This is a genomic window from Microbacterium ginsengiterrae (genome assembly GCF_014205075.1).
In the GTDB taxonomy this organism is placed as follows: domain Bacteria; phylum Actinomycetota; class Actinomycetes; order Actinomycetales; family Microbacteriaceae; genus Microbacterium; species Microbacterium ginsengiterrae.
This window is the reverse complement of the sequence record NZ_JACHMU010000001.1, coordinates 223,881-279,785: the sequence shown is the minus strand read 5'-3', so window position 1 is coordinate 279,785 and position 55,905 is coordinate 223,881. Positions and strand designations below refer to the sequence as shown.

Annotated in this window: 57 protein-coding genes and 1 tRNA gene (2 of these 58 running past the window's edge); 45 read left to right on the top strand and 13 right to left on the bottom strand. The window is 68.9% G+C overall.

What is annotated here, in order from left to right; translation table 11 throughout:
• From HD600_RS01440 to HD600_RS01425, 4 genes are all read left to right on the top strand, one after another.
• Positions 1–516: the 3' portion of a sensor histidine kinase gene (locus tag HD600_RS01440; RefSeq protein ID WP_184281059.1), read on the top strand. 717 nt of this gene lie to the left of the window's left edge; only the last 516 of its 1,233 coding nucleotides appear in the window; its start codon lies beyond the left edge, outside the window; its stop codon occupies positions 514–516.
• Positions 513–1,532 carry a hypothetical protein gene (locus HD600_RS01435; protein ID WP_184281057.1) on the top strand — a complete coding sequence of 340 codons (1,020 nt, stop codon included), beginning with the start codon at positions 513–515 and terminating at the stop codon, positions 1,530–1,532. The genes HD600_RS01440 and HD600_RS01435 overlap by 4 nt, the downstream gene beginning before the upstream one ends.
• A 243-nt stretch (positions 1,533–1,775) precedes the next feature.
• A complete protein-coding gene (locus HD600_RS01430; RefSeq protein WP_241731932.1) occupies positions 1,776–3,011 on the top strand; it encodes an ROK family transcriptional regulator in 1,236 nt (411 codons plus the stop codon).
• A 75-nt stretch (positions 3,012–3,086) separates the two neighbouring features.
• Positions 3,087–6,098, top strand: a complete 3,012-nt coding sequence (locus HD600_RS01425) for an alpha-mannosidase (RefSeq protein ID WP_184281055.1) — start codon at positions 3,087–3,089, stop codon at positions 6,096–6,098.
• A gap of 21 nt (positions 6,099–6,119) precedes the next feature.
• Here the strand turns inward: HD600_RS01425 and HD600_RS15120 are convergent, their stop codons facing one another.
• The 4 genes from HD600_RS15120 to HD600_RS01405 form a co-directional block, all read right to left on the bottom strand.
• On the bottom strand, positions 6,120–6,338 hold the full coding sequence (locus HD600_RS15120) for an acyl-CoA carboxylase epsilon subunit (protein ID WP_184281053.1): 219 nt from the start codon (positions 6,336–6,338) through the stop codon (positions 6,120–6,122).
• Positions 6,335–7,930 carry an acyl-CoA carboxylase subunit beta gene (locus tag HD600_RS01415; RefSeq protein ID WP_144797275.1) on the bottom strand — a complete coding sequence of 532 codons (1,596 nt, stop codon included), beginning with the start codon at positions 7,928–7,930 and terminating at the stop codon, positions 6,335–6,337. The genes HD600_RS15120 and HD600_RS01415 overlap by 4 nt, the downstream gene beginning before the upstream one ends.
• 109 nt (positions 7,931–8,039) lie before the next feature.
• Positions 8,040–9,014 carry a hypothetical protein gene (locus HD600_RS01410; RefSeq protein ID WP_241731933.1) on the bottom strand — a complete coding sequence of 325 codons (975 nt, stop codon included), beginning with the start codon at positions 9,012–9,014 and terminating at the stop codon, positions 8,040–8,042.
• A gap of 89 nt (positions 9,015–9,103) precedes the next feature.
• Complete coding sequence (locus tag HD600_RS01405; protein WP_144797273.1) at positions 9,104–9,796, bottom strand: phosphocholine cytidylyltransferase family protein; 693 nt, start codon at positions 9,794–9,796, stop codon at positions 9,104–9,106.
• Between the two features lie 230 nt (positions 9,797–10,026).
• Between HD600_RS01405 and HD600_RS15115 the strand changes: the two genes are divergently transcribed.
• From HD600_RS15115 to HD600_RS01390, 3 genes are read left to right on the top strand one after another with little or no spacing between them, the layout of a single operon-like run.
• Positions 10,027–11,721, top strand: coding sequence for an ATP-binding cassette domain-containing protein (locus HD600_RS15115; protein ID WP_338402266.1), 1,695 nt, complete (start codon positions 10,027–10,029; stop codon positions 11,719–11,721).
• Positions 11,722–11,732: 11 nt separating this feature from the next.
• On the top strand, positions 11,733–13,262 hold the full coding sequence (locus HD600_RS01395) for a hypothetical protein (RefSeq protein ID WP_206706044.1): 1,530 nt from the start codon (positions 11,733–11,735) through the stop codon (positions 13,260–13,262).
• Positions 13,263–13,302: 40 nt separating this feature from the next.
• A complete protein-coding gene (locus HD600_RS01390) occupies positions 13,303–13,569 on the top strand; it encodes a DUF3039 domain-containing protein (protein WP_144797269.1) in 267 nt (88 codons plus the stop codon).
• A gap of 21 nt (positions 13,570–13,590) precedes the next feature.
• Here HD600_RS01390 and HD600_RS01385 read toward each other — a convergent pair whose 3' ends face one another.
• The gene (locus HD600_RS01385; RefSeq protein WP_184281050.1) at positions 13,591–14,916 is read right to left on the bottom strand and encodes a nicotinate phosphoribosyltransferase; all 1,326 of its coding nucleotides are present in this window, start codon (positions 14,914–14,916) and stop codon (positions 13,591–13,593) included.
• A gap of 83 nt (positions 14,917–14,999) precedes the next feature.
• On the opposite strand from HD600_RS01385, the gene murI reads away from it, so the two are divergent.
• The 5 genes from murI to HD600_RS01360 all read left to right on the top strand — a co-directional run bounded on the left by murI (position 15,000) and on the right by HD600_RS01360 (position 18,652).
• Positions 15,000–15,869, top strand: coding sequence for a glutamate racemase (gene murI / locus HD600_RS01380; protein WP_184281047.1), 870 nt, complete (start codon positions 15,000–15,002; stop codon positions 15,867–15,869).
• Positions 15,862–16,593: a ribonuclease PH gene (gene rph, locus HD600_RS01375; protein ID WP_144797263.1), complete on the top strand. Its 732-nt coding sequence runs from the start codon at positions 15,862–15,864 to the stop codon at positions 16,591–16,593. Before murI ends, rph begins: the two co-directional genes overlap by 8 nt.
• A complete protein-coding gene (rdgB, locus tag HD600_RS01370) occupies positions 16,551–17,183 on the top strand; it encodes an RdgB/HAM1 family non-canonical purine NTP pyrophosphatase (protein WP_144797261.1) in 633 nt (210 codons plus the stop codon). The genes rph and rdgB overlap by 43 nt, the downstream gene beginning before the upstream one ends.
• Before the next feature lie 60 nt (positions 17,184–17,243).
• Positions 17,244–17,642, top strand: a complete 399-nt coding sequence (locus HD600_RS01365) for an arsenate reductase ArsC (protein ID WP_184281044.1) — start codon at positions 17,244–17,246, stop codon at positions 17,640–17,642.
• A 98-nt stretch (positions 17,643–17,740) separates the two neighbouring features.
• A complete protein-coding gene (locus HD600_RS01360; protein ID WP_184281042.1) occupies positions 17,741–18,652 on the top strand; it encodes a cation diffusion facilitator family transporter in 912 nt (303 codons plus the stop codon).
• Between the two features lie 12 nt (positions 18,653–18,664).
• On the opposite strand, the gene HD600_RS01355 is transcribed toward HD600_RS01360, so the two are convergent.
• Positions 18,665–21,055 (bottom strand): ATP-dependent DNA ligase, encoded by a 2,391-nt coding sequence (locus HD600_RS01355; protein ID WP_184281040.1) that lies wholly within the window; start codon positions 21,053–21,055, stop codon positions 18,665–18,667.
• Positions 21,056–21,116: 61 nt separating this feature from the next.
• On the opposite strand from HD600_RS01355, the gene ku reads away from it, so the two are divergent.
• On the top strand, positions 21,117–22,061 hold the full coding sequence (gene ku, locus HD600_RS01350; protein ID WP_184281038.1) for a non-homologous end joining protein Ku: 945 nt from the start codon (positions 21,117–21,119) through the stop codon (positions 22,059–22,061).
• Positions 22,062–22,064: 3 nt separating this feature from the next.
• Here ku and HD600_RS01345 read toward each other — a convergent pair whose 3' ends face one another.
• Together HD600_RS01345 and HD600_RS01340 are read right to left on the bottom strand one after the other, a co-directional pair.
• Complete coding sequence (locus HD600_RS01345) at positions 22,065–22,823, bottom strand: DedA family protein (RefSeq protein ID WP_144797252.1); 759 nt, start codon at positions 22,821–22,823, stop codon at positions 22,065–22,067.
• 48 nt (positions 22,824–22,871) lie between these two features.
• Positions 22,872–22,953 (bottom strand) — tRNA-Leu (locus HD600_RS01340).
• A 132-nt stretch (positions 22,954–23,085) separates the two neighbouring features.
• Here HD600_RS01340 and HD600_RS01335 point away from each other — a divergent pair.
• From HD600_RS01335 to HD600_RS01305, 7 genes are read left to right on the top strand one after another with little or no spacing between them, the layout of a single operon-like run.
• Entirely contained in the window at positions 23,086–24,228 is a 1,143-nt protein-coding gene (locus HD600_RS01335) for an ATPase, T2SS/T4P/T4SS family (RefSeq protein WP_184281036.1), read from the top strand.
• Positions 24,225–25,082, top strand: coding sequence for a type II secretion system F family protein (locus tag HD600_RS01330; protein ID WP_184281034.1), 858 nt, complete (start codon positions 24,225–24,227; stop codon positions 25,080–25,082). Before HD600_RS01335 ends, HD600_RS01330 begins: the two co-directional genes overlap by 4 nt.
• A complete protein-coding gene (locus tag HD600_RS01325) occupies positions 25,079–26,017 on the top strand; it encodes a type II secretion system F family protein (RefSeq protein ID WP_144797246.1) in 939 nt (312 codons plus the stop codon). Before HD600_RS01330 ends, HD600_RS01325 begins: the two co-directional genes overlap by 4 nt.
• 44 nt (positions 26,018–26,061) lie before the next feature.
• Complete coding sequence (locus HD600_RS01320) at positions 26,062–26,259, top strand: hypothetical protein (RefSeq protein WP_396652286.1); 198 nt, start codon at positions 26,062–26,064, stop codon at positions 26,257–26,259.
• 1 nt (position 26,260) lies between these two features.
• Positions 26,261–26,644, top strand: a complete 384-nt coding sequence (locus HD600_RS01315; protein ID WP_144797244.1) for a TadE/TadG family type IV pilus assembly protein — start codon at positions 26,261–26,263, stop codon at positions 26,642–26,644.
• On the top strand, positions 26,613–27,068 hold the full coding sequence (locus HD600_RS01310; protein WP_184281032.1) for a TadE family protein: 456 nt from the start codon (positions 26,613–26,615) through the stop codon (positions 27,066–27,068). Before HD600_RS01315 ends, HD600_RS01310 begins: the two co-directional genes overlap by 32 nt.
• Positions 27,065–27,484: a pilus assembly protein TadG-related protein gene (locus HD600_RS01305; RefSeq protein WP_184281030.1), complete on the top strand. Its 420-nt coding sequence runs from the start codon at positions 27,065–27,067 to the stop codon at positions 27,482–27,484. The genes HD600_RS01310 and HD600_RS01305 overlap by 4 nt, the downstream gene beginning before the upstream one ends.
• Here the strand turns inward: HD600_RS01305 and HD600_RS01300 are convergent.
• Positions 27,481–28,758, bottom strand: coding sequence for an MFS transporter (locus HD600_RS01300; RefSeq protein WP_184281028.1), 1,278 nt, complete (start codon positions 28,756–28,758; stop codon positions 27,481–27,483). The genes HD600_RS01305 and HD600_RS01300 overlap by 4 nt on opposite strands.
• Positions 28,759–28,815: 57 nt before the next feature.
• On the opposite strand from HD600_RS01300, the gene prfB reads away from it, so the two are divergent.
• Positions 28,816–29,925, top strand: a complete 1,110-nt coding sequence (prfB, locus tag HD600_RS01295) for a peptide chain release factor 2 (RefSeq protein WP_144797236.1) — start codon at positions 28,816–28,818, stop codon at positions 29,923–29,925.
• Positions 29,926–29,989: 64 nt separating this feature from the next.
• Here the strand turns inward: prfB and HD600_RS01290 are convergent, their stop codons facing one another.
• Positions 29,990–30,814, bottom strand: a complete 825-nt coding sequence (locus HD600_RS01290) for a DUF2510 domain-containing protein (protein ID WP_144797234.1) — start codon at positions 30,812–30,814, stop codon at positions 29,990–29,992.
• 144 nt (positions 30,815–30,958) lie between these two features.
• On the opposite strand from HD600_RS01290, the gene ftsE reads away from it, so the two are divergent.
• From ftsE to smpB, 3 genes are all read left to right on the top strand, one after another.
• A complete protein-coding gene (gene ftsE / locus HD600_RS01285) occupies positions 30,959–31,942 on the top strand; it encodes a cell division ATP-binding protein FtsE (RefSeq protein ID WP_184281026.1) in 984 nt (327 codons plus the stop codon).
• The gene (gene ftsX / locus HD600_RS01280; RefSeq protein WP_184281024.1) at positions 31,939–32,853 is read left to right on the top strand and encodes a permease-like cell division protein FtsX; all 915 of its coding nucleotides are present in this window, start codon (positions 31,939–31,941) and stop codon (positions 32,851–32,853) included. The genes ftsE and ftsX overlap by 4 nt, the downstream gene beginning before the upstream one ends.
• A 74-nt stretch (positions 32,854–32,927) precedes the next feature.
• Positions 32,928–33,404, top strand: a complete 477-nt coding sequence (smpB, locus tag HD600_RS01275) for an SsrA-binding protein SmpB (protein WP_144797229.1) — start codon at positions 32,928–32,930, stop codon at positions 33,402–33,404.
• 64 nt (positions 33,405–33,468) lie between these two features.
• Here the strand turns inward: smpB and HD600_RS01270 are convergent, their stop codons facing one another.
• Both HD600_RS01270 and lexA read right to left on the bottom strand, forming a co-directional pair.
• A complete protein-coding gene (locus HD600_RS01270; RefSeq protein ID WP_184281022.1) occupies positions 33,469–35,376 on the bottom strand; it encodes a S9 family peptidase in 1,908 nt (635 codons plus the stop codon).
• A 66-nt stretch (positions 35,377–35,442) separates the two neighbouring features.
• The gene (gene lexA, locus HD600_RS01265) at positions 35,443–36,129 is read right to left on the bottom strand and encodes a transcriptional repressor LexA (protein WP_184281019.1); all 687 of its coding nucleotides are present in this window, start codon (positions 36,127–36,129) and stop codon (positions 35,443–35,445) included.
• 263 nt (positions 36,130–36,392) lie between these two features.
• On the opposite strand from lexA, the gene HD600_RS01260 reads away from it, so the two are divergent.
• The 6 genes from HD600_RS01260 (at position 36,393) to HD600_RS01235 (ending at position 40,719) form a co-directional block, all read left to right on the top strand.
• On the top strand, positions 36,393–36,755 hold the full coding sequence (locus tag HD600_RS01260) for a LysM peptidoglycan-binding domain-containing protein (RefSeq protein WP_184281017.1): 363 nt from the start codon (positions 36,393–36,395) through the stop codon (positions 36,753–36,755).
• Between the two features lie 30 nt (positions 36,756–36,785).
• Positions 36,786–37,880, top strand: a complete 1,095-nt coding sequence (locus tag HD600_RS01255; RefSeq protein WP_184281014.1) for a histidinol-phosphate transaminase — start codon at positions 36,786–36,788, stop codon at positions 37,878–37,880.
• A complete protein-coding gene (hisB, locus tag HD600_RS01250) occupies positions 37,877–38,482 on the top strand; it encodes an imidazoleglycerol-phosphate dehydratase HisB (RefSeq protein WP_206706046.1) in 606 nt (201 codons plus the stop codon). The genes HD600_RS01255 and hisB overlap by 4 nt, the downstream gene beginning before the upstream one ends.
• The gene (gene hisH / locus HD600_RS01245) at positions 38,479–39,108 is read left to right on the top strand and encodes an imidazole glycerol phosphate synthase subunit HisH (protein WP_144797217.1); all 630 of its coding nucleotides are present in this window, start codon (positions 38,479–38,481) and stop codon (positions 39,106–39,108) included. The genes hisB and hisH overlap by 4 nt, the downstream gene beginning before the upstream one ends.
• A gap of 86 nt (positions 39,109–39,194) precedes the next feature.
• A complete protein-coding gene (gene priA, locus HD600_RS01240) occupies positions 39,195–39,941 on the top strand; it encodes a bifunctional 1-(5-phosphoribosyl)-5-((5-phosphoribosylamino)methylideneamino)imidazole-4-carboxamide isomerase/phosphoribosylanthranilate isomerase PriA (RefSeq protein ID WP_144797215.1) in 747 nt (248 codons plus the stop codon).
• The gene (locus HD600_RS01235) at positions 39,925–40,719 is read left to right on the top strand and encodes an SseB family protein (protein WP_184281012.1); all 795 of its coding nucleotides are present in this window, start codon (positions 39,925–39,927) and stop codon (positions 40,717–40,719) included. Before priA ends, HD600_RS01235 begins: the two co-directional genes overlap by 17 nt.
• A 21-nt stretch (positions 40,720–40,740) precedes the next feature.
• On the opposite strand, the gene HD600_RS01230 is transcribed toward HD600_RS01235, so the two are convergent.
• Positions 40,741–41,133, bottom strand: coding sequence for a DUF1844 domain-containing protein (locus tag HD600_RS01230; RefSeq protein WP_422120175.1), 393 nt, complete (start codon positions 41,131–41,133; stop codon positions 40,741–40,743).
• A gap of 211 nt (positions 41,134–41,344) precedes the next feature.
• Here HD600_RS01230 and infC point away from each other — a divergent pair, with 211 nt between their 5' ends.
• The 15 genes from infC to HD600_RS01155 form a co-directional block, all read left to right on the top strand.
• The gene (gene infC, locus HD600_RS01225) at positions 41,345–42,004 is read left to right on the top strand and encodes a translation initiation factor IF-3 (protein ID WP_338402267.1); all 660 of its coding nucleotides are present in this window, start codon (positions 41,345–41,347) and stop codon (positions 42,002–42,004) included.
• A 71-nt stretch (positions 42,005–42,075) separates the two neighbouring features.
• Positions 42,076–42,273 carry a 50S ribosomal protein L35 gene (rpmI, locus tag HD600_RS01220; protein WP_144797208.1) on the top strand — a complete coding sequence of 66 codons (198 nt, stop codon included), beginning with the start codon at positions 42,076–42,078 and terminating at the stop codon, positions 42,271–42,273.
• Positions 42,274–42,305: 32 nt separating this feature from the next.
• Positions 42,306–42,692, top strand: coding sequence for a 50S ribosomal protein L20 (gene rplT / locus HD600_RS01215; RefSeq protein WP_144797206.1), 387 nt, complete (start codon positions 42,306–42,308; stop codon positions 42,690–42,692).
• Between the two features lie 79 nt (positions 42,693–42,771).
• Positions 42,772–43,584, top strand: coding sequence for a TrmH family RNA methyltransferase (locus HD600_RS01210; RefSeq protein WP_144797204.1), 813 nt, complete (start codon positions 42,772–42,774; stop codon positions 43,582–43,584).
• 78 nt (positions 43,585–43,662) lie between these two features.
• Positions 43,663–44,412: an amino acid ABC transporter ATP-binding protein gene (locus HD600_RS01205; protein WP_184281010.1), complete on the top strand. Its 750-nt coding sequence runs from the start codon at positions 43,663–43,665 to the stop codon at positions 44,410–44,412.
• A gap of 36 nt (positions 44,413–44,448) precedes the next feature.
• Positions 44,449–45,348 (top strand): glutamate ABC transporter substrate-binding protein, encoded by a 900-nt coding sequence (locus tag HD600_RS01200; RefSeq protein ID WP_144797200.1) that lies wholly within the window; start codon positions 44,449–44,451, stop codon positions 45,346–45,348.
• Between the two features lie 61 nt (positions 45,349–45,409).
• The gene (locus HD600_RS01195; RefSeq protein ID WP_184281008.1) at positions 45,410–46,057 is read left to right on the top strand and encodes an ABC transporter permease subunit; all 648 of its coding nucleotides are present in this window, start codon (positions 45,410–45,412) and stop codon (positions 46,055–46,057) included.
• Positions 46,054–46,986 carry an amino acid ABC transporter permease gene (locus HD600_RS01190; RefSeq protein ID WP_184281006.1) on the top strand — a complete coding sequence of 311 codons (933 nt, stop codon included), beginning with the start codon at positions 46,054–46,056 and terminating at the stop codon, positions 46,984–46,986. The genes HD600_RS01195 and HD600_RS01190 overlap by 4 nt, the downstream gene beginning before the upstream one ends.
• Positions 46,987–47,029: 43 nt before the next feature.
• The gene (pheS, locus tag HD600_RS01185) at positions 47,030–48,070 is read left to right on the top strand and encodes a phenylalanine--tRNA ligase subunit alpha (RefSeq protein WP_184281004.1); all 1,041 of its coding nucleotides are present in this window, start codon (positions 47,030–47,032) and stop codon (positions 48,068–48,070) included.
• On the top strand, positions 48,070–50,565 hold the full coding sequence (gene pheT, locus HD600_RS01180) for a phenylalanine--tRNA ligase subunit beta (protein WP_184281002.1): 2,496 nt from the start codon (positions 48,070–48,072) through the stop codon (positions 50,563–50,565). Before pheS ends, pheT begins: the two co-directional genes overlap by 1 nt.
• A gap of 219 nt (positions 50,566–50,784) precedes the next feature.
• Positions 50,785–51,753: a Rossmann-fold NAD(P)-binding domain-containing protein gene (locus HD600_RS01175; RefSeq protein ID WP_184281000.1), complete on the top strand. Its 969-nt coding sequence runs from the start codon at positions 50,785–50,787 to the stop codon at positions 51,751–51,753.
• Between the two features lie 233 nt (positions 51,754–51,986).
• Complete coding sequence (gene argC / locus HD600_RS01170) at positions 51,987–53,030, top strand: N-acetyl-gamma-glutamyl-phosphate reductase (RefSeq protein ID WP_184280998.1); 1,044 nt, start codon at positions 51,987–51,989, stop codon at positions 53,028–53,030.
• A complete protein-coding gene (argJ, locus tag HD600_RS01165; RefSeq protein ID WP_184280996.1) occupies positions 53,027–54,184 on the top strand; it encodes a bifunctional glutamate N-acetyltransferase/amino-acid acetyltransferase ArgJ in 1,158 nt (385 codons plus the stop codon). Before argC ends, argJ begins: the two co-directional genes overlap by 4 nt.
• Positions 54,181–55,098: an acetylglutamate kinase gene (gene argB, locus HD600_RS01160; protein ID WP_144797184.1), complete on the top strand. Its 918-nt coding sequence runs from the start codon at positions 54,181–54,183 to the stop codon at positions 55,096–55,098. Before argJ ends, argB begins: the two co-directional genes overlap by 4 nt.
• A protein-coding gene (locus tag HD600_RS01155; RefSeq protein ID WP_184280994.1) for an acetylornithine transaminase crosses the window boundary here: on the top strand, positions 55,095–55,905 show its 5' portion. Its footprint extends 440 nt past the window's final position; the window shows 811 of its 1,251 coding nt (coding positions 1–811); it begins with the start codon at positions 55,095–55,097; the stop codon falls past the right edge of the window. Before argB ends, HD600_RS01155 begins: the two co-directional genes overlap by 4 nt.

Here is a 55,905-nt window from a genome sequence, read left to right as displayed (position 1 = left end):
GCGCTCATCGCAGCGGAACGTGCGGACTCGGACCGTGCGCGGGATCTCGCGGTCGCGATGGCCAGGGAGGCTCTGACCCGCCTGGCCAACACGGAGGCCGTCGTCGCGCAGGAGGGCAGCGACGATCCCGTCGGCACGGCGCAGATCGTCGCCGAACTGCGCCGTGCCCTGTCCGAGCTCGGTGCGGACGCGATCGTCGAGGAGCGCGGCACGGCTGGGCTCATCCCCGGGCGCGTCGCCCGCGCTGTGGTGCTCGCCGCACGGCAGGCGATCGGCAATGCCCTCACGCATGCCTCCGGCCGCGGGCTGCATGTCGTGGCGGAGGGCGACGGCGACGCGGGTGTCTCGGTGACGGTCATCGACGCAGGGCCCGGGTTCGATCTCGAGACGATCGGCGAGGACCGCCTCGGGATCAGGGCGTCCATCGTCGCCCGGATGGCAGCGGTCGCCGGCAGCGCCACGATCGATTCCGGCGCGGCGGGAACGCGGGTCCTGCTCAGTTGGGAGCGCGCGTGAACCGTTCGGTGCGGAGTGTGGCGACGGCGCTCGCCGTCGGATTCGCGGTGTACTTCGCCGCGAGAGCGGTGTGGTGGATCGTCCAGCCGACGGCGCCGCTGCTCATGGTCGGAGCGATCGTGCTGTATCTCAGCGTCGTGATCGCCACGGTGCTCATCGGTGTGCACGAGAGCGTGCGGATGCCAGGGTGGTGGGGTGTGGTCGCCGTGGTGACGGCTGCCATCGTGCCCGTCATGGTCAGCGCGTCGTTGCAGCCGGCGCACCTCACGGCACCGTTCGCCACCTGGTACATCGGGGGAGTCGGGATGCTCGCGGCGGTGTGCATCGTGCGGCGGCGCCCGGTGGCCGGCTGGCTCGTGCTCGCCGTGCTCGCTGTGGAGTCCGCGCTGTATCTCGGTCCGTTCGTGGCGCTCGAACTCGGGCTGGTCGGGTCGGCGATGTGGACGGTCGTCGCTCAGCTGCTCGTCCTGTTCTGGGACCGTGCAGTCCACGACACCGCACATCTCGCCGACATCCAGCGTGCCGTCTCGGCGTGGCATGCCACTCAACTGGTCCGTCAGCGCGAGCGTCGCGTGCGCGTGAAGTACGCGCTCAGCGTCGCCGGCCCGGTGCTCACGAGGACCGTCGCATCGCACGGTCACCTCTCGGACGACGATCGCCTCGAGGCGCGGCTGGCCGAGGGGCGGCTGCGCGACGAGCTCAGAGGGGCGAGTCTTCTCAACGACGCCGTGCGTCAGGCCATCCACGACGCGCGACTGCGCGGCGCCTCCGTCACGGTCTTCGACGAGGGCGGGCTGGACGAGCTCGATGAGGACAGGCGCGACGAGATCCGCGACGAGTTGGCGGAGGTGCTCAGCCGGACGGAGTCGGAACGCGTCATCATCCGCGCCGCGAGGGACGAGCACACGGCAGTCACGGTCGTCGGCCGCTCCGGTACGGGGGACTCCTCCGACGAGGACGCCGTCGGCCTGTGGCGGGAGATCCCGCGCGATCGGCGCTCCGACCGCGTCGGCTGAAGAGCGGAACGCGAGGAGCGCAGAGTGAGAGAAGGGCGAGGGGCGGCGAAGCCGCCCGCCCCTCGCCGGTGCGGTGAAGTTACCCGAAAACCCACCGCAGGAGATCGATCACCGTCTGCCTACCCTGGGGCAGAGAGACCGATCGAAACGCGAAGCGTTGGTATCAGTCTGACGTGTGCGCAACACGTTGTCTGTAGGTATTTCGGGGGACACGGATTCGGATGAATGCGTCATGATGGAGCGATGGATCTGCGGCGTCGCGGGACGAATCTGCCGAAGATGGGCGACTTCAACCAGTCCGTCATCCTCGAGGCGATTCGCCGCTCTCCCGGAGGGCTGAGCCGGACCGAACTGGTGGGCGCCACGGGGCTGTCCGCTCAGACGGTCACGAACATCACCCGTCGCCTGCTGGACGAGAGGCTCATCGAGGAGGCCGGGCGCACGATCCAGGGTCCGGGCAAGCCGCGCACCACCCTGCGGCTGAACGCGGGAAGTCGCCTGTCGATCGGTGTCCACCTGGATCCGGCGATGATGACACTGGTGCTGCTGGACCTCACCGGCGCCGTGCTCGAGCGCACCCGACTGCGGATGCACTCCGATGACGCGCGCTGGATCATCGCCGCGATGGCTGATTCGGTCGAGGCGTTGATCCGGAGGTCGCACGTCGATCGCGACGCGATCACCGGCATCGGCGTCGCCACGCCTGGGCCGATCGACGCCGCGCACGGGACGGTCATCGATCCGCCCAAGCTGCACTCCTGGCACCGTGTACCGCTGCGTCATGCTCTCGAGGACGCGGCAGGGCTGCACGTGCGACTCGAGAAGGACACGACGGCAGCGGCGGTCGCGGAGCTGTGGACGGGAGAGCACCCGCCGGACGGATCCTTCCTGTTCGTGTACCTGGGGATCGGGATCGGAGCCGCGCTCGTGCTCGACGGAGCCGTCGTCCGCGGGGCGTCGCGCAACGCTGGGGAGATCGGGCACATCATGGTCGACCCCGACGGGCCGGAATGCCTGTGCGGACGACGGGGCTGCGTGGAAGTGGTCTGCACACCCCAGGCGATCGTCGAGCGCGCCGAGCGGGCGGGCGTGCTCTCCGACGACCGGGTCGGCAGCGACGCGGAATCCGTCGACGCACGCTTCACGGAACTGTGCGAGCAGGCCGCAGGGGGTGACAGCGGTGCGCGCGCCGTGCTCGAGACCGCCGTGCACCACCTCAGCGTCCTCATCTCCGATCTGACGAACATGCTGGATGTGGACCGCGTCGTCCTCGGCGGACCGTTCTGGTCGCGGTTGTCCGAGATGTGCCTCGCCCTCCTTCCCGACCTGCTGCGCCGATCCAGTGCGACGCGCGCGGTGCGCGCGCTCCCCGTCGCAGGAGCGGTGGTCGGCGACGACGTCGGCGCCGTCGGCGCGGGCTGCGTCGTCCTCGACGAGGTCCTCACGCCTCGGGCGGCCGCGCTCCTCCTCGATTCGTGACGGCGCTCCGCACCTTGACAGGCATAAATCCAATCGATTGACTATCCGGACCCAGACATTGGAGTCCGCTGCCGCATGCACGACACGACCGCGCTGATCGAAGCCCGCATCCGACGGTTCGTCGAGGAGCGGCTGCGCCCTCGCGTGCACACCGGCCTCACGCCGCTCTCGCTGGAGCGCTGGGATGTGCCGGGGGAGCCGGTGCCGTTCGCGGAGGCCGTCGCCCAGACCTACGAGCCGTTCCGTGTCGGGGCGCGATGGGGGCGGCCGTGGGGCACGACGTGGGTGCGGATGCGGGGGACGGCGCCGCAGGCGCCGGGCGCCGAGCTTCTCATCGATCTCGGCTTCCATGCCGCAGAGCCGGGATTCCAGGCTGAGGGGACGGTGTACCGCTCCGACGGCACCATCATCAAGGCCGTCGAGCCGCGGAACGCCCATGTGCCGCTGGAGTGCGCGCCGGGAGACGAGTTCGAGCTGTACCTCGAGGCGGCGGCCAATCCGGATGTCGCCGACGGCTTCCGTCTCTTCCGCCCCACACCGCTCGGGTCTCTGCACACCGCGGGGGACGAGCCTCTGTACGTGTTCCGCCAGGCGGACATCGCGATCAGGGACGACGAGGTGTGGGAACTGCTGCAGGACGCGACGGTCCTGTCGCAACTGGCCGCAGAGCTCCCGGAGTCGTCGTCGCGCCGCGCCGAGATCCTCCGCGCACTCGAACGCATGGTCGACACCGCCGATCCCGACGACATCTCCGGCAGCGCCGCGGATGCGCGGGCTGTGCTCGTCGACGTCCTCTCGCGTCCGGCATCCGCATCAGCGCATCGTGTCCACGCCGTCGGTCACGCCCACATCGACTCGGCGTGGCTGTGGCCGGTGCGCGAGACGCAGCGGAAGGTCGCCCGCACCTTCTCGAACGTGCTGTCGCTCCAGCAGGAGAAGGACTTCGTCTTCACCGCCTCCTCCGCCCAGCAGTACGCGTGGCTGAAGACGTACCAGCCCGAGCTGTTCTCTCGTGTGCGCGATGCCGTCGCGTCAGGGCGGTTCGTCCCGGCCGGCGGCATGTGGGTCGAATCGGACACGAACATGCCCGGCGGGGAGGCGCTGGCGCGGCAGTTCGTCCGCGGCAAGCGCTTCTTCATGTCGGAGTTCGGCGTGGAGCCGCTGGACGTGTGGCTGCCGGACTCCTTCGGCTACTCCGCCGCCCTGCCGCAGATCGCTCGCGCCGCCGGATCGCGCTGGATGCTGACGCAGAAGATGTCGTGGAACGAGACGAACCGGATGCCCCACCACACGTTCCTGTGGGAGGGGACGGACGGCACCCGCATCTTCACGCACTTCCCGCCCGTCGACACCTACAGCGCACAGCTCAGCGGCGCCGAGCTCGCCAGGGCGGAGCGGCAGTACGCGGAGAAGGGCCTGGCGAACACGTCGCTGGTCCCGTTCGGGTACGGAGACGGCGGCGGAGGTCCGAACAGGGAGATGATCGCGGCGGCGGAACGCCTCGCGTCGCTGGAGGGGTCGCCGACGGTCACGCTGTCCAGCCCCGCACAGTTCTTCGAGGCGGCTGAGGCGGAGTATCCGAACCCGCCCGTGTGGTCCGGCGAGATGTACCTGGAGTTCCACCGGGGCACGTACACGTCGCAGGCCCGCACCAAACGCGGCAACCGACGCAGCGAGCACGCACTGCGCGAGGCCGAGTTGTGGGCGACGGCCGCGACCCTGCGAGGTGCGGAGTACCCGTACGAGGAGCTCGATGCGCTCTGGGAGACCGTACTGCTGCAGCAGTTCCACGACATCCTGCCCGGGACGTCGATCGGCTGGGTGCACAGGGAAGCCGAGCGCCGCTACGCGGAGGTGCTCAGCGGCACGGAGGCGGTGACCTCCCGTGCGCTGGCCACTCTGACGGGTGAGGGTACGACGGAGTTCTCCGCCAATGCCGGACCCTTCGCGCAGGACGGCGACCAGCCGCTCGGGATCGTCCAGGTGGCGCAGAGAACGGACGCAGCGGCCACCGTGACGGCGGTTGCGGGCGGGTTCGACATCGGCAACGAGCATCTGGCGGCGCACATCGATGCGGAGGGTCTGCTGTCCTCCGTCGTCGTCCGCGCTTCCGGCCGTGAGGTGATCGCGCCGGGGAGAAGGGCGAACCTCCTCCAGTTGCACCGGGACACCCCCACTCAGTGGGATGCCTGGGACATCGACGAGCACTACCGCCGTCAGGTGGAGGACCTGACGGCGGTGGTGTCGCTCGAGCACGTCCCGCACCCCACCGACGCAGTCGTCTGCGTGGTCCGCGGCCGGGGGGCCACGCGGATCACGCAGACCCTGACCCTCGCAGCGGGGTCACGGGCCATCGACATCGAGACGGTCGTCGACTGGCATGAGCGGCAGAAGCTTCTGAAGCTCGCCTTCCCCCTCGATGTGCACGCGGACACGGCTCGATCGGAGATCCAGTTCGGGCACGTGCAGCGGCCGACCCACGCCAACACCTCGTGGGACATGGCGAGATTCGAGACGGTGGCTCACCGGTGGGTGCACGTGGGGGAACCCGGTTTCGGCATCGCCGTCGCCAATGACGCGACCTACGGCCATGACATCACCCGCGCGCCGCGGGACGGAGGGGGAACGATCACGAACGTGCGGCTCTCGCTGCTGCGGGCTCCTCTCTTCCCCGACCCGGAGGCCGACCAGGGCGAGCACGTGTTCCGCGTCAGTCTCCGCCCTGACGCGTCGATCGAGGACGCGGTGCGCGAGGGGTATCGGTTGAACATCCCGGCGCGCCGTGTCGTCGGCGATCGGGGAGTGGAACCGGTCGTCTCGGTGTCACCGGGTGGAGTCGTCGTCGAGGCGGTGAAGCTTGCGGAGGACCGAGGCGGCGACGTGATCGTCCGGCTCTACGAGGCGCTGGGGGCGAGGTCGTCTGCGACACTGTCGACGTCGTTCGCGTTCGACGAGGTCGCGGAGACGGACCTGTTGGAGAGGGCGCTGGACGCGTCCGCGGTGACCGCGTCGTCCGGCCGGGAGGTCTCGCTGACCCTCCGCCCGTTCCAGCTGGTCACCCTGCGCTTGCGCGGCGCACGCTCCTAGGATCCACGCCGCGGTGGCGGGTCAGCCCGAGAAGCGTCCCCAGGGGATGTCGCGGCGCAACGGCGCGCGCATCGGACGCTGCGTGCGCTGCCACGCGGACACGTGCGGCTGCTCGGCGACGGCGTCCTCCGCCTCGCGCTCGTAGGCGTCGGTGACGACGGCGAGGAGCGCGGCGAGTTCCTCCTCGTTCGCGGACCCGCAGACGATACGGACGTCCGCGGACGGCTGATCGGCGGTCACAGCGGGATGTTCCCGTGCTTCTTCGGCGGCAGCTCTGCGCGCTTGCCGCGCAGCGAGCGCAGCGCCTTCGCGATCGACACGCGGGTGTTGGCCGGTTCGATGATCCCGTCGATCTCGCCGCGTTCCGCAGCGAGGAACGGGGAGGTGACGCTGTAGGTGTACTCGTTCGCGAGGCGGGTGCGGACGGCGGCGACGTCTTCGCCGGCCTCCTCGGCCTTCTTGATCTCTCCGCGGTAGAGGATGTTGACGGCTCCCTGGCCACCCATGACGGCGATCTCCGCGGTCGGCCACGCGAGGTTCACATCAGCGCCCAGCTGCTTGGAGCCCATGACAATGTACGCACCGCCGTACGCCTTGCGCAGGATGACGGTCACGAGCGGCACCGTGGCCTCGGCGTACGCGTAGATGAGCTTCGCGCCGCGGCGGATGACACCCGTCCACTCCTGGTCCGTGCCGGGAAGGTAGCCGGGCACGTCGACGAGCGTGACGATCGGGATGGAGAAGGCGTCGCAGAAGCGGACGAAGCGGCTGGCCTTCTCGCCGGCCTCGATGTTCAGCGTCCCGGCCATCTGCGACGGCTGGTTCGCGATGATCCCCACCGAGCGTCCTTCGATCCGACCGAAGCCGATGACGATGTTGGGGGCGAACAGCGGCTGGACCTCGAGGAAATCGTCATCGATGACGTGGTCGATGACCGTGTGGATGTCGTAGGGCTGGTTGGCGGAGTCGGGGATGATCGCGTTGAGGGTGCGATCGGCATCCGTCGTCTCCCACTCGAAACCGCTCTCGTAGCCGGGGATCTCGGCCATGTTGTTGTCCGGGAGGAAGCCCAGAAGCGTGCGGGCGTAGTCGATCGCATCGTCCTCGTCGTCCGCGAGGTAGTGCGCCACGCCGGAGCGCGTGTTGTGCGTGAGGGCTCCGCCCAGTTCCTCCATGCCGACGTCCTCGCCGGTGACGGTCTTGATGACGTCGGGCCCGGTGACGAACATCTGGCTCGTCTTGTCGACCATGATGACGAAGTCGGTGAGGGCGGGGCCGTAGACCGCGCCGCCGGCGGCGGGTCCCATGATGATGGAGATCTGCGGGATGACGCCGGAGGAGCGGGTGTTCAGGCGGAAGATCTCGCCGTACTTGCTGAGGGCGAGCACGCCCTCCTGGATGCGGGCGCCGCCGGAGTCGAGGACGCCGATGATCGGCATCCCGCCCTGGAGCGCGAACTCCATGATCTTGATGATCTTGTCGCCGGCCACCTCGCCGAGCGACCCGCCGAAGGTCGTGAAGTCCTGCGAGTACACCGCGACGGTACGGCCGTGGATCGTGCCGATGCCGGTGACCACCGAGTCACCGTACGGGCGATTGCGGTCCATCCCGAACGCGGTGGTGCGGTGCCGGACGTACTCGTCGAACTCGACGAAGCTCCCCGGGTCGACCAGCAGCTCGATCCGCTCCCGGGCGGTCATCTTGCCTTTGGCATGCTGCTTCTCGCGGGCGATCTTCTCCGGCTCGTTGACCGCCTCGTCGAGGCGGGAGCGGAGATCGGCGATCTTGCCGGCGGTCGTGGAGAGGTCAGGGGTGTCCGTCACGGATTCCACCCTATCGGCGTGGGGCCGGGCGGCGTTGGATGCTCGCCACAACGGGGCGGCCGATCCTTTGGTGGGTCATCACTGCGGTCAGGGGACGAGACCGCCGGTGCTGGACTGTTCAGCCTTCGTCCGTGGCCACCGGTCCGTCGTCCGCTTCCGCGTCCACGACGGATGCGGGAAGTGCGTCCTCACCGCGGCGGCGGCGACCGAGCTGCGTCATCCGCCGGCCCGCCCAACCGACACCGCGCGCCGTGCTCGCGGCGGCTCCGGCGATGGCCCCTCCCGTGATCCTGGCGCCGTGCAGCATCCGCAGCTCGATCTTCTCCGCACCCTCGACAGGCTCCAGCTCGGCGGGAAGCACAGCGGGGGCGATGCCGAACGCACGGCGAGACGTCGTGAGGACGCGGCGACCGAGCAGGTGGTTGCCCGCCCCACCCACAGCGGCGCCGATGCCGAAGGGCATGGCCTTGCCGATGATGGACGCGCCGCCGGATGCCGCGAAGTGTTTGACGAATCGCGTCTTCAGCTGGTCGACGACGGGCCCGACGGCTGCGCGGGGGAGTGACTTCGTGACGATCTCGCCCCAATACGAGGACCGCCCTGGACCGCGACCGGCCGCCTGCTTGGCCAACTGCCCCACGAGGTCGACGCCCTCTTTGCCGAGCATCATCGTCATCACGAGGGCGCGGGCGCGGTCGGGGTTCTCGATCGCGATGCCGTGGACTTCTGCGAGAGATTGGGCGAACAGTGCCGTGGACTCGAGGAAACCGATCGTCTCCACACCTGAGAGGGCGAGGGTGACACCCGTGCCGATGCCGGGGATCACCGCGGTGGCGCCGACGGCCGCGCCTCCCGTCGTCACGGCGGCGAGGTAGCGCCGTTCCAGGATGCGCACGATCCGATCGGGCGTCGCATCCGGATTGCGCAGGCGGATGCTGCGGATGTGCGTGAGCACGAGCGGCCGCTGGATCGCGAGGACCCGGTCGAGGCTCCGGACCGTGAGGGGGTGTTCATCCGAACCCACGGGCGGGATGCCTCGGTCCCATGCGGATCCGTCCGGCAGGGAGTGGATCTTGTGCACCTTCTCAGCCATGGGCAGATCCTATGCAGACCGACCGCGAGAACGCCGAGAGCCCGGATCGCCGACATCGTCGGCCGTCCGGGCTCTCGGGAAGTCGCAGGTCAGACGAACAGGTTCGCCCGCTCGAGGTCCTCTGCGAAGTCGACCTCGACCGCGTACAGGTCGGAGACGTCCATCGGCTCGAGGAGGAGCCCGTCTTCGGCGATGGCGAGCTCGAGCCCGCGCTCGAAGTAGTCCTGGTCGTCGACGCGCGACAGCTGACGCATGAACGCCTTCTTGTGCGTCGAGGAGATGTAGTTGATGCCGACTGCTTCGCCGAGTCCGCCCTTGACCGTCTTGGAGAGCTCCTTGATGAAGCCTTCAGGCGTGACGGTGTACTTGACCTCTTCGTCGCTCACCTTCGAGGTGTTGACGGTGACGAACGACTGGTCCCGCTCGATGAACTCGATGGCGCGTCCGAGGATGCGGGGATCGAACACGACGTCACCGTTCATCCACAGCACGCCGCCCTTGCCGGTGGCGCCGAGGGCGCGCAGCAGGCTCTTCGAGGTGTTCGTCTCGTCGTAGCGTTCGTTGTGCACGTAGTTCACGCTGGGGAAGGCCTCGATGATCGTCTCGGCGCGGTAGCCGACGACAGCGGTGATCCTCGCGTCGCGGCCGAAGGCGGCGCGGATGTTCTCGTGCTGCTGCTGCATGATGGTCCGACCGTCGCTGAGCTGGGTCAGCGGCTTCGGCAACGCACGGCCGAGGCGCGAGCCCATTCCGGCGGCGAGGATGACGGTCTGAAGAGTCACGAATACTCCTAAAAAGAATCTGTGTTCACGGCCGACGGTTCGGCCAGACACTTCTTCGTGCCGTGATCATGGTAGCGATGCCCCCTGTGAAGCCTCGGGGTGGGCCCCCGCCGTTGCCATTTCGTGATGAGGTACACACCTCGTGCACAGGTCGCGGGCGGGGCATGTCACCCATGTCGATTGTTGCGCTCGACGCGAAGAAAGTCCACGGCCGTTGATACGTTAGGACAGTGACTGCTCCAGTGGATGACCACCTCGAAGAGCCGGCCGGCGACACCTCCGACGCCCCGGCGAGGGAGAAGGCGGCCACGACGCGAACGTCGGCCGTGAAGACGGTGGCGGGGCGCGCGAAGACTTCGACCGCCGGCCGCGCCAAGCCCGCATCCGGAGGCGCGAAGACGGCCGCGAAGGCCGCCGCGGTGAAGGCCGAACAGACCAAGGCCGGTGCCGCGAAGAAGACCACGGCCAGGGCGGCGGCGGCGAAGACGGCCGCGGTCAAGGCGGCGGCCGCGCACAACACCGAGGCGAAGAGCTCGACCAAGGCGGCGACGGCGAAGAAGACCGCCGCCAAGACGAGCGCCGCGAAGGCTGCGGCGCCGAAGAACGCTGCCGCCAAGGCGAGCGCCGCGAAGGCTGCGGCGCCGAAGAAGGCTGCGGCCCCGAAGAACGCTGCCGCCAAGACTGCTGCTGCCAAGACTGCTGCTGCCAAGGCCGCCGCCGCCAAGGGAGCTGCTGCCAAGGCCGCCGCCGCCAAGGGAGCAGCGACCAAGGCCGCGAAGGCTGCCGCCGCGAAGGCGGCGAAGGAGGACGCGGCTCGCGTTGAAGCGGAGCGCCCTCGTGTCGAGGTGTCCGGGGGAGAGGACGAGCGGCGGCTTGTCGCGGCCGACGACGCGGCGCCCGCCTCCGATGCGGTGACGGCCCCCGTCGAAGCGGAGCCGGTGGCCGAGACCGATCCGACTGTCGAGGCTGCATCGGTCTTCGAACAGGAACCAGTTGCCGCGGTCGAGCCTGAGCCTGAGCCTGAGCCGATCGTCGAGCCGCAGCCGCTCGCGGAGCCGCAGCCGGTGGTCGAGCCGGAGCCGATGTCCGAGCCCACGCCGGAGCCCGCCGCCGTGACCGACACCGCCGCGGCGGCCGTCGTCACCGATCTTCAGGCATCCACGGCCTCCGATGCGATCGTCGTCCGTGGCCTCGTCAAGGAGTTCGGCGACCAGCGGGCCGTCAATGGCATCGATCTGACCGTTTCGGCCGGATCGTTCTACGGCATCGTCGGACCCAACGGCGCAGGCAAGACGACGACGCTGTCGATCCTCGCCGGTCTTCTGCGCGCAGATGCGGGCGAGATCGAGATCTGCGGCATCGACCAGGCGAAGGATCCTCTTGAGGCCAAGCGGGTCATGGGTGTCCTGCCGGATCGTCTGCGCACGTTCGACCGGCTCACCGGACGTCAGCTCCTGCACTATTACGGACTCCTGCGCGGGCTCCCTTCCCGCGTCATCGAGAAGCGCTCTGCCGACCTGATGCGCGCCTTCGATCTCTCCGAGTCCATGGGACGCGTCGTCTCCGACTACTCCGCCGGCATGACGAAGAAGATCATGCTCGCCGGGGCGATGATCCACTCGCCGCGCGTGCTCGTGCTCGACGAGCCGTTCGAGTCGGTCGACCCGGTCTCCTCGGCCGTCATCCTCGACATCCTGCGCGCGTACGTCGCCCACGGCGGCACCGTGATCCTGTCCAGCCACGGCATGGACCTCATCGAACGCGTGTGCTCCAGGGTGGCGATCATCGTCGGCGGTGATGTCCTCGCGGAGGGCACCGTCGAAGAGGTGCGCGCGGGGCAGACCCTCGAGTCGCGGTTCGTCGAGCTGTCCGGCACGGCCGGCGAGGTGGAGGGCCTGGAGTGGTTGCACACGTTCTCCGACTGAGGCTCGCGCTGATGCTCGGCGCCCTTCGGGGCGAGCGTGTGGTGCGGACGCTCGCCGCGTTCGCCGTGCTCGTCGCGGCCACCGTGCTCGTCTGTGTGGCGCTGCTGAGCCTCTCCGATGCGCCGCTGCCCGTCGCCCACACCGTCATCGCACTCGGCGGGGCCGCCGCCATGCTCGGGTTCTTCCTCGGTCCTGTGCTCACCGGCACGGCGGATCAGCTCGACCCCCGCCGTTTCCGCGTGTTCGGGATGAACGAACGGGCGATGCCGTGGATCCTCGGACTGGGAGCGCTCGTGAGCGTTCCCTCCTTCGCGTTGATCGCCGTGGCGGTCTGCCTCGTCATCACTCTCGTCGCCCTCGGGACGCCCGCCCTGCTCGCCGTCGTGACCGCCGTCGTCGGCGTGCTCTCACTCGTCATCGCGGCGCGCATCGGGATGGCGACGAGCGCGCTGCTGCTCCCGGAGCGCCGGTCACGTGAGCTGACGGCGCTGTTCGCGCTCGCCGTCATCGTCGTCGCCTTCCCCGTCGCGGTGTTCCTGGCCTCGCTGGAATGGGACGGGCAGGTGCCGGATGCCGTCGCCGCCGTGTCCGCGGTGCTCCAGGCGACGCCGTTGGCAGCCACGCCGGGATTCGCCCGCGCGGTGACCGCCGGTGACACCGCCGGCGCGTGGCTGAGCGGCATCGTCGCGCTGTTCACCGCCGCCGCTCTGTGGCTGTGGTGGACGTGGCTCGTCCGCCGACTCCTGACCCATGTCGATCGCCCCGCGATCTCGCGCGAGCGATCCGGACTGGGCTGGTTCGGCCTGCTCCCGTCGAATGCGTTCGGTGCCATCGCGGCCAGGAGCCTCGTCTACTGGTTCCGCGATCGTCGCTACATCGTGAACTTCGTGATCGTCCCGATCGCCGGCGTCCTCACCGTCTTCCCTCTCCTCGTCGCCGGCGTGCCGCTGTACATCGCGGCACTCGTTCCCGTCCCGGTGATGGCGCTGTTCTTCGGATGGCTGCCCCACAACGATGTCGCCTATGACTCGACGGCGCTGTGGGTCCACGTCGCCAGCGGTGTGCGCGGCGTCGCCGATCGGCTCGGCCGGCTGCTTCCGATCACCCTGGTCGCCGTTCCCGTCCTCGCGATCGCGATCCCGCTGACCCTCGCTCTGGTGGAGAGCTGGTATCTCCTCCTGCCGATGATCGGTCTCACGGCGAGCCTTTTCCTCAGCGGTCTCGGTGTCTCCAGCATCCTGTCGGTGACTTCGCCCTATGCGGTCTCGCGGCCCGGCGACAGCCCGTTCCAGCAACCGCAGAGGTCGGCATCCCGATCCGGTTACGCCCCGGCGGTCGCCTTCCTCGCCGCGCTGGTGCTCAGCGCTCCCACGATCTGGCTGTTCGTCATGACCGTCATCGAGGATGAGGGCTACAACGCCGCCACCTTCTGGGTCGGAATCGGCACAGCCGTGGTCGTCCTCGCCGCCGGTGCCGTCATCGGCGGGCGGGTCTTCGACAGGGGCGGGGAGCGCCTCATGGAGTTCGTCGAGACGGCCTGACTCTGCCCGCGAGCTCGTCAGGGCGGCTAGACTCGGGCGCATGAGTACTCCGCTGGACAGCCCGGATCAGGGTGGCGTGGCAACGCTCGATCGCGAGCTGGAAGAACTTCTCAACGAAGAGAATCTCGAGCCGGGCGACCACGAACGCTTCTCGCATTACGTCAAGAAGGACAAGATCCTCGAATCCGCGATCTCCGGGCGACCGGTGCGCGCGCTCTGCGGCAAGAAGTGGACCCCGGGACGCGACCCGGAGAAGTTCCCGATCTGCCCCACGTGCAAGGAGATCTACGAATCGATGATGAGCTGACGGCTCTCGTCGACGCGGACCTCAGTCGCGGTCCAGGAACACCGTGGGGATCGCCGGGTCGGACTTGCTGAGGGCGAGCGCCCGCACCGGGAGCTCCTCGCGCACCTGCAGATGATGTGCACGGGCAGCCGCGGTTCCTGCCGCGCCTTCGAATGAGGCGTCGATGTCGCCTTCGTCGACGAGGGTGACCTGGAGCGGCCGGGAGTCCGGATGCTCCGCTGCGCTACCCAGCGCCTCGAAGCCGTCGGAGACGACGACGGTCTCCGACGTCGCCACCCCGTCCCGCAGGACGCGGAAGGCCGCCTTGCGTCCCCCCTTGGACCCCTTGTCCGTCGAGGCCTTCGCGACGGCGACCCAGCCGCCGTCGGCATCCTGCCTCGCCACGAGCTTGTAGACCATCCCCGCCGTCGGGTAACCGGAACCCGTCACCACGGAAGTTCCGACTCCGTAGTAGTCGACGGGCGATGCCGCGAGGGCGGCGATCGCATACTCGTCGAGGTCGCTGGTCACGGTGATCCTCGTGCCCGTCGCGCCGAGTTCGTCGAGCTGCGTCCGCACCGCGGCGGCGACCGTCGGCAGGTCGCCGGAGTCGAGGCGGACGCCGCCCAGTTCGGTGCCCGCCACGCGGATGGCCGTGTTGACGCCCTCTCGGATGTCGTAGGTGTCCACGAGCAGTGTCGTGTCGGTGCCGAGACTGTCGATCTGCGCGCGGAAGGCCTCTTCCTCGGTGTCGTGCAGAAGCGTCCAGGAGTGCGCCGCCGTCCCCATCGTGGGGATGTCCCAGCGGCGGCCCGCCTCCAGATTGCTCGTCGCGCTGAACCCGGCGATGTACGCCGCGCGGGCCGCGGCGACCGCCGACATCTCGGCGGCACGGCGGGATCCCATCTCCGACAGCGGACGCTCTCCGGCGGCGATGCTCATCCGCGACGCGGCCGTCGCCACGGCGGAGTCATGATTCATGACGCTGAGCGCCAGCGTCTCGAGCACGACGGCGTCCGCGAAGGACCCCTCGACGGTGAGGATGGGGGAGCCGGGGAAGTAGAGCTCGCCCTCGCGGTACCCGTGGATCGAGCCGGTGAACCGGTAGTCCTCCAGGTAGGTCAGCGTGCCGGCATCGACCACATGGTTGTCTCGGAGGAAGCGCAGCTCGTCTTCGCCGAACCGGAAGTCGCGCAGGAGCGAGAGAAGGCGGCCCGTCCCGGCGACGACGCCGAACCGGCGCCCTCCGGACAGGCGGCGCGCGAACAGTTCGAAGACGCTCGGACGGGCGGCGGTGCCGTCACGCAGTGCGGCGCCGAGCATCGTGAGTTCGTAGCGGTCGGTGAGCAGCGCCGTCGACGAGGTCATGCGCTCAGCTTAGTGAGCGTGCGGTCGTCGTCGCCGCGTGTGACGGTGACGGTGCACCCACGGCGCGGGTAGGCTGGTGAGTCATGGACGCGGCACCGATCGGCATCTTCGACTCCGGTGTCGGCGGGCTCACCGTGGCACGGGCCATCCGCGCGCAGCTGCCCCGCGAGTCGTTCGTCTACATCGGCGACACGCTGCACTCCCCATACGGGCCGAAGCCGATCGCCGATGTCCGTCGCTACGCGCTCGAGGTGCTGGACACGCTCGTCGATCAGGGCGTGAAGATGCTCGTGATCGCCTGCAACACCGCATCCGCCGCGATGCTGCGCGATGCGCGCGAACGGTACGACGTCCCCGTCGTCGAGGTCATCGGACCAGCCGTGCGGCGCGCCGTCTCGACCACTCGCAACGGGCGCATCGGCGTCATCGGCACCGTCGGCACGATCGGTTCGCGCGCCTATCAGGACATGCTCGAGGTCAACGAGCGCCTCGAGGTGTTCACCGCAGCCTGCCCGCGGTTCGTCGAGTTCGTCGAGGCCGGCGTCACGGGCACGCCGGAGGTCATCGCCACGGCGGAGGAGTACCTCGCCCCGCTGCGCGGGGCCGACGTCGACACGCTCGTGCTCGGATGCACCCACTACCCGTTCCTGCGCGGTGCCATCAGCTACGTCATGGGGGAGGGCGTCTCGCTCGTCTCCAGCGACGACGAGACCGCAGGAGACGTGTACCGGCAGCTCATGCGCCGCGATCTCCTCGCGCCGCCCGACGCCACCGCCACGTACGTCTACGAGGCCACCGGAGCCTCCACCGGGGAGTTCACCGCCCTCGCGAACCGGCTCATGGGCGCCGAGATCCGCGACGTCCAGCACGTGCAGACCGGCGTCATCACCATCCCCGACCTGACCGCGCTCGACGAGCACGGCGCTCCCGACCAGAAGGAACACCATGTCTGACATCGTCCGCGCGGACGGCCGCGCCACCGACCAGCTCCGCGAGATCACGATCGAGCGCGGCTGGAGCGCGAACGCCGAGGGCTCGGCGCTGATCAGCTTCGGTGGCACCAAGGTGCTCTGCACCGCGTCGTTCACGAACGGCGTTCCCCGCTGGCTGACCGGCAAGGGCAAGGGGTGGGTGACGGCGGAGTACGCGATGCTGCCGCGTGCGACGAACAGCCGCAACGACCGCGAGAGCGTCAAGGGGCGCATCGGTGGCCGGACGCACGAGATCTCCCGCCTCATCGGTCGGGCGCTGCGCGCGGTGGTCGACACGAAGGCACTCGGTGAGAACACGATCGTCATCGACTGCGACGTCCTGCAGGCCGACGGTGGCACGAGGACTGCCGCCATCACGGGTGCGTACGTCGCTCTCGCCGATGCGATCGAGTGGGGGCGCGACAAGAAGTTCATCGGCAAGAACGCCGTTCCGCTGCTCGACTCGGTCGCCGCGGTGTCGGTGGGCATCATCGACGGCGAGCCCATGCTCGACCTGGCATACGTGGAGGACGTGCGCGCGGAGACCGACATGAACGTCGTCGTCACCGGGCGGGGCCTGTTCGTGGAGGTGCAGGGCACGGCGGAGGGCGCCCCGTTCGACAAGCGCGAGCTCGACGCGCTGCTCGACCTCGGCGTCGCCGGATGCGCCGACCTGAAGGAGCTGCAGCTGAAGGCACTCGCGTGAGAGTCGTCCTCGCCACGCACAACCCGCACAAGGTCGCGGAATTCCAGCAGATCGTCGCCATGACGCGGCCCGATCTGGAGGTCGTCGGCTATGACGGTCCTGAGCCGGTGGAGGACGGCGTGACGTTCGCGGAGAACGCGCTCATCAAGGCGCGTGCCGCGGCCCGGTACACCGGCCTCGCAGCCTTCGCTGACGACTCCGGAATCTGCGTCGACGTGCTCGGCGGCGCACCCGGCATCTTCTCGGCATACTGGGCGGGCCAGAAGAAGGATGCGGCCGCGAACCTCGAGCTGCTGCTCGATCAGCTCGCCGACATCGCCGATCCGCACCGCACGGCCCAGTTCGTCTCGACGATCGCGCTGGTCACTCCTGGCGGCGAGGAGCACACGGTCGCCGGTGTATGGCCGGGGCGGCTCGCCCGGACCCGCGCGGGGGAGAACGGTTTCGGTTACGACCCGATCTTCATCCCGGACGGACAACCGGCGGGGGCCGAGCGCACGGCGGCCGAGTTCTCCGGCGAGGAGAAGCAGTCCCAGTCGCACAGGGCGCGCGCCTTCCAGGCGTTCATCCCGCTGCTCAAGACGCTCTGACGTCGGCGCGGGCCCCGCTCCGACGGCGGCGACCTCACCGGATCCGAAAGAGGACCTGACATGCCCGAGATCCCCACCGTCCTGTTCGTCTGCGTTCACAACGCCGGCCGTTCGCAGATGGCCGCGGGGTACCTCAGAGCGCTGGGGGAGGATCGCGTCCGCGTCCTCTCGGCGGGCAGCGAGCCCGCGGACACTCTCAACCCCGTCGCTGTCGCAGTCATGGCGGAGGAGGGAATCGACATCACGGCGAGCACGCCCCGGCCGCTGACCGGCGAGCTCGCCCGCCAGGCCGATGTCGTCATCACGATGGGCTGCGGCGACGCATGCCCTGTCTTCCCCGGCAAGCGCTACGAGGACTGGGAACTCGCGGACCCTGCAGGTCAGGAGATCGACACCGTCCGCGCGATCCGAGACGACATCAAAGACCGGATCGCCGCCCTGCTGGACGAGTTGCGATGAACGGGTCCACGGCGGCGGCCGTGGAGAGTGAGAATCATCCCCATTCCCGACTACGGGAGAACGCCTCCGGGGTGGAGAAACGCTCGTAGCCTGGGAGTATGCACGACCACGCGCACGGGATCCGCGGCGCCGGCAGCAGACGGCTGCTGGCGATCTCGCTGTGCCTGACCGCGGTCGTCATGCTCGTGCAGGTCATCGGCGCGATCCTCACGGGATCGCTGGCACTGCTCGCCGACGCCGCGCACATGTTCACCGACGCCTCGGCGCTCGTGATCGCCCTCATCGCCAGTGCCGTCGCGGCCCGCCCCGCCGACGACCGGCGCACGTTCGGCTACCAGCGCGCCGAGGTGCTCGGGGCGCTCATCAACGCCATCATCCTCATCGTCCTGTCCGTCTCCGTCGGTATCGAGGGTGCGCGTCGCCTCGTCTCGCCGGCGGACACCGAGGTGGCCGGTCCGCTCATGCTGGTCGTGGCGATCATCGGGCTCGTCGCCAACCTCGTCGCGATGTGGTTGCTGAGTTCTGCGCAGAAGACGAACATCAACGTGCGCGGGGCCTACCTCGAGGTGCTCGGCGACATGATCGGGTCGGCGGCCGTCATCGTCGCGGCGGTCGTCATCGTCACGACGGGCTGGATGCCGGCGGACGCGATCGCGTCCCTGTTCATCGCTGTCATGATCATCCCGCGCGCCGTCTCCCTGCTGCGAGAGGTGTTCTCCGTCCTCGCCGAATCGGCGCCCGCGAACACGCACGTCAGCGAGATCCGCGATCATCTGCTGGGCTTCTCCGGTGTCACCAGCGTCCACGACGTGCACGTGTGGCAGCTCACACGTGGCGCTCCTGTGTTCACCGCGCACGTCGGCGTGGAGCGCGCCGTGTTCGCCGAAGGCAGGGCCGGAGCGTTGCTCGACGAGCTGCAGGGGTGCCTGGCCGACCACTTCGATGTCGCCCACTCCACGTTCCAACTGGAGCCCGAAGGGCAGTCCGAATGCACCGAGCCGCACGCGTGACGGTCGCCGCGCTCACTCGACGGTGATCTCCGCGGCGGTCTTGTCGGGCCGCAGGCCTCGCCAGCGTGCGTGGCGGAGCGAGCCCTCCGTCGTCCACTCCGCGAACTCCACCTCGCCGACCAGCTCAGGCCGCACCCACAGCGCATCGCGCGCGTCGGCCGACGGCACACCCTCCAGCGGGTTCTCATCGGTGCGGAGCGGAGTGAGGCGCTCGAGCAGGTCGCGCAGCGTCCGCTCGTCGAACCCCGATCCGACCCGCCCGACGTAACGGAGAGCGCCGTCGTCCGGGACCCCGAGCAGGAGGGATCCGACCGTGCCCGACCGCCCGCCCTTCCCCGGTCGGATGCCGGCGATCACCACCTCCTGGGTGCGCGTGTGCTTGATCTTCACCCAGTCGCTCGATCGGATGCCGGGGCGATAGCGGGATCCGGACGCCTTCACGACGATGCCCTCGAGGTCGAGGGCACGGCTCGTCTCCATTGCGGCGTCGAGGTCGTCGAACACCGGGGGGACGACGATCGGTCCGTCCGCGCTCTCGGCGAGGGTCTCGAGCAGGGCCCGCCGGTCGCGGAGGGGGACGTCGGTGAGGTCGTGGCCGTCGAGGTGCACGAGATCGAAGAGGTGATAGGCGATCGGGGTGCGCACCACCTCGCGCTCGATCTCGCGCGCCTTCGTGAGGTGCATGCGACGCTGCAGCAGACCGAAGCTCGGCCGGCCGGACGAATCCATCGCGACGATCTCACCGTCGACGACGGCGTCGTCGGCCGCGAAGTGCGGGGCGCCGTCCGCGGTGAGCTCCGGGTAGCGATCGGTGATGTCCGTGCCGCTGCGGGCGTGCAGGCGGAAGCGGCCGTCCTGCCAGGTTCCGACGGCGCGGATGCCGTCCCACTTGATCTCGCTCCATGGCTCGCGCATCGTGCGGGCGAGGCCGGGCGTGCCGTTCTCGGCGAGCATCGGGCGCAGCCCGGACGGGGACGGTGCGGAGGTCTCACGGGTCCGGCGGGTGCTGCCGCTGCCGGATGGGGACGCGGGAGTGGGGTCCTTCATCCGATGCAGCAGCCAGGAGGACTTCTCACCTGAACCCTCGGTGCGGATCAGCGCCAGTCGCGCACGGCCGAGCGGTCCCGTTCCTGTGAAGGTGCCGATGACCTCATCGTCGCGCCACTTCTCGAGCTCGACCGTGCCGCTGTCCCAGATTGTCATGGTGCCCGCTCCGTATTCGCCGCGCGGGATCTCGCCGTGGAAGGTGAGGTATTCGAGCGGGTGCGGCTCGGTCATCACCGCGAGGCGATTGCGAGCGGGGGACTCCGGGACGCCCTTGGGAACGGCCCAGCTCACCAGCACTCCGTCGTGCTCGATGCGCAGGTCGAAGTGCGTGCGGCGGGCGTGATGCTCCTGGATGACGAAGCGGGGGAGCGGGCCGGCGGCGGTGACGGAAGCGCGCTCCGGTACCGGCTCCGGCGTCTTGGAGGCGTCCCGTTTGGCGCGGTACGACTCGAGTGCGGCGTCCGCCGATGAGGTCACGAAGTCGGCGAACGGGTCGAGGCCGTCCTCGGCGCGCTGCGCCACCTCTTCGAAGTCGAGGTGCTGCAGTTCCGGATCGTCGAGCTCGTCCCAGGTCCGCGGGGCGGCCACTGTCGGCTGGAACCTACCGCGCAGGGAGTACGGCGAGATCGTCGTCTTCGATCCGTTGTTCTGGCTCCAGTCGATGAAGACCTTGCCCTCGCGCACCGACTTCGCCATCGTGCTCGTGGCGATGTCCGGATGGTCCGTCTCGATCGCACGGGCCAGCTCCCTGGCGATCGCCGATGCCTGGTCGCTCGTCTGCGTGCCGTCCAGCCGGCTGTACAGATGGATACCCTTGCTGCCGCTGGTCACGGGCACAGGGTCCAGGCCGATGTCGCCGAGGATGGCCTTGGCGAGACGGGCGACGTGGGCGCACAGGGCGAGGTCGGCACCGGGGCCGGGGTCGAGGTCGAGGACGAGCCGGTCGGGATTGCGGCGCTCGCCGTCGGTCGCGAACCGCCACTGCGGAACGTGCAGTTCGATGCCGGCGACCTGGGCCATCCAGACGAGGGTGGGAAGATCCTGCGCGATCGGATACTCCTTCGCGCCGCCGGAGTGTTCGATCGGAAGCCGGCGCACCCACTCCGGCGCGCCCGGTTCGAGCTGCTTGGCGAAGAACGCCTCACCCGGCGCATCCTCGGTTCCCACTCCTTCGACCCAGCGCTTGCGGGTGACCGGACGGTCGGCGAGCAGCGGCAGCATCCGTGCGGCCACGCGCGCGTAGTAGGAGATGACCTCGCCCTTGGTGGTGCCGGTGTCCGGGTACAGCACTTTGTCGAGGTTCGTCAGCCGCAGGCGGCGGCCATCGACCTCCACGACCTGCGCGGCTTTCGGCATGCGGAAAAGACTAACGTCAAGCCCCTGGTATCGCGGGTCTCCCACGGTGTTCACTGGTGGCATGAGGTCGATCTGGAAGGGTGCCCTGACGTTCGGGCTGGTGAACGTCCCCGTGAAGGTGTATTCCGCCACGGAGGACCACGACGTCCCACTGCACCAGGTGCACGATGAGGACGGCGGGCGGATCCGGTACAAGCGCACGTGCGAGGTGTGCGGGGAAGTGGTCGCCTACGCGAACATCGATCGCGCGTACGAGGAGGACGGCCAGAGGGTGGTCCTGACCAAGGACGACCTCGATGCCCTCCCCGCGGAGCGCAGCCGTGAGATCGATGTGGTGGAGTTCGTGCCCAGCGAACAGGTCGACCTGTTGACGCTCGACCGGGCCTACTACCTCGAGCCGGACTCCAAGTCGCCCAAGGCGTACGTGCTGTTGCGCAAGACCCTCGAGCAGACCGACCGCACGGCCATCGTCCGCTTCACGCTCCGCCAGAAGACCCGTCTTGCCGCGCTGCGCGTGCGCGGGGACGTGCTCGTGGTGCAGACGCTGCTGTGGGCGGACGAGGTCCGCGAGGCGAGCTTCGAATCGCTGGACGAGGACGTGAAGATCTCGAAGAAGGAGCTCGAGATGTCGGCGAGTCTCGTGGAGAGCTACGCGAGCGACTTCGAGCCGGAGGAGTACGTGGACGAGTACCAGAAGGAGCTGCGCACGCTCATCGACGCCAAGATCGAGGCGGGCGAGGACACCTTCGACGTCGCGGAGACCTTCGGCGACGACGAGGAGAAGGAGGGCAAGGGCGGCGAGGTCATCGACCTCATGGCCGCGCTGCGCGAGAGCGTGGAGCGGTCGCGGTCCAAGAAGGGCGCGAGCACGACGAGTGGGACGAAATCGGGCGGGACGAAGTCCGCGGCGTCGAAGTCGAAGTCGAGCTCGTCGAAATCGAGTGGCTCGAAGTCCGGTACGAAGAGCTCGACGGCCTCGAAGACGAAGAAGAAGGCCGCCAGTTGACCGTCAGTGCTTCCCGTCTCCGTCGAGGTCAGGGGAGCGGTCGAAGACCTCGGAGTCCAGCGCGAGCGCCTCGGCCTCGGCGGCATCCGTGGTGATGTCCTCGCCGGCGGCGCGCGCCTTCTTGGCCTTGTGGCGCTCCGAGAAGTAGTGCCAGAGGGTGACCAGCGCCGTGCCGCCGACCGCGCCGAGCAGGATGATGTCGATGTACTCCACGACGAGGTGGCTGACCCACGGGATGTACGCGATGAGGTAGCCGACCATGGTCAGTCCGAAGCCCCACAGGAGCGCGCCGATGAGGTTGTAGAGGCTGTACTTCTTCCACGGCATGTGGCCGACGCCGGCGGCGACGGGGGTGAAGGTCCGAACGATCGGCACGAAGCGGGCGAGGATCACGGTGAGGCCGCCGAAGCGCTCGAAGAAGGCGTTCGTCCGCTCCACGTTCTTCTTGCTGAACAGGCCGGATTCCTTGCGCTCGAACACGGCGGGGCCGCCCTTGTGTCCGATGAGATAACCGACTTCGCCGCCGACGAAGGCGGACAGTGCGATCAACAGCGACACGACCCAGATGTTCACCCCGAAGACGTCGCTCGTGTGGGTGAGCAGGCCGGAGATCACCAGGAGGGTGTCGCCGGGAAGCAGGAACCCGATCAGAAGGCCGGTCTCGGCGAAGATGATGAAGCACACGACGAGCAGCGCCCATGGACCGGCGACATCGATGATGTGGGCAGGGTCGAGCCAGGGGATGAGTGCGATCTGATGCATGGGCTCTCTTCGTCCGGTTGTGCAACGCTCAAGGGGTGTCGATGACAGTGCGGAAGGTGGGACTTGAACCCACACGCCGTGAGGCACAGGAACCTAAATCCTGCGTGTCTGCCAATTCCACCACTCCCGCGCGACCCCCAGTCTAGGGGCGCGGCCGGACACCCGCATGGAGAGGTTCCCCTCCGGTCGATGACGGAAAACCCGAATCGGCACCTGTGGATAATTTCGGCGGCGGATCCGGCATCCTTGCGAGGATGCCGGGGTGAGTCACCCGTCCCTCGTCGTCGCCGAGCGCGTACGCCGCAGACTGCGCGCGGAGCGCACCGATCCGTCGTCCGCGCCCGACGAGGCACGGCGGATCGCGCAGGCCGAGGTCCGCCGTCACAACGACCTCGCCCTGTCCCGCGGCGATGCGATGGTCGACGACGAACCGGCGCTGGTGAGGGACGTGCTCGCCTCGGTGAGCGGGTTCGGGGCGCTGCAGCCGCTGCTGGACGACCCTGGGATCGAGGAGATCTGGCTGAACGGTCCTGACCGGGTGTTCATCGCCCGCGGCGGGGTGTCGGAGCGTGTGCCGCTCGCGCTCACGGATGCCATGGTGCGCGACCTCGTCGAACGCATGCTGCAGTCGACCGGGCGCCGCGTCGACGTCAGCCAGCCCTTCGTGGACGCCTCCCTGCCGGACGGATCCCGCCTTCATGTCGCGATCGCGGACGTCGTCCGTGGCTCCTGGGCCGTGAACATCCGCAAGTTCCTCCCGGGCTACCGCACGCTGGACGCCCTCGTCGCGCTGGGATCCCTGCCGGACGAGGTCGCGGATCTGCTGCGCCGAGCGATGCGCGACGGGAGCAGCGTGATCGTGTCCGGCGCGACCCACACCGGCAAGACGACGCTCCTGGGTGCACTCCTGGCCGCGTGCGCCGACGCGCAGCGGATCGTCACGGTGGAGGAGACCTTCGAACTCGCCGTCGACGGACCGGATCTCGTCGCGCTGCAGGGCAGACAGGCAAGTCTGGAGGGCACGGGCGAGATCACTCTTCGCCGACTGGTCAAGGAGGCGCTGCGCATGCGCCCCGATCGGCTCGTGGTGGGCGAGGTCCGCGACGCGGAGGCGCTCGACCTCGTCCTCGCACTGAACACGGGCGTGCCGGGTGCCGGCACCGTGCATGCGAACTCCGCAGCCGAGGCGCTCGAGAAGCTCACGATCCTGCCGCTGCTGGCCGGCCGCAACATCGACCGCTCGTTCATCGCGCCTGCGCTCGCCGCTTCCGTCTCGCTGGTCGTCCATTGCGCGCGGGATCGAGCAGGCCTCCGATTCGTGCAGGAGATCATCGCCCCGACCGGGGAGGTCATCGATGGGCGGATCCTCTCCCGTCCCGTCTATCGTGCGGAGCGGAGCGGATGACGTTCCTCGTGGGTGCGATGCTCGCCGCGGGGGCGGTGCTGTGCGCCTCGCCCTGGCTGTGGCCGGCCGGCGAGCGCCCCGCGCGTGGTGCGCGCGATGACCGGCTCACCCGGCTCATGGCTGAAGCCGGGCTCGCCTCGGTTCCGCGTCACAGGATGCTCGCCGTGATGATGGTCGTGGCGCCGGTCGCCGCGGCCCTCGTCTGGCTGGTCACTGGAATCCCTGCGCTGACCCTGGTCGCCGCGCTCGCGGCGGGGGCTGCTCCGATCGCGTTCCTGCGTGCCCGACGCATACGACTGCTCCGAGCGCGGCGGCAGATGTGGCCGGACGTGTGCGACCTCCTCGTCGCGTCGATCCGGGTCGGGCTCTCCCTGCCCGACGCCGTGGCGGGCCTGGCGGACTCCGCTCCCGTGCCCCTGCGCCCTGCGTTCGCCGTGTTCGCCAGGGATCTTCGTGCGACCGGACGATTCGAGAGCAGCGCCGATCGCCTCAAGAACGCTCTGGCGGACCCGATCGGCGACCGCATCATCGAGGCGCTGAAGATGGCGCGCCAGGTCGGCGGGACGGAACTGACCGGTGTGCTCCGTGCCCTGTCGGCGTCGGTACGCGCAGACGCGGCTCTGCGCGGTGAGGTCGAGGCGAAGCAGTCCTGGATCCGTGGCGCGGCCGTACTGGGTGTGATCGCGCCATGGGTGATCCTCCTCCTGCTCGCGCTGCGACCGGAGGGGGCGCAGGCGTACGCGAGTCCGGCGGGTCTGATGGTGATCCTCTGCGGCGCGGGGGTGTCGGTGATCGCGTTCCGGATCATGCTCCGCATCGGACGCCTGCCTGAGCCGAGGCGCTGGTTCGCATGACCGTGATGACGGATGCCGCCGTCTCGGTGCTCCTCGGCGGCGTCCTCGCCGCCGGGCTCCTCTGCATCCTGGCCGCAGCTCCTCGCTGGAGAGCGGCATCGTTGACGACGCGCATCGCGCCGTACATCCGCGATGCCGTCGAGGATTCGGTGCTGCCTTCCGGAGTGCTTCCGACGGTCGGCATCCTGCCCGTCGACGCCTCCACCTGGTGGCGGCGCGCGCGCACGAGGATGCTGCGGGGTCTGGGCGACGGCGAGGCTCTCGGCGTGCGTCTGGCGCAGGCGGGCCTCGAGGAGGAGCCCTCCGCGTTCCGCGCACGTCAGCTCGGGTGGGCGATCGGCGGGACCGCCGTGGGCAGCGTTCTGGTGGTGGTCCTTGCGGTCGCCGGAAGCCTGTCGCCGCCCGCAGCGGTGCTGCCGGTCGTGTGCGGCGTCGGCGCCGCGATCACGGTCGACATGGTGCTCACCGCCCGCGTCCGCGCTCGCCTCGCGAGGCTCGGCGACGAGCTCCCGACGGCCCTGGAGTTCCTCGCCCTCTGCCTGTCCGCCGGCGAAGGATTCCTCGATGCGCTCCGACGAGTGGCCATGATCGGATCCGGGGAGCTGTCGGGGGAGATGCGCCGCGTCGTGCTCGACGTCGGTACGGGGTCGCCGTTGGCGGACGCGCTCGGCGAGATGGCGTCACGGCTCCGCCAACCCGGGCTCGCACGCGCCGTGGATCAGATCGTCGCGGCGCTCGAACACGGGGCGCCGCTCGCGGCCGTACTGCACGCGCAGGCCGCAGACGCACGCGAGGACGCCAAGCAGGCGCTGATCGAACAGGCGGGCCGTCGGGAGATCCTCATGATGCTCCCGCTCGTGTTCCTGATCCTGCCGCTGTCCGTGCTCTACGCCGTCTTCCCCGGCGTGTTCATCCTGCAACTGGGACTGGGGTGACCGAAGTGGCTCCCCATCACCGCAACACCGAGGAGGTACCGATGATGAGACGAATGCGCACATGGTGGGGCACCACTGTCGCCGATGCCAGAGAACTCATCGACGATGAGGACGGGGATGTGCCCGGGTGGGTCCTCGTGACGCTGATGACCGCGGGGCTCGTCGTCCTGATCTGGGCCGTGGCCGGACCGGCGCTCACGGGGCTGTTCGAGCAGGCGATCTCCCGGGTCTCCGGGCTCTGACGTGGATGACGAGCGGGGCTCGGCGCCCGTGGACTTCGTTCTCGTGGGCGCCCTGCTCACGGCGCTCACGCTCGCCGTCATCCAGCTCGGCGTCGCCGTCCACGTCCGCAACCTCGTCCACGACGCGGCGGTCGAGGGCGCCCACTACGCCGCGCTCGCCGACACGACCCTCGGCGACGGGGCCGAACGCACCCGGCTCTCGATCTCGCGGGCCGTCGGCGACGCGTACGCCGGCGATGTCTCCGTGTCGCAGAGCGACCGGCTCGGGCATCCGACCGCGGTGGTGACGGTGCGCACGACCCTGCCCGTCATCGGACTTCTCGGCATCCCCTACGCCTTGGAGGTGCATGCGGATGCTCCCATGGAGTCGCTGGGGGAGGAATGACGACGGCTCGGCCGCCGTCGAGTTCGTCACTGTCGGCGTGATCCTCCTCGTCCCGCTCGCATACCTGGTGCTCACCCTCGGCGCCGTGCAGGAGAACCTGCTCGGGGCGGAGGCTGCGGCGCGGCACACGGCCCGGGTCATCGGGCAGGCAGAGGACGCGGCTTCCGCGTCGGCCCGCGCTGATGCGGTGCTGGCGAGCGTCGTCGACCAGTACGGGATGGATGCCGGGGCGGTGGAGGTGACCGTGTCGTGCACCCCGACCGCCGTCGAGTGCCCGTCGCCGGGTGCGACCGTGATCGTGACCGTCGACACCCGCGTCTCCCTTCCGTTCGTGCCTGCGGTGTTCGGACTCGAGCGCGCCACGAGCATCCCCCTGCAGGCGTCCGCGGCGCAGAAGGTCTCGCGTCTGTGGGGTGCCGGATGAGGGGCGCGCGCTGCGGGCGTGAGGAGGGCAGCATTCTCCCGCTCCTGCTCGGATACATCGTGCTCGCTCTTGCAGTGGTGTTCGTCTGCACGTGCGCCACCGACATGTACATCGCCCAGAAGCGTCTCGACTCGCTCGCCGATGCCGCAGCGCTCGCCGGAGCCGATGGTTTCTCGCTCGTGGTCGAGGGCGACAGCGTGCGCGCCGAGCTGACGGACATCGGGGTGAAAGAGCAGGCGGCCGCGGTCGTCGCGGCGATCGCGTCCGACGCCCGGCTGATCGCCGCGTCGGCACCGGACGGCGTCTCCGCGCAGGTCACGGTCGCATCCGAGTGGCACCCGCCGCTCGTCTCGGCTTTCGTGCCGATGGCCGTCGGGCTCGAGGCCACGGCCACCAGCCGCACCGCCCTGCGCTAGGCGGGATCCGATCCGTCTTCCGGCCGGCGCCGCGGACTGTACCGGGGGATCCACCGGATGAAGCCCACGGCCCCGAGGAGGCCTATCGCGCCGACCACGGCTGAGGCGGCCGACAGCGAGACGATCGCGGTCACCGCCGACACGATCAGCGGGGCCACCGCCCCACCGGCATCCGTCAGCGTGCGCCATGAGCCGAGGAACGGCGCCGGATCCTGTCTCGGTGCGACGTCGGCACCGAGTGTGAGCAGGATGCCGCTGGAGAGCCCGTTCCCCACGCCGAGCACGGCGGCGAGCATCCCGAACCACAGCACGGCAGCGTCGCCGTCGTGCGTGAGCGAGAGCACGAGGAAGCCGGACCCCATCAGCACCATCGCCGGCATCGCCGCCCACAGCCGGCCGAAGCGATCCATCACCTGCCCGCTGGCGTAGAAGAGCGCGAAGTCGATCGCTCCGGAGACGCCGACCACCAGCGCGATCGTCTGCGCGTCCAACCCGAGTGACACACCCCACAGCGGCAGCACGACCTGGCGAGCCGAACGCACGGCGGACAACGATGCGGCGGCGAGGCCGAGCCGCCCGAGCACGCCACGGAAACGCCACATGGTGCGGAAGATGCCGACACGCTCGATCGTCGGGATCGATCCGCTGACCGCCTCGCCGGAGTCCTCGGCGACCGACCCACGGTCCGGGAGCGGCGCCGTCGTCTTCTCCGGATCCGGACCGAACAGCACGAGCACCACCATGACGGCGAGGCAGGCGAGGAAGAACCACGTGGCGGCATGCTCGTCGCCGAACACCTGCAGGAGGCCTGCCGTCACGAACGGGCCGATGAAGATGCCGAGGCGGAAGCTGCCGCCCAGCAGCGAGAGCGACCGCGCACGGAAGGCGAGCGGGACGCGCGTCGTCATGAACGCGTGCCGGGCGAGGCCGAAGGCGGCGGCGCAGAATCCGAGCAGGAACACCGAGGACGCGAAGACCGCCAGCACGGGGGCGAGGACCATCCCGAGGACGGCGACCATCGACACGACGCCGGCGATGACCATGGTGAAGCGCTCGCCGATGCGGGCGACGGCCCACCCGGCGGGCAGGTTGCCGCACAGCTGTCCCACGACGAGTGCGGCGGCGACCAGAGCGGCGCCGGCGACATCGGCGCCCATGTTCGCCGCGATCACGGGGATCAGCGGGATGACGGCGCCCTCACCCAGCGAGAAGAGAATGGTGGGCAGATACACCATCGGTCCGAACTGTCTCAGGACCGTGGATGCGCTGCTCATCGGGTCCAGGCTACTGCGCCCTCATCTCCCAGCCGATCCGCGATAGGCTGAGGAGTCATGCTCGAACTCGATCTCTCCGCCGAAATTCAGGCGCTCAGGCACACATACGGCGACATCAGCGAGGTCGTCGACGTCACCCGACTCCAGGCCGACATCGCACGGCTCAGTGAAGAGGCCGGTGCTCCCGACCTCTGGGACGACCCGGAGAAGGCGCAGAAGGTCACCAGCGCCCTCAGTCACAAGCAGGCCGAGCTCAAGCGGGTGAACGACATCGGCCAGCGACTCGACGACCTCGAGGTCCTCATCGAGCTCGCCAACGAGATGGAGGACGAGGACTCCGCCGCCGAGGCGCGCGCCGAACTCGACGCCCTCACGAGCCTCATGAACCAGCTCGAAGTGCAGACGCTCCTCGACGGCGAGTACGACGACCGCTCCGCGATCATCACGATCCGCTCCGGTGCCGGCGGCGACGACGCCACCGACTTCGCCGAGATGCTCATGCGCATGTACCTGCGCTGGGCCGAGCAGCACAAGTACCCGGTCAAGGTGATGGACACCTCGTACGCGGAGGGCGCGGGCATCAAGTCCGCGACGTTCCAGATCGACGCGCCCTACGCGTTCGGCACGCTGTCCGTCGAGGCCGGTACCCACCGCCTCGCGCGCATCAGCCCGTTCGGATCCGCCGACAAGCGACAGACCAGCTTCGCCGCCGTCGAGGTCATCCCCCTCATGGAGGAGGCCACCGAGGTCGACATCCCCGAGAACGACATCCGCGTCGACGTCTTCCGCTCGTCGGGCCCCGGCGGCCAGTCGGTCAACACCACCGACTCCGCCGTGCGCATCACTCACCTCCCGACCGGCATCGTCGTGTCGATGCAGAACGAGAAGTCGCAGATCCAGAACCGCGCCGCCGCCATGCGCGTGCTGCAGACCCGCCTCCTGCTCCTGCAGAAGGAGGAGGAGGCCGCGAAGAAGAAGGAACTCGCCGGCAACATCACCGCGAGCTGGGGCGACCAGATGCGCTCCTACTTCCTCTACGGCCAGCAGCTCGTCAAGGACCTGCGCACCGGGCAGGAGTCCGGCAACCCCGCAGCGGTGTTCGACGGCGACCTCGACGACTTCATCTCGGCGGGGATCCGCTGGCGCAAGCGCCCGGTCGAGGACTGACCCGATGACATGAGAGAGGGGCGGGGCGACATCGTCGCCCCGCCCCTCTCTGTATACGGCGGCGTCAGGAGAGGCAGACCGGAAGCGCGTCACCGAACGCCTCGGCGAACGCCAGGGCCGCCTCGGCATCGTCGAACATCTCGTCCCCGGCAGCGATGTGCTGCAGGACCTCGTCCGACATGTCGGATGCCACGAACTCGTCGGCGATGCACTGCAGGTGCGCGTCGGTGTAGCCCTCGGCGCCGGTGGCCTCGACGATCTCCGCGAGTCCTGCGGCGACCTCGTCCGAGGTGGGACGCCCGGTGCTCGTTCCCGCATCGGAGTCCGCGTCGGCATCCGCATCGTCATCCAGCTCGTCCTCGGGGAAGGCGCTCGACGGCGAACTCGTCGCGTAGTCGATCTCGTCCTCGACCGCCGTGACGAAGGCCGCAGTGAAGAACACCAGCGCGAGGATGCCGCCGACGATGGCACCGACCACGGAGAGGCAGATGGCGACGATGGGCGCCCACTTCTTGCCCTTCAGGAAGAAGGCGACGACCGAGAGCACGAATGCTGCGAACAGCAGGAACCACCCGACGAGGATGATCGGCGGGACGCACACGAGAATGAAACCGAGTACCGCGGCGCCGAGGGCGATCCACCCGACGATGTGGGGTGCACGCGGTGCGGTCTGCTCGGCCGGCGAGACGTAACCGGTGCTCGTCTCGGGGTATCCGGCGGCGAACGCGGACGTCTCAGGGGTGCCGGTGCCGTAGGGCTGGCTGTCGGCGGCGGGCGGAACATCGGGGACGGCGGGTGCTTCCGGCGCGAAGTGCTCTGTCCACTGCTGGCCGTCCCACCAACGCTGGCGTCCGGATCCGTCGTCGTACCAGCCTGCGGGGGTGCTCATGAATCTCCTTGATGTCTGGGTGAGGCGCGGCGCGCCCCGTACATGCTTATCAGGAATCGAGGCCGCGCCATATGGGGAGAGCTGTCCGCCCGCTGGGGTGTCGCTCGCGTTCCCGCGTGATACCGCGCATAGGCTCGTTAGGCCATGATTCGGTTCGAGAACGTCACCAAGCGCTACCGCGGCACGAAGAGACCGGCCCTGGCCGATGTCGACTTCGAGGTCGAGCGGGGCGAATTCGTCTTCCTCGTCGGCGCGTCCGGTTCGGGCAAGTCCACCTGCCTGCGGCTCATCCTGCGCGAGGACGTCCCCACCAAGGGGCGCGTGGCGGTTCTCGGCCGTGACCTGCGCTCCCTCGCCAACCGCAAGGTGCCGTACTTCCGCCGTCACATCGGTTCCGTCTTCCAGGACTTCCGTCTGCTGTCGACGAAGACCGTCTTCCAGAACGTCGCCTTCACCCTGCAGGTGACCGGGTCCTCCCGCGGCTTCGTGCAGCAGGCGGTGCCGGAGGCGCTCGCCCTCGTCGGGCTGGAGGGCAAGGAGAAGCGGATGCCGCATGAGCTCTCCGGCGGCGAGCAGCAGCGCGTGGCCATCGCCCGCGCGCTCGTCAACCGCCCGCAGGTGCTCCTCGCGGACGAGCCGACCGGAAACCTCGACCCTGCGACCTCTGTGGACATCATGCAGCTGCTCGCGCGCATCAACGCCGGTGGCACCACGATCGTCATGGCCACCCACGAGGCCGCATTCGTCGATCAGATGCAGCGGCGCGTGATCGAGCTGCGCGACGGCGAGCTGGTGCGCGACGAGACACACGGTGGATACGGGGATCGCTCGATGATCCCGCAGCTCGTTCCGGAAGAGGAGCGCGGCGCAGCCGCGACGGCGGCGCTGACCGCCGTCCAGGAGGTGCAGCGCGAGACCGAGTCGCTCGAGCCGCTCACCGCCGAGATGATCGCGTCGATGAAGGCCGCGAGAGAGGCCGAGGCATCCGCGGAGAGCGCCCCGCGTCCCTCCGGGCCGCGGACGCACCCCATCGTCCTTCCCGAGGTCGATGTGGCAGAGCTCGGTGTCGCCGACCGCCTCGGCCTGTCCGATGCCGCCGACGACGAGGAAGTGGGGCCGACCTCGTGAGGGTGGGACTGATCCTGATGGAGGCACTCGGAGGCCTCCGTCGCAACATCTCGATGGTGATCTCCGTCGTGCTCGTGACGTTCATCTCGCTGACGTTCGTCGGCGCGGCGATCCTCATGCAGGGCCAGATCAGCACCATGCGCGACTACTGGACCGAGCGTGCTCAGGTCGCCGTGTACATGTGCTCTTCCGTCTCGGAGGCCGAGACGTGCCTGGACGGCGCCGCCACCGAGGAACAGATCGCGCAGGTGAACGACGAGCTCGCCGGGCCCGCGCTGAACACGCTGATCAGCGAGGTGCGCTTCGAGACGAAGGAGGAGGCGTACGCCAACCTCATCGAACAGATCGGCTCCGAGCAGGCCAGCGTCCTCACCGAGGACCAGATGTTCGAGACGTTCTGGGTCACGCTGAAGGACCCGACGCAGTCCCAGGTCATCGTGGAGGCGTTCAGCGGCGTCAGCGGGGTCGAGGAGGTGCTCGATCAGCGTCAGTATCTCGATCCGCTGTTCTCGGCACTGACGGTCGCCACGTACATCGCCGTCGGCATCGCCGTGCTCATGCTCATCGCCGCGGTGCTGCTCATCGCGACGACGATCCGCCTGTCCGCCTATGCGCGACGCAAGGAGATCGGGATCATGCGCCTGGTGGGTGCTTCGAACCGATTCATCCAGACGCCGTTCGTCCTCGAGGGCGTGTTCGCCGCGTTCCTCGGCTCCGCACTCGCCAGCGGTGCCGTGATCGCGGGCATGCACTTCGGCGTCGAGGGATACCTGAAGGGCCGCGTGCCGTTCATCACGACATGGGTGACGATGCAGGATGCCTTCCTCGTCGTTCCCGTCCTCATCGCCATCGGTGTGATCCTGGCTGCGCTGTCGGCCGGGTTCGCGATCCGTCGCTGGCTGCGCACGTAGCATCCGCTCCTCCGAGGCCCGCGCTGTTATAGGGTGGAGGGCTGGCTGTACGACCGGATGCACAGGAGAGAACCATGCCAAGGGAACGCGGGGAGAAGGTCATCGCGACCAATCGTCGCGCTCGTCACGACTACAACATCGAGAAGTCGTACGAGGCGGGTCTCGTGCTCACCGGCACCGAGGTGAAGTCGCTCCGACAGGGACGGGCGAACCTCTCCGACGGCTACGCCTTCATCAAGGGCAAGGAGATCTTCCTCGACTCCGTGCACATCCCCGAATACTCGCAGGGGCACTGGACGAACCACTCGGCCAAGCGCGTGCGCAAACTCCTCATGCACCGTGAGGAGATCCAGAAGCTCGAGCACGCCGTCTCCGCCGGCGGCTACACGCTCGTGCCCTTGAAGCTGTACTTCCTCGACGGGCGGGCCAAGGTCGAGATCGCCTTGGCGAAGGGTAAGCGCGAGTTCGACAAGCGTCAGACCCTGCGCGAGCGGCAGGACACCCGCGAAGCCGAGCGCGCCATGCGCCTGCGCAACCGCATGGGGGAGTGACCCTCAGAGCCGGGCGGCTCGTACTGAGCGACTAGCGAGTCGAAGTGCTTGTGCTGAGCGAGCGCTAGCGAGTCGAAGTGAAACCGAACGCGCGTCCGAGGAACGCCAGCTCCCGTTCGAGCGAATCGACGATCGTCTCCGCCTTGCGGAATCCGTGGCCCTCGCCCGGGTACAGGACGTACTCGTGCGGGACGCCCCGCTCGGCGAGGGCATCCCGGATCGCCTCGGACTGCGACGGGGGGACGACCTGATCGTCCTCACCCTGCAGCAGCAGGACCGGGACGTCGATGCGGTCGGTGTGCGTGAGGGGCGAACGCTCGACGTACACCTGCTCCGCCTCCGGCAGCTGGCCGACGAGGCCGTCGATGTAATGCTTCTCGAAGTCGTGCGCGTCCTCCGCGAGCATGCGGAGATCCGCGACGCCGTAGCGACTGATCCCCGCCGCGAACACTCCGCCGCGCACGAGCGCGGACAGCACGGTCCAGCCGCCGGCTGATCCGCCGCGGATCGCGATCCGGCGGGGGTCGGCGCGCCCTGATTCGGCGAGGCCGCGCGCGGCGGCGAGGACGTCATCGACGTCGACGACCCCCCACTGCCCGTCGAGCCGTTCCCGGTAGGCACGGCCGTAGCCCGTGGATCCGCCGTAGTTGACGTCGAGGACGCCGATGCCGCGGCTCGTGTAGAACGCGATCGCCGCGGACGCGGCCCCGGCGACGTGCGCGGTGGGGCCGCCGTGCACGAAGACGATGTACGGCGGCAGTTCGCCGTCCGGTGCGACGACATTCGGATTGGCCGGCGGATAGTCGAAGGCGTGTACGGGGCCGTGCGCGCCGTCGATCGTGAATGCGCGGGCCGGCGGCATCCATGCGGAATCGGCCGGCGCTCCGCCTCGGACGGCGCTGACGTCGCCGGATTCCACATCGGCGACCCACAGGCCGGCGTTGACCGTCGCACCCCCTCCGGACAGCAGAACCCGCGTCCCGCTGACGTCGTCGACGCTGACATGGGCACTGGCGGGGACCTCAAGTGTCTGGACGGCGCCGTCGCGGTCGACGACGACGACCTCGTCGGCCCCGTTCGTGCGGACTGCGACGATCCGCCCGTCGGGAAGAGGCTGATACCAGCGGTTGCCGAGGACCCAGAGACCGTACCCGGTGTCGGCGTCCGCAGGGGCGATCACGCCCGCCCGTTGCCACGACCCGCTCGCATCCCGCACCGCGCGGTGCAGGCTCCAGCGCACTGGGCCGTCGTCTGCGATCGGGCGGTCATCGAGGTAGAGCAGTTCGGAGTCGCTGATCCAATGAGGTTGGAGGGCACTGACGGTGTCGATCGTCGCCTCCTCGAAGGCACCGCCGGCCCCTTCGGTGCGGACGTGGAGCTGAGCGCTCTGCCACGGCATCCGTGTGCCGCTCCATTCGACGTATGCGACGCTGCGGCCGTCGGGGGAGAGCACGGGGTGGGCGAAGAACGATGATCCCTCGACGACCACGCGGACGGCGTCGGCTTCGTCCGCTGCACGCCCGTCCAGCGGCACCTCGATGATCGCCCGACGGTGCGGATCGGCGCCGAGGTCCTCGCGGACCGCGAGGAGCCGGCCGTGCTGGAACCGCAGCCCGCCATGGCGCGGGCCACGCCCGTCAGCTCCCACCGCGGTGAGCGCCTCCGGCTCGCTCCCCGGCTGCAACCGATACACGCGCTGATCCGAGGCCTCCACGAAGAAGAGGGTCCCCTGTTCGTCGGCCGTCCAGGCGCCACCGCCGTACTCGTGCACGCGTGAGCGCGCGCTCCACGGCGCAGGGAGTACCGTGTCGCCCGACGAGCGTCGTACGGTCACCCGCCCGCTCTCGGCCGGGACCGACTCGCCCCACCAGATCTCATCACCGACGAATCGCGCGCCGTCGATGCGTGGCGCGGACGACGCGATGTCGGCAGCGGCGAACGGCGATGACCAGGTTCCGTACGGCTGAGGCATGCTCCCAGCCTATGCGGGGCGTCCGACACCCGAGAATGGTTCCTGCGACGTCGATGCGTCGCGTGGTCAGACGGCGCGGAGGACGGCGACGACCTTGCCCAGAACGGTGGCGTCGTCTCCGAGGATCGGTTCGAAGGAGCTGTTCCGGGGGAGCAGCCAGGTGTGGCCGTCGCGCTGCCGGAAGGTCTTCACCGTGGCCTCGCCGTCGAGCATGGCGGCGACGATCTCGCCGTTCTCGGCGGTGTTCTGGGTGCGGACGACGACCCAGTCGCCGTCGCAGATGGCGGCATCGATCATCGACTCGCCCGTGACCTTGAGCATGAACAGATCGCCCTTGCCCACCAGCTGGCGCGGAAGGGGGAAGATCTCTTCGACCTGCTGCTCCGCCGTGATCGGCACGCCGGCCGCGATCTGACCGACGAGGGGGACCATGGCCGCGTCGCCGACGGGGGTGTTCGTGTCCGCCGGGTTCTCGCCACTCGTGCCGGGGAGGTCGATCAGGACCTCCATCGCCCTGGTCTTGCCCGGGTCGCGACGGAGGTAGCCGCTGAGCTCGAGCTGACCGAGCTGGTGGGTGACGCTCGAGAGCGACTTGAGCCCCACCGCGTCGCCGATCTCTCGCATGCTCGGCGGATAGCCGTGCGCGGCGATCGATGCCTGGATCACCTCGAGGATCGCCATCTGCTTCTGGCTGAGGCTCTTCCGCCGACGGGTCCGCGGCGCCTCCGCTTCGGTGACGGCGTTGTCGCTCATGTCTGCTCCTTCGGGGGCGTTGCCGGTGCGGCGATTCGAATGTCGGTGGCCCGTGGTGGGGTGTCCTTATCGAAACCGTATCCGAGAAATCGCCCGATTCGGAAGATCTGTTCGAGCGTGTCGGGCGCAAGAGGGTGCAGGGTTTCGAACAATTCTTGACAGATGTTCGAATTCGAAGATAAGTTCGGTACGTAGCTTCGCATTCGTCGCTCCCGGCCGAGCGGCGGATGCGAACGCTACGCCAAAGAGGCAGAGGAGATCACATGAGCACCATCACCGTCACCGCACCGTCCGTCACCGCCGTTCGTCCGGCTACGCGGCTCCGCCTGACGGCGCGCGGCAGGCGCGTGCTCGCGGGCCTCGCTGCGCTTCCGCTCGCTGCGGGTATCGCCTTCGCGGCGATCAGCGGCGGCTCCGCCCTCGCGTCCGGAGACGAGGCGCAGACCGTCAGCTTCGCGACGGTCACGGTCCTGCCCGGCGACACCCTCTGGTCGATCGCCGAATCCGTCGCACCGAGCGCTGACCCGCGCACCGTGATCAGTGCCATCGAGCGGCTGAACGCGCTCGGCACCGGTTCGCTGCAGGTGGGTCAGCAGATCGCGATCCCCGCGGAGTACACCGACTGAGCGGCCTCGAGGGGCGGCACCGCCGTTAACATGGGTAAGGTGACTGTTTCTCTCGGCGACCTTCCCCTCCGCGATGATCTTCGCGGCCTCACACCCTACGGCGCACCGCAGGCCCCGCTGCCCGTCGCGCTGAACGTCAACGAGAACACCCATCCCGTTCCCGACGAGGTCGCCAGCGACATCCTCGATGACATCGCTGTCGCTCTGCGCGAGGTGAACCGCTACCCCGACCGGGAGTTCACGACGCTGCGGCAGGCGTTCGCCGACTACCTCGGGCACAACCTCGAACCGGAGCAGATCTGGGCGGGGAACGGCTCCAACGAGGTGCTGCAGCACATCATGCAGGCCTTCGGCGGTCCAGGGCGCACCGTGTTCAGCTTCGGTCCGACGTACTCGATGTACCCGCTCATCGCGCAGGGAACCGGCGCGCGATGGATCGCGGGGGAGCGCGAGCCGGACTACACGATCACGGCGGAGGAAGCCGCGGCGCAGGTTGAGCAGGCCGACCCCGACATCGTGATGCTCTGCTCGCCCAACAACCCCACCGGCACTCCGCTCGGACTCGATGTCGTCTCGGCTGTGTACGAGGCCGCGCGGGGGATCGTCGTCGTCGACGAGGCGTACCAGGAGTTCGCGCCCCGCGACGCGGAGTCGGCATTGACGCTGCTGGAGGGCCGACCGCGCCTCGCGGTCTCCCGCACGATGAGCAAGGCCTTCGCATTCGCCGGTGCCAGAGTGGGCTACCTCGCCGCTGACCCGGCGTTCATCGACGCCCTGCGGCTCGTCCGCCTTCCGTACCACCTCAGCGGCATCACACAGGCGGCCGCGGTCGCGGCCCTCCGCAATTCCGACACGATGCTCGGCATGGTGGACGAGATCGTCGAGCAGCGCGATCGCATCACGGCCACGCTCGAGGCGCTGGGTTACCTGCCGCACGAATCATGGTCGAACTTCGTCCTGTTCGGCGGGGTCGCAGACCCCCGTGCGACGTTCCAGGCGCTGTACGAGCGCGGCATCCTCGTCCGCGACGTCGGCATCCCCAATCACCTCAGGGTGACAGCGGGCACCGAGGCCGAGACCACCGCGTTCCTGGATGCACTGGCGTCGATAGACTCGACATCATGAGCGCTCCTCGTACGGCATCCCGCAGTCGCAGCACGTCCGAGTCGACCGTCGAACTCGAACTCAACCTCGACGGCACAGGGCGCAGCAGCATCGACAGCTCTGTGCCCTTCTTCGACCACATGCTGACGGCGTTCGCGAAGCACTCGCTGACCGACCTCACCGTCCGCGCATCCGGTGACACCGACATCGACGCGCACCACACGGTGGAGGACATCTCGATCGTGCTCGGGCAGGCGATCGGCGAGGCGCTCGGCGACAAGGCCGGCATCTCGCGCTACGGCGACGCGCTCGTACCGCTGGACGAGGCGCTCGCGCAGGCCGTCGTCGACATCAGCGGCCGGCCCTACCTCGTGCACACGGGTGAGCCCGCCGGGTTCGAGCACCACCTCATCGGAGGCCACTTCACCGGGTCTCTCGTGCGTCACGCCTTCGAGGCGATCACGTTTAACGCGGCACTCACCGTGCACGTCCGCGTGCTCGGGGGGCGCGACCCGCACCACATCGCCGAAGCCGAGTTCAAGGCGTTCGCACGTGCCTTCCGTCAGGCGAAGGCGCTCGACCCGCTCGTCGACGGCATCCCCTCGACGAAGGGTGCATTGTGACTCGCTCCGTCGTCGTCTACGACTACGGGTCGGGCAACGTCCACTCCGCAGTCAAGGCGCTCATCGCCGCCGGCGCCGATGCGAGACTCACCGGTGACCGAGCCGAGGCTCTGGAGGCCGACGGGCTGCTCGTCCCCGGCGTCGGCGCGTTCGCCGCGGTACGCGAGGCGTTGCGCGAGCAGGGCGGCGACGAGATCATCGAGCGCCGACTCGCCGGTGGTCGCCCCGTCCTCGGGGTGTGCGTCGGTATGCAGGTGCTGTTCGAACACGGCGTGGAACGTGGGATGGACACCGAGGGACTCGGCGAATGGCCCGGTGCCGTGACCGAGCTCAACGCCCCCGTCCTGCCGCACATGGGATGGAACACGGTCGATCCCGACGAGGGCAGCGTGCTGTTCCGCGGACTCGAGGAGGAGCGGTTCTACTTCGTGCACTCCTACGCCGCGCAGAAGTGGGAGCTCGACGTCATCCCGCCGTTCCCCACGCCCAAGCTCACCTGGACGACCTACGGCGAGCCCTTCCTGGCAGCGGTCGAGAACGGACCCCTCTCGGCCACACAGTTCCACCCCGAGAAGTCCGGCGAGGCCGGCATCCGGTTGCTGCGCAACTGGGTCGAAAGTCTCTGACCGCAACAGGTTTTGAACCCTGCCACAAGGCGGACTACTGTCGGAGTTCGCGCCCTCTGCGCACTCTCCACCCACCCGAGGATGACATGAACGACTTCGCGTCCACCCCCAAGCTCACCCTGCTGCCCGCCGTCGACGTCGCGGGTGGCAAGGCCGTCCGCCTCACGCAGGGCGAGGCGGGGTCCGAGACGAGCTATGGCGACCCGCTCGACGCCGCACGCGAGTGGGTGGACCAGGGGGCCGAGTGGATCCACCTCGTGGACCTGGACGCCGCGTTCGGCCGCGGCAGCAACACCGCCATCCTGCGCAAGGTCATCAAGCAGCACCGCGATGTGAACATCGAGATCTCCGGCGGCATCCGCGACGACGCGAGCCTCGAGGCCGCCCTTGAAAGCGGAGCGGCCCGCGTCAACCTCGGCACTGCCGCCCTCGAGAACCCCGAGTGGGCCGCCGACGTCATCCGCCGCTTCGGTGACGCGATCGCCGTGGGCCTCGACGTCCGTGGCACGACGCTGGCCGCGCGCGGTTGGACGAAGGAGGGCGGCGACCTCTGGGAGGTCCTCGACCGCCTGGAGGACGCCGGCTGCAGCCGCTACGTCGTCACCGACGTCACCAAGGACGGCACGCTGCGCGGACCGAACCTCGAACTGCTGCGGGAGATGACGGCGCGCACGCCGAAGCCCGTCGTCGCCTCCGGTGGAATCTCCAGCCTCGATGACATCGCGGCGCTGCGTGACCTCGTCCCGCTCGGGGTCGAGGGCGCGATCGTCGGCAAGGCGCTGTACGCCGGGGCGTTCACGCTGGCTGAGGCGCTGGATGTCGCCGGCGACTGACGACGGCTGCGACCACGGCGCACCGAACGCCGGGGATTCGGCCGGCGTCCCCTGGGAGGGGCGCAGTTTCGAGGCGAACCCGCACTCCGCCGACGACGGCTCCGCAGACCCCGCTCTGCTCGACGCGCTGATCCGGTTCCGCGCGGGGGAGGGCACGCAGGTCGAGGTCGTCGATGCCTTCCGCTCAGCGCGGGTGCTCGTGCCCCTCATCGCGGAGAAGGGCGATGAGGGCGTCGGTCCGACAGGCCTGACGGTCGACAAGACCCAGGAGCTCTCGATCGTCACCGTCGCGGCACCGGACGGCCGCAAGGTGCAGCCGGTGTTCTCCTCCGTCACGGCGATGCAGACGTGGGATGCCGCGGCGCGGCCGATCCCCGTCGAGGCGGTGCGCGCGGCACTGGCGGCATCGGCGGAGGGCACCGACCTGATCGTGCTGGATCCGACCTCCCCGACGGAGTTCGTCATCCGCCGCCCCGCCGTGTGGGCGATCGCGCAGGGGGAGCGGTGGGAGCCCAGTTTTCTTTCCCCTGAAGTGTTCACGGCGCTCCAGGAGAGTGTGGCGCACGAACTCGCCGTGATCGACGTGTCCGTCGCGCCGGGGGACCCGGACGCCCGCCTCCGCGGACCGGAACTGGTCGTGATCCTCGACCTCATCGACGGGCTGGAACGAGCGACGCTCGACGCCGTGCTCTCCCGACTGGCTCAGCGGTGGGCGGCCGACGATCGCATCGCGGTCCTCGCCGACTCCCTCACCGTCACTCTGCGACGCGCCGAGTGATGGCGAGGGGAGCGGCCTGGGTCAGTTGACCGGTCCGGTCCACTTCTCGCCCGGTCCCTTGCCGATCGGATCGGGGATGGCGGAGGCCTCGCGGAAGGCGAGCTGCAGGGAGCGCAGCCCGTCGCGCAGAGACCGCGCGTGCATGTCGCTGATCTCCGGTGCACCGGCGGTGATGAGGCCGGCGAGGGCGTTGACGAGCTTGCGCGCCTCGTCCAGATCCAGTTGAGAGTCCGGGTCGTCCGCGAGGCCGAGCTTGACCGCAGCGGCACTCATCAGGTGCACGGCGGCGGTCGTGATCACCTCGACGGCGGGGACGTCAGCGATGTCCCTCGTGGCCGCTGAAGCGGCATCCTCCTGCTTGCGCCACTGCTCGTCGCGCTCGTCGTGGCCATGATCTGGAGCCGGAATCGTCACTTCGCCTTGCCTTCTGTTAGACTTTGGCGGGCTCCGGAGCGACATGCTCCGGTTCGAAAGAGGATTCACTTCCCACCCGCGCTTGCCGTTCAAGGCTACCGGGTCTTGCACTCCGCCGGCTCACGCCGGTCGTTCGGACGAAGTTCGATGATCAGGGTGCGAAGCCGGCGTCTGAATGCCGGCGGGTGGGTGGCGATTCCGATTTCACGATGTGCCGCAAACGCGGTGCACCGACCGAATCCCACCGTCTAAGGAGTTCCGCATCAGCGATCCCCGTACCAATGAGCGCATCCGCGTCCCCGAGGTCCGCCTCGTCGGCCCCGCGGGTGAGCAGATCGGCGTCGTCGCCATCCAGGTCGCGCTCCGCCTCGCGCAGGAAGCCGACCTCGACCTCGTCGAGGTTGCCCCCAACTCGAAGCCGCCCGTGGTCAAGATCATGGACTACGGCAAGTTCAAGTACGAGGCTGCCCAGAAGGCGAAGGAAGCTCGCCGCAACCAGGCGAACACGATCCTCAAGGAAGTCCGCTTCCGGCTGAAGATCGAGGCGCACGACTACACGACCAAGCTCAAGCGTGCCGAGGGCTTCCTCAAGGCCGGCGACAAGGTCAAGGCGATGATCCTCTTCCGTGGACGCGAGCAGTCCCGTCCGGAGCAGGGCGTGCGTCTGCTGCGCAAGTTCGCCGAGGACGTCGCAGAGCTCGGAACGGTCGAGTCGAACCCGACCATCGACGGTCGCAACATGGTCATGGTCGTGGCGCCGCTGAAGAACAAGTCCGAGGCCAAGGCGGAGCAGAACGCCGTTCGCGCCGCCAACAAGCAGGCCGCTCGAGAGTCGAAGACCGACGACACCGAGGCGGCCCCGGCGGAGTGATCCGCCCCGCACACTCCCGCTCTGCGGGTTGACAACGTCGCCTGAGAAGGCGCCATACGAAGGAAGAGAAGATGCCGAAGCAGAAGACCCACTCGGGTGCCAAGAAGCGCTTCAAGATCACCGGCAGCGGAAAGCTGAAGAAGCAGCAGGCCGGCATGCGCCACAACCTCGAGCACAAGTCGAGCCGTCGCACCCGCCGCCTCAACCAGGACCAGGTGCTGTCGGCTGCCGACAGCAAGGTCGCCAAGAAGCTTCTCGGCCGCGGCTGAGCGCCCGAACGCACGAATAGGAACACAAGAAAATGGCAAGAGTCAAGCGGGCGGTAAACGCCCACAAGAAGCGTCGCGTCATCCTTGAGCGCGCCTCCGGCTACCGCGGTCAGCGTTCGCGCCTGTACCGCAAGGCCAAGGAACAGGTCATCCACTCCTTGGTCTACTCGTACCGTGACCGTCGCAAGCGCAAGGGCGACTTCCGCCGCCTCTGGATCCAGCGCATCAACGCCGCCGCTCGCCAGAACGGCATCACGTACAACCGCTTCATCCAGGGCCTCGGCCTCGCCGGCGTCCAGGTCGACCGCCGCATGCTCGCCGAGCTCGCGGTGAACGAGCCCGCCACGTTCGCCTCGCTCGTCGCGACGGCGAAGGGCGCTCTGCCTTCGGACGTCAACGCTCCGAAGTCTGCTGCGTAAGCATCTTCCCTGAAACGGGCGTCCTCCTCGGAGGGCGCCCGTTTCGGCATTCCTGCGCCTGTGTCCGTAGACTGAGGCCGTGCTGGAGAATCCCCGGTCCCCGCGTGTGAGAGCCGTCGCGAAGTTGACCAAGCGCAGCGCGCGAACGGACACGGGCCTGTTCCTTCTCGAAGGTCCCCAGGCGGTCCGCGAGGCGCTGGCCTATCGGCCGGACGCCATCGTCGAACTGTTCGCGACGCCGACCGGGTGGGAGAAGCATCCCGATCTGCGTGCCGCGGCCGACGAGCACGGCGTCACGGTGGAGTTCGTCACCGAGTACGTCCTCAACGCCATGGCCGACACGGTCACCCCGCAGGGCGTCATCGCGGTCGCCCGCCAGATGCCCGCCTCAGTGAAGGACATCTTCGCGGCGTCCCCACGTCTGGTCGCCATCTGCGAGGAGGTGCGCGATCCGGGCAACCTCGGCACCATCATCCGGGCCGCTGACGCCTCAGGGGCGGATGCCGTCGTCCTCACCGGCCGCACGGTGGATCCGTACAACCCCAAGGTCGTCCGTTCGACGACCGGCTCGCTCTTCCACCTGCCGATCTCCGTCGGCGGCGACCTGGCGGACGTCATCGAGCGCGCACATGCCGCCGGTGTCACGGTCCTCGCCGCCGATGTGAAGGGCGACGATCTGCTGCGCGCACGGGCCGGGGGAGTGCTCGCACAGCCGACGGCCTGGTTGTTCGGCAACGAGGCGCGCGGTCTCGAGGAGCACGCACTCGAGCTCGCCGATCACGTCCTCAAGCTGCCGATCTTCGGCCGTGCCGAATCGCTCAACCTCGCGACCGCCGCGAGCGTGTGCCTCTACGAGAGCGCCTTCGCGCAGCGAGCAGCAGACGCGGACTGACCCCGAAACCGGTTACAACTCGGTAACCCGCGGCCGGATCTGCTGGTTCCGGCCTAGTTGTGCTTCTAGTGTGAAGACATGACCGAGACTGGCGCACCCCTTGTCGTGGTGGACGACGTTCAGAAGCATTACGGCGATTTCCAGGCGCTGACGGACATCAACCTGACCGTCAACGCCGGCGAAGTGGTCGTCGTCATCGGCCCTTCCGGCTCCGGGAAGTCGACGCTGTGCCGCACGATCAACCGCCTCGAGACGATCACGAGCGGCACGATCAGCATCGACGGCAAGGAGCTGCCCGCCGAGGGCAAGAGCCTCGCCAAGCTGCGGGCCGACGTCGGTATGGTCTTCCAGTCGTTCAACCTGTTCGCCCACCTTACGATCCTCGAGAACGTGACCCTCGGGCCGATCAAGGTGCGCGGCCTGAAGAAGGCCGACGCCGACAAGGAGGCGATGGCCCTGCTCGAGCGGGTCGGGGTCGCCCAGCAGGCGTCCAAGCTGCCCGCGCAGCTGTCGGGCGGACAGCAGCAGCGCGTCGCGATCGCCCGCGCGCTGGCCATGCACCCCAAGGTCATGCTTTTCGACGAACCGACCAGCGCACTGGACCCCGAGATGATCAACGAGGTCCTCGACGTCATGGTGCAGCTCGCGAAGGAGGGGATGACGATGATCGTCGTCACCCACGAGATGGGCTTCGCGCGCAAGGCGGCCGACCGCGTGGTGTTCATGGCCGACGGCCGCATCGTCGAGGAGGCCACGCCGGAGGAGTTCTTCACCAACCCGCGCAGCGACCGCGCCAAGGACTTCCTCTCGAAGCTCCTCACCCACTGACCCACACTGCACACACAGCACACGAAGGAGACGCACATGCGACGCACACGGACACTGGCGGGAATCGGGATCGCAGCGGCAGCGCTGCTGGCCCTCACCGCCTGCAACAGCGGCAGCCCGAGCACGCCCGGTGACGCCGGCGGAGACGCCGAGGAGCCCACCACGTGGTTCGAGGTGGCCGAAGACGTCTCCCTGGACGGCAGCCCCACCTTCGACGAGATCACCGCCCGCGACGGCGTCGTCATCGGTGTGAAGGAGGACCAGCCCGGTCTCGGATACCTCGACGTCACGACGCAGGAGCGCACCGGCTTCGACGTCGACATCGCCCGCTGGATCGCGGCATCCCTCGGCTACGACGAGGACAAGATCGAGTTCAAGCCGATCGCCTCCGCGAACCGCGAGCAGGCCATCACCAACGGTGACATCGACTACTACGTCGGCACCTACTCGATCACGGACAAGCGCAAGGAGCAGATCAACTTCGCCGGTCCGTACTTCATCACCGGTCAGGGTCTCCTCGTCGCCGCGGACAGCGACATCAGCAGCGAGGCCGACCTGACGGCGGACACCACGGTGTGCTCGGCGACCGGTTCCACGCCGATCCAGAACATCCGCGACAACTACCCGGATGTCCCCACGCGCGAGTTCGACCTGTACTCCGCATGCGTCGAGGCGCTGCTCAACGGCGAGGTCCAGGCGGTCACCACCGACCAGGCGATCCTCATCGGCTACGCGGCAGCGGACCCGGACAACCTCAAGGTCGTCGGTGAGCCCTTCACGGAGGAGCGCTACGGCGTCGGCCTCGCCAAGGGCGACGACGTGCTCCAGGAGCACATCAACACCCTCTTCACCGACGGTGGCGACATCTGGCAGGCGATCTTCGACAAGAACCTCGGCTCGTCCGGGATCACGGTCGAGCAGCCCGCAGTCGACTGATTGACCAGGGGGCGGCCCGAGAAGGGCCGCCCCCTCCCAGATCTTCAGAAGGGAAGACGGCGTGGACGTCATCTTCGGGAACCTCGACCTGTGGGGCGAGGCGATCAGCAACACTCTGCTGATCTTCTTCGGCGGCGGGCTGCTCGCGCTGGTGCTCGGCATCATCGTCGGCGCCGCGCGCGTATCGCCGGTCCCGATCGCACGCGGGGTGGGCACGGTGTACGTGAACCTCATCAGGAACACCCCGCTCACGCTGGTCTTCTTCTTCTTCATCTTCGGATACCCGCAGCTGGGGCTCCCACGGCTGAGCACCACGGTCCTCGGCATCCTGGCGATCGGCATCTACACGGCGACCTACGTCGCCGAGGTGCTGCGGGCCGGGATCAACACCGTCCCCGTCGGGCAGGCGGAGGCCGCACGGGCGATCGGACTGCCGTTCGGGCAGGTCATGAGCCTCGTCGTTCTTCCGCAGGCGTTCCGCTCCGTCGTTCCCCCCATGATGAGCGTGTTCATCGCACTGTTGAAGAACACGACGGTCGCCGCCGGCTTCTCGGTCCTCGAGCTCGGCGCCATCCGCTCGTACCTCAGCGAGCGCGGCGAGAACGCACTCGCCGTCCTCCTGTGGGTCGCACTCGTCTTCGTCGCCCTGGTCATGCTGCTCAGCTGGGCGCAGCGCTATCTCGAGAACAAGTGGAGGATCGCGCGATGACTTCCGTCCTGTACGACGTCCCCGGTCCCAAGGCGATCTTCAGGAACCGGCTCATCGGCGTCGCCACGGTCATCGTGGTGCTCGCGGTGATCGGCTTCGTCGGCTACCGCTTCTACGAGACGGGGCAGTTCGACGCGTCCCGCTGGTACATCTTCACGTTCTCCGCCGTGTGGGGCCAGATCCTCAAGGCGCTCGGCAACACGCTCGCCGCCTTCGCCCTCGCGGCCGTGCTGAGCCTCGTGCTCGGTTTCGTGCTCGCGATCGGACGACTGTCCGAGCACGCGTGGGTGCGCATCCCCGTCACGGTGATCACGGAATTCTTCCGTGCCGTCCCCGTCCTCGTCTTCATGATGCTGCTGTACTACGGGCTGCCCACGCTCGGCGTGAAGATGGAGCCGTACTGGGCCGTGGTCCTCGCGCTCATGATGTACAACGGCTCCGTCCTCGCCGAGGTGCTCCGCGCCGGCGTGGAGTCGTTGCCCCGCGGCCAGAAGGAGGCCGGTTACGCGATCGGACTCCGCAAGAGCGGCGTGATGCGGCTCATCCTGCTCCCGCAGGCGATCCGCGCCATGCTCCCGGTGATCGTCGCTCAGCTCGTGGTGACCATGAAGGACACCGCGCTCGGGTTCATCATCACCTACCCGGAACTGCTGTACTACGCCAAGCTGCTCAGCTCGCAGCAGGGGCGCCCGATCCTGCAGTCGGCGTTCATCATCGGCGGCATCTACATCATCATGTGCCTCATCCTCTCCGGCATCGCGAAGTACCTGGAGATCCGCACCCGCCGTTCGCCGAGGATCAAGGCGCTCGCTGCCGACAACGCCGCGGTGATGCACGAGGGCACCGACACCGAGATCATCGCCGCGCAGAAGAGCGCCGGTCCGTTCGACCAGGGCGGCGCAGGAGGAGTGGGCGGCCTCGGCCGCTGAGCGCAGACGTCACAGGCGCGTGGCCCCGGTAGACTCGGGTCTCGTGTCAGACGCCCCAGAAATCACCCCAGAGGCGGTGGAATCCGCCGTCGCCGACGCGCTCGGCGCGATCGGCTCCGCTGCCAGCACCGCAGAACTGAAGGCGGCCCGCGCCGCCCACGTCGCCGAGGGCTCGCCGCTCGCGGTCCTGAACGCCTCCATGCGCCAGGTCGCACCAGAGCACAAGGCGACCTTCGGCAAGCTCATCGGCCAGGGACGCCGCCAGGTCACCGAGGCGTTCGACGCCCGAGAGGCCGTGCTCGCCGAAGCCGAACTCGCCGCGCGCCTCGAGCAGGAGCGCATCGACATCACCGCGGTGTCCTCGCGCACCCGGGTGGGTGCGCGGCATCCACTCGAGAAGCTGCAGGACGATGTGTGCGACATCTTCGTGGGCATGGGGTGGGAGATCGCCGAGGGGCCGGAGCTCGAGCACGAGTGGTTCAACTTCGACGCGCTGAACTTCGACGTGGATCACCCCGCACGACAGATGCAGGACACCTTCTTCGTCGACCCCGTCGACCGCCACCTCGTGATGCGCACGCACACGAGCCCCGTGCAGGTGCGCTCGATGCTCGACCGCGAGGTGCCGATCTACGTGCTGTGCCCCGGACGGGTCTACCGCACCGATGAGTTCGATGCGACCCACCTCCCCGTGTTCACGCAGTTCGAGGGCCTCGTGATCGACAAGGGCATCACGATGGCGCACCTCAAGGGCACGCTCGACCACTTCGCGCGGGCGCTGTTCGGACCGGAGGCCAAGACGCGCTTCCGCACCAACTACTTCCCCTTCACTGAGCCATCCGCCGAGCTCGACCTGTGGCACCCCACCTTCAAGGGCGGCGCGCGCTGGATCGAATGGGGCGGTTGCGGCATGGTCAACCCGAACGTGCTGCGCGCGGCGGGCATCGACCCCGAGGTCTACAGCGGCTTCGCATTCGGCATGGGGATCGAACGCGGCCTCATGTTCCGCAGCGACGTGCAGGACATGCGCGACATGGCCGAAGGCGATATCCGTTTCAGCGAGCAGTTCGGGATGGTGGTGTGATGCGCGTCCCGCTTTCGTGGTTGCGTGAATACGTCGATGTGGCGGAGGGCGTCACGGCAGACGACGTCTTCGCCGCGCTGGTGTCGGTGGGCTTCGAGGAGGAGGAGCTGCACGGCTTCGACATCTCCGGGCCCGTCGTGGTCGGCCAGGTGCTCTCCTTCGAGGAGGAGCCGCAGAAGAACGGCAAGACCATCCGCTGGTGTCAGGTGGACGTCGGTGAGGCGGAGCCGCGCGGCATCGTCTGCGGCGCCTCCAACTTCGCCCAGGGTGACAAGGTCGTCGTCACGCTGCCCGGCTCGGTGCTCCCCGGCCCGTTCCCGATCGCCGCCCGCAAGACGTACGGGCACGTGTCGGACGGCATGATCGCGTCGGCTCGCGAACTCGGGCTGGGCGACGAGCACAACGGCATCCTCATCCTGTCGACGCTCGGCATCGACGCGCCGGTGGGCACGGATGCCATCGCCCTGCTCGGCCTGGACGATCAGGCGGTCGAGATCAACGTCACTCCGGACCGCGGGTACGCGTTCTCGATCCGTGGCGTCGCCCGCGAGTACGCTCACGCGACGGGAGCGGATTTCCGCGACCCCGCCGAGCACGAGTTCTCCGAGGTCGCCCCCGGTTCGGGCTTCCCGATCACTGTCGACGCAGAACCGCTGCGGCACAACCCCGCGGTGCAGGAGTTCGTCGCCCGCGTGGTGCGCGACGTCGACCCGACCCGACCGACGCCGCCGTGGATGGTCGCGCGTCTGTCGCTGGCGGGCATCCGTACCCTCGGGGTGCTCATCGACATCACCAACTACGTGATGCTGGAGCTCGGCAACCCGATCCACGGTTACGACCTCGACAAGCTCTCCGGCGGGATCACCGTCCGTCGCGCGCAGCCGGGCGAGAAGATGACGACCCTCGACGGCCAGGAGCGCTCGCTGCACGTCGAGGACCTGCTCATCACCGACGAGTCCGGTCCGATCGGCCTCGCCGGCGTGATGGGCGGCGGCACGACCGAGATGTCGGACACGACGAGGAACGTGCTCATCGAGGCGGCGATCTTCGATCCGATCTCGATCGCCCGCACCGCCCGTCGGCACAAGCTCCCCAGCGAGGCGTCCAAGCGGTTCGAGCGCGGCGTCGACCCGCTCGTGCCGTTCGTCGCGGCCCGTCGCGTCGCCGAGCTCATGGTGGAACTGGCCGGCGGCCGCATCGACGAACTCGGCGGCGCGCTGTACTCCGAGTTCGAGATCGCCGGCATCGCGCTGCCCGCGGAGTTCATCCCCGGTCTCATCGGAGTCGACTACACCGACGAGGAGATCGTCGACGCGCTCGAGATGATCGGCGCCGAGGTCACGGAGACCTCGGACGGATGGCACGTCATCCCGCCGAGCTGGCGACCGGACCTCACGGACAAGTGGACGCTGGCGGAGGAGGTCGCGCGCATCCATGGGCTCGACCGCATCCCCTCCGTGCTGCCGACCCCGCCCTCCGGTCGCGGACTCACGGACGCCCAGCAGGGACGCCGCCGTGTGGCGAACGCGCTCGCCGCGGCCGGCCTGATCGAGACGCCGTCGTTCCCCTTCACCACCGAGACGCAGAACCACCTGCACGGGTCGGCCAGTGGCGAGGCGCTGCCGAGCATCAAGCTCGCGAATCCCCTCGACGGGCAGGCTCCGTACCTGCGCAGGTCGCTGATCCCCGGGCTCATGCAGACGGCGCACCGGAACATCTCGCGTGGTCTCACCGACCTCGCGATCTTCGAGACGGGTTCGGTCTTCCTCCCCGAGCCGGGCGTCGCCTACGGCACTGACGAGGTGCCGCCGCTCGGGCAGCGCCCCTCGGACGAGACGCTCGCCGAGCTGAACGCGTCGATCCCACCGCAGCGCCGCCACATCGCGGCCCTGTTCACGGGCAACGCGACTCCGCGGCAGCCGGACCGCGCCGTGGAGGCGTACAGCCTCTCGGACGCGCTGGACACCGTCCGTGTGATCGCCGTCGCCGCGGGTGTCGACATCGACGTGGCCCAGGGAAGCCGAGCGGCCCTTCACCCCGGGCGCGCCGGCGTGCTGAGCGTGGCGGGGACCGAGGTCGGCTATGTCGGCGAACTGCACCCGAGCGTCGCATCCGAGGCGGATCTTCCCGGCCGCGCCGTCGTCCTGGAAGTCGACCTCGACAGCGTCCTCGCGCTCGCCGGAGCGCGCGTCGTGGCGGCATCACTGTCCACGTACACGGCAGCCACCCAGGACGTATCCCTCGTGGTCGATGCCGCGGTGACCGCCGGCGAGCTGCGTGCGGCCCTCGTCGAGGGCGCCGGAGAACTGCTGGAGTCCGCGCGTCTCGTGGACGACTATCGCGGCCAGGGTGTGGATGACGGCAAGAAGAGCCTCACGTACGCGCTGCGGTTCCGCGCGCCGGACCGCACGCTCACCGCCGCCGAGGCGACCGAGGCGAAGCTCGCCGGAGTGGCCGTGGCCAGTGAACGGTTCGGAGCCAGCATCCGCGACTGATGCACGTGTCCCGTCACACGGGGTCGGAACGGCGAGGAGGGGTCACAGCCCCGCCTCGCCGTTCGTGTCGATGGTCGCCACGATCGTCGCCTGCGCTTCTGGGGTGGGACAGGGAGTCATGCGCAACCGGGCGGCATCCACTCGCGAGGAACGATCACCGTCACTCCGCTGGGAGCGGAACCCCTTTCGCAGATCAGCGCATGGTGATGACATGGGCACATGACGGACGTACTGATCCTCGGCGGTACCGGATGGCTCTCCGGCCGCATCGCACGACGATGGGTGGCGCAGGGCGCGCGTGTGACCTGCCTCGCCCGCGGGGAGCGTGCCGCCCCCGACGGTGCGGTGCTGGTGCGCGGCGACCGCGACGACGCGCGCACCTACGATCTCCTCGACCGGCCGTGGGACGAGGTCGTCGACATCTCATCGCGAGCCGACCACGTGCGCGATGCCGTTGATGCCCTCGGGGACCGCGCCGCGCACTGGACATACATCTCGTCGGTGTCGGTGTACGCGGATGCCGACGTCGACGGCGCAGATGAGACCGCACGGCTGGAGGCGCCGGCGCAGGACGGCGACGAATACGACTACGCCGCGCAGAAGGTCGCCGCCGAAGAGCAGGTGCGAACCCTGGGGGAGCGCACGCACATCATCCGTCCCGGCCTGATCGTCGGCGCCGGTGACCCCAGCGACCGGTTCGGGTACTGGGCGGCAGCGTTCGACCGGGCAGGTTCGGAGGCGGTTCTCGTGCCGCGTGTGGCCGGACGTCACGTACAGGTGGTCGAGGTCGACGACCTCGCCGCGTTCGCGACGAACATCGACCTCACGGGCGTGCACGACGCGATCGGCGATCCGACGCCGCTCGATGAGGTTCTGGATGCGTTCCGCACGGCGACCGGACACGGCGGAGACGTACGGTCGGCGAGTGATGACTGGCTCGAGGCGCACGGAGTCCAGCCGTGGATGGGGGAGCGTTCCCTGCCGCTGTGGCTCCCCGCGGAGTACTCGGGGCTCACGACGCGTTCCAACCGCGCCTACCGAGCCGCCGGCGGGACGCAGACACCGTGGGCGCCCCTCATCGCGCAGGTCCTCGAGGACGAACGGGCCAGGGGCCTCGACCGCTCGCGTCGCGCAGGATTGACGCGAGCGGACGAGCGCGCACTGCTGGCAGAGCTCGCCAGCGGGTGAGCCGCCCCGCGCCCGCGATTTGCGTGAGCGACGGGGCAGCGCTACTGTCACGACATGCCTTCGGCCGTCTCCACCCCCTCGACGCTCGCCCCGAGCGTCCTCGTGGTGCGCCGACGCCGCAGCCGCCTGGGCGGCCGCCGACGCTAGGCGACCCCCGCGCTCCTGCCCTGTGGGCAGTGGAGCACCGGTGTCGCCGCCTCGGCCCCCAGACCTCACACCGTTAAGGTAGAACCATGACGTATACCGTCGCCGTCTCCGGCGCCTCCGGCTATGCGGGCGGCGAGATCCTGCGCCTGCTCGCCGGTCATCCCGACATCGAGATCCGCACCGTCACCGCGCACTCGAACGCCGGCCAGCCGCTGATCCAGCATCAGCCGCACCTTCGTTCCCTCGCTCACCTGACGCTGCAGGACACCACCCCCGAGGTGCTCGCGGGGCACGACATCGTGTTCCTCGCTCTCCCGCACGGTCAATCGGGGCAGTACACCGACGCGCTCGGTGATGTCCCGCTCGTGATCGATGCCGGCGCCGACCATCGACTCACCTCGTCGGCATCGTGGGACGCGTTCTACGGCGGGCACTTCCACGAGCCCTGGGCGTACGGGGTCCCCGAGCTGATCACCGGCGACGGCAAGCAGCGCGAGCACCTCCGTACCGCGAAGCGCATCGCCGCGCCGGGGTGCAACGCGTCGACCGTCAGCCTCAGCCTCGCCCCCGGTGTCGCAGCGGGCGTCATCGACGCCTCCGACATCGTCAGCGTCCTCGCCGTGGGCCCGTCCGGCGCGGGCAAGAGCCTGAAGCCGCATCTGCTCGGAAGCGAGCTGCTCGGCACGGCGAACCCGTATGCCGTCGGCGGCACCCATCGGCACATCCCTGAGATCCAGCAGGCGTTGCTGGCTGCGGGCGCCGACGACGTGCGCATCTCGTTCACCCCCGTGCTGGTGCCGATGGCACGCGGCATCCTCGCCACCTCGACGGCGCGCATCACCCCCGGCGTCACCGACGAGCAGATCCGCGCAGCATGGGAAGACGCATACGGCGACGAGACCTTCGTGCAGCTGCTCCCGGCCGGTGCCTTCCCTCGCACCGCCGACGTCCTCGGTGCCAACACGGCCCTGATCGGCCTGGCGATCGACCGGGCGGCAGGCCGAGTGACCGTGGTCACCGCCGTCGACAACCTCGTCAAGGGCACCGCCGGTGCCGCCATCCAATCCATGAACCTCGCGCTCGGTCTTCCGGAGGACCGCGCCCTCACCGTGAACGGAGTGGCACCATGAGCGTCACCGCACCCCAAGGATTCGAGGCGGCGGGCGTCGCCGTCGGCCTGAAGTCGACTGGAAAGCCGGACGTCGCCGTCGTCGTCAACCGCGGCCCCCGCAAGGTCGGCGCCGCCGTCTTCACGAGCAACCGCGCCAAGGCGAACCCCATCATCTGGTCTCAGCAGGTGATCGCCGACCGGACCGTGGAGGCGATCGTGCTGAACTCCGGCGGCGCGAACTGCTTCACCGGCAGCTTCGGGTTCCAGACGACGCACCAGACCGCCGAGAAGGCTGCGGAGCTGCTCGAGGTCAGCGCGGGCGACATCCTGGTGTGCTCCACCGGGCTCATCGGCACCGGCGACGAGACGTTCCGCGCCAAGGTCCTCGCGGGGACGGAACAGGCGATCGCCGAGCTCTCGAGCGACGGCGGCGAGAGCGCGGCGCACGCCATCATGACGACCGACACGATCGCCAAGACCGCGATCGTGTCGCGCGATGGCTGGACCATCGGCGGCATGGCGAAGGGTGCGGGGATGCTGGCACCCGGCCTCGCCACGATGCTCGTCGTGATCACGACCGACGCCGACCTCGACGCCCTCGACGCCGACACGGCGCTCCGCCGGGCGACGGGGACGACCTTCGACCGCCTCGACTCGGACGGATGCATGTCGACGAACGACCAGGTGACCCTCCTGGCCAACGGTGCCAGCGGCATCCGCCCCGACGTCGACGAGTTCGCCGCAGCGCTCACCGAGCTGAGCGATCAGCTCGCCGCCATGCTGCAGCAGGACGCCGAGGGCGCGAGCCACGACATCACCATCCGTGTGACGAACGCGGTCAGCGAGCAGGATGCTGTGGAGGTGGGGCGCTCGGTCGCCCGCAACAACCTCTTCAAGGCCGCCATCTTCGGCAACGACGCCAACTGGGGACGTGTGCTCGCCGCCATCGGCACCACGAGCGCCCAGTTCGACCCCTACGACGTCGACGTGTGGATGAACGGCGTCCGGGTGTGCAGCAAGGGCGGTCCGGACCGCCCGCGCGAAGACGTCGACCTCACTCCCCGCGCCACCGACGTGCTCATCGACCTGCAGGTCGGCGAGGCGGAGGCGACCATCCGCACCAACGACCTCACGCACGACTACGTCCACGAGAACAGCGCCTACTCCTCATGACAGACATCCACGACACCCCGCCCGACGTCGCGGCGCAGCAGGCGACGACTCTCATCGAGTCGCTGCCGTGGCTGAAGAAGTTCCGCGACCAGATCGTCGTGGTGAAGTACGGCGGCAATGCGATGGTGTCGGACGAGCTCCAGGAGGCGTTCGCGCAGGACATCGCGTACCTGCGCTACGTCGGCGTGCAGCCCGTCGTGGTGCACGGCGGTGGGCCGCAGATCTCCAACATGCTCGACCGGCTCGACATCCCCAGCGAGTTCAAGGGCGGTTACCGCGTCACCAACACCGAGGCCATCAGTGTCGTCCGGATGGTGCTCACCGGTCAGGTGAACCCGCAGCTGGTCGCGAAGATCAACTCGCACGGTCCGATCGCGACCGGACTCAGCGGTGAGGACGCCGGACTGTTCGGCGGCCGTCGGCGCGGCGTCGTGATCGACGGTGAACCGGTGGACCTCGGACGCGTGGGAGACGTCGTACAGGTGGACGCCACTGCCGTCCTCGACCATCTCGCCGCCGGACGCATTCCGGTGATCTCCAGCATCGCGCCGGACCTCGACAACCCGGGGCAGTCGCTCAACGTGAATGCGGATGCCGCGGCATCCGCCCTGGCGGTCGCGTTGAACGCGCGCAAGCTCGTGATCCTCACGGATGTCCCAGGACTGTACGCGGACTGGCCCAACCGGGACTCGCTGGTCTCGCACCTCACGTCCGCGCAGCTGAGCGGCATGCTCCCGACGCTCGAATCGGGGATGATCCCGAAGATGCGCGCGTGCCTGGATGCCGTCGAGGGCGGCGTGGACGCCGCGGCGATCATCGACGGACGGGTCCCGCACTCGGTGCTCGTCGAACTCTTCACGAGCAAGGGAATCGGAACCGAAGTGGTACTCGGAGAATCGGAGGCGACGGCATGACCGTCTGGTCGGAGGACGCGGCACGGGATCTCGTGCTCAACGCAGGGGAGCGGCTCGCGCTGCTCACGCGCGGTGAGGGATCGTACGTGTGGGACGGGGACGACAACCGTTACCTCGACTTCCTCGGCGGCATCGCCGTCAACGCGCTCGGACACGCCCACCCCGTGTTCGTGGATGCCGTCTCTCGGCAGGCCGCGACGCTGGTGCATGTGTCGAACTACTTCGCCACCCGGCCCCAGCTCGAACTCGCCGCGCGCCTGAAGCGGCTCGCAGGGGCCGGCATCGACGGCCGCGTGTACTTCTCCAACTCCGGGGCCGAGGCGAATGAGGCCGCGTTCAAGCTCGCGCGCCTGCGCGGCGGCGCAGAACGCCCTCGCATCCTCGCCCTCGAGAACGGCTTCCACGGCCGCACCATGGGGTCCCTCGCCCTCACCGCGAAGAAGACCATGCGGGCGCCGTTCGAGCCGATGCCGGCCGGCGTCGAGCACATCCCCGCCACGATCGAGGCGCTGGAGGCGGCGATGGACGATCGCGTCGCGGCGCTCATCGTCGAGCCGATCCAGGGCGAGGCGGGCGTCGTCGAGCTCCCGGACGGCTACCTGGCTGCGGCACGATCACTCACTCTCGCGCACGGCGCGCTGCTCATCGTCGACGAGATCCAGACCGGTGCCGGCCGGACGGGCTCGTGGTTCGGATTCAACCACGAGGGCATCACCCCTGACGCCATCACCCTCGCGAAGGGGATCGGCGGCGGGTTCCCGATCGGGGCACTGGTGACCTTTGGCGCCGCCAGCGCGCTGTTCACCC

Excerpts from the sequence above, each read along its gene's own strand:
- HD600_RS01430 (WP_241731932.1), top strand. The coding sequence starts at position 1,776 with ATGGATCTGCGGCGTCGCGGGACGAATCTGCCGAAGATGGGCGACTTC.
- HD600_RS01425 (WP_184281055.1), top strand. The coding sequence starts at position 3,087 with ATGCACGACACGACCGCGCTGATCGAAGCCCGCATCCGACGGTTCGTC.
- HD600_RS01410 (WP_241731933.1), bottom strand. The coding sequence starts at position 9,014 with ATGGCTGAGAAGGTGCACAAGATCCACTCCCTGCCGGACGGATCCGCA.
- HD600_RS01395 (WP_206706044.1), top strand. The coding sequence starts at position 11,733 with ATGCTCGGCGCCCTTCGGGGCGAGCGTGTGGTGCGGACGCTCGCCGCG.
- HD600_RS01390 (WP_144797269.1), top strand. The coding sequence starts at position 13,303 with ATGAGTACTCCGCTGGACAGCCCGGATCAGGGTGGCGTGGCAACGCTC.
- HD600_RS01385 (WP_184281050.1), bottom strand. The coding sequence starts at position 14,916 with ATGACCTCGTCGACGGCGCTGCTCACCGACCGCTACGAACTCACGATG.
- murI (WP_184281047.1), top strand. The coding sequence starts at position 15,000 with ATGGACGCGGCACCGATCGGCATCTTCGACTCCGGTGTCGGCGGGCTC.
- rph (WP_144797263.1), top strand. The coding sequence starts at position 15,862 with ATGTCTGACATCGTCCGCGCGGACGGCCGCGCCACCGACCAGCTCCGC.
- rdgB (WP_144797261.1), top strand. The coding sequence starts at position 16,551 with ATGCGCCGACCTGAAGGAGCTGCAGCTGAAGGCACTCGCGTGAGAGTC.
- HD600_RS01365 (WP_184281044.1), top strand. The coding sequence starts at position 17,244 with ATGCCCGAGATCCCCACCGTCCTGTTCGTCTGCGTTCACAACGCCGGC.
- HD600_RS01360 (WP_184281042.1), top strand. The coding sequence starts at position 17,741 with ATGCACGACCACGCGCACGGGATCCGCGGCGCCGGCAGCAGACGGCTG.
- HD600_RS01355 (WP_184281040.1), bottom strand. The coding sequence starts at position 21,055 with ATGCCGAAAGCCGCGCAGGTCGTGGAGGTCGATGGCCGCCGCCTGCGG.
- ku (WP_184281038.1), top strand. The coding sequence starts at position 21,117 with ATGAGGTCGATCTGGAAGGGTGCCCTGACGTTCGGGCTGGTGAACGTC.
- HD600_RS01345 (WP_144797252.1), bottom strand. The coding sequence starts at position 22,823 with ATGCATCAGATCGCACTCATCCCCTGGCTCGACCCTGCCCACATCATC.
- HD600_RS01330 (WP_184281034.1), top strand. The coding sequence starts at position 24,225 with ATGACGTTCCTCGTGGGTGCGATGCTCGCCGCGGGGGCGGTGCTGTGC.
- HD600_RS01325 (WP_144797246.1), top strand. The coding sequence starts at position 25,079 with ATGACCGTGATGACGGATGCCGCCGTCTCGGTGCTCCTCGGCGGCGTC.
- HD600_RS01320 (WP_396652286.1), top strand. The coding sequence starts at position 26,062 with ATGAGACGAATGCGCACATGGTGGGGCACCACTGTCGCCGATGCCAGA.
- HD600_RS01310 (WP_184281032.1), top strand. The coding sequence starts at position 26,613 with ATGCTCCCATGGAGTCGCTGGGGGAGGAATGACGACGGCTCGGCCGCC.
- HD600_RS01305 (WP_184281030.1), top strand. The coding sequence starts at position 27,065 with ATGAGGGGCGCGCGCTGCGGGCGTGAGGAGGGCAGCATTCTCCCGCTC.
- HD600_RS01300 (WP_184281028.1), bottom strand. The coding sequence starts at position 28,758 with ATGAGCAGCGCATCCACGGTCCTGAGACAGTTCGGACCGATGGTGTAT.
- prfB (WP_144797236.1), top strand. The coding sequence starts at position 28,816 with ATGCTCGAACTCGATCTCTCCGCCGAAATTCAGGCGCTCAGGCACACA.
- HD600_RS01290 (WP_144797234.1), bottom strand. The coding sequence starts at position 30,814 with ATGAGCACCCCCGCAGGCTGGTACGACGACGGATCCGGACGCCAGCGT.
- ftsE (WP_184281026.1), top strand. The coding sequence starts at position 30,959 with ATGATTCGGTTCGAGAACGTCACCAAGCGCTACCGCGGCACGAAGAGA.
- smpB (WP_144797229.1), top strand. The coding sequence starts at position 32,928 with ATGCCAAGGGAACGCGGGGAGAAGGTCATCGCGACCAATCGTCGCGCT.
- HD600_RS01270 (WP_184281022.1), bottom strand. The coding sequence starts at position 35,376 with ATGCCTCAGCCGTACGGAACCTGGTCATCGCCGTTCGCCGCTGCCGAC.
- lexA (WP_184281019.1), bottom strand. The coding sequence starts at position 36,129 with ATGAGCGACAACGCCGTCACCGAAGCGGAGGCGCCGCGGACCCGTCGG.
- HD600_RS01260 (WP_184281017.1), top strand. The coding sequence starts at position 36,393 with ATGAGCACCATCACCGTCACCGCACCGTCCGTCACCGCCGTTCGTCCG.
- HD600_RS01255 (WP_184281014.1), top strand. The coding sequence starts at position 36,786 with ATGGGTAAGGTGACTGTTTCTCTCGGCGACCTTCCCCTCCGCGATGAT.
- hisB (WP_206706046.1), top strand. The coding sequence starts at position 37,877 with ATGAGCGCTCCTCGTACGGCATCCCGCAGTCGCAGCACGTCCGAGTCG.
- priA (WP_144797215.1), top strand. The coding sequence starts at position 39,195 with ATGAACGACTTCGCGTCCACCCCCAAGCTCACCCTGCTGCCCGCCGTC.
- HD600_RS01235 (WP_184281012.1), top strand. The coding sequence starts at position 39,925 with ATGTCGCCGGCGACTGACGACGGCTGCGACCACGGCGCACCGAACGCC.
- rpmI (WP_144797208.1), top strand. The coding sequence starts at position 42,076 with ATGCCGAAGCAGAAGACCCACTCGGGTGCCAAGAAGCGCTTCAAGATC.
- rplT (WP_144797206.1), top strand. The coding sequence starts at position 42,306 with ATGGCAAGAGTCAAGCGGGCGGTAAACGCCCACAAGAAGCGTCGCGTC.
- HD600_RS01205 (WP_184281010.1), top strand. The coding sequence starts at position 43,663 with ATGACCGAGACTGGCGCACCCCTTGTCGTGGTGGACGACGTTCAGAAG.
- HD600_RS01200 (WP_144797200.1), top strand. The coding sequence starts at position 44,449 with ATGCGACGCACACGGACACTGGCGGGAATCGGGATCGCAGCGGCAGCG.
- HD600_RS01190 (WP_184281006.1), top strand. The coding sequence starts at position 46,054 with ATGACTTCCGTCCTGTACGACGTCCCCGGTCCCAAGGCGATCTTCAGG.
- pheT (WP_184281002.1), top strand. The coding sequence starts at position 48,070 with ATGCGCGTCCCGCTTTCGTGGTTGCGTGAATACGTCGATGTGGCGGAG.
- HD600_RS01175 (WP_184281000.1), top strand. The coding sequence starts at position 50,785 with ATGACGGACGTACTGATCCTCGGCGGTACCGGATGGCTCTCCGGCCGC.
- argC (WP_184280998.1), top strand. The coding sequence starts at position 51,987 with ATGACGTATACCGTCGCCGTCTCCGGCGCCTCCGGCTATGCGGGCGGC.
- argJ (WP_184280996.1), top strand. The coding sequence starts at position 53,027 with ATGAGCGTCACCGCACCCCAAGGATTCGAGGCGGCGGGCGTCGCCGTC.
- argB (WP_144797184.1), top strand. The coding sequence starts at position 54,181 with ATGACAGACATCCACGACACCCCGCCCGACGTCGCGGCGCAGCAGGCG.